Source organism: Nocardia sp. NPDC005998 (assembly GCF_040614395.1).
Lineage (GTDB): Bacteria > Actinomycetota > Actinomycetes > Mycobacteriales > Mycobacteriaceae > Nocardia.
In genome coordinates this window covers 540,296-597,966 of sequence record NZ_JBEXUI010000002.1, presented here as the reverse complement: position 1 = coordinate 597,966, position 57,671 = coordinate 540,296, and the positions used below count along the sequence as shown (strand labels likewise).

Annotated in this window: 43 protein-coding genes, 4 tRNA genes and 2 pseudogenes (2 of these 49 running past the window's edge); 24 read left to right on the top strand and 25 right to left on the bottom strand. The window is 66.3% G+C overall.

Annotation, left to right across the window (positions count from 1 at the left end; genetic code table 11):
• On the bottom strand, nucleotides 1–19 hold the 5' portion of the coding sequence (locus ABZ293_RS06320) for an enoyl-CoA hydratase/isomerase family protein (RefSeq protein ID WP_355177793.1). The gene continues 755 nt to the left of window position 1, outside the view; the window shows 19 of its 774 coding nt (coding positions 1–19); the start codon lies at nucleotides 17–19; its stop codon lies beyond the left edge, outside the window.
• A 160-nt stretch (nucleotides 20–179) separates the two neighbouring features.
• Between ABZ293_RS06320 and ABZ293_RS06315 the strand changes: the two genes are divergently transcribed.
• The gene (locus tag ABZ293_RS06315) at nucleotides 180–1,562 is read left to right on the top strand and encodes an amino acid permease (RefSeq protein WP_355177791.1); all 1,383 of its coding nucleotides are present in this window, start codon (nucleotides 180–182) and stop codon (nucleotides 1,560–1,562) included.
• Between the two features lie 11 nt (nucleotides 1,563–1,573).
• Here ABZ293_RS06315 and ABZ293_RS06310 read toward each other — a convergent pair whose 3' ends face one another.
• Together ABZ293_RS06310 and ABZ293_RS06305 are read right to left on the bottom strand one after the other, a co-directional pair.
• Complete coding sequence (locus ABZ293_RS06310; protein WP_355177789.1) at nucleotides 1,574–2,467, bottom strand: MurR/RpiR family transcriptional regulator; 894 nt, start codon at nucleotides 2,465–2,467, stop codon at nucleotides 1,574–1,576.
• A 460-nt stretch (nucleotides 2,468–2,927) separates the two neighbouring features.
• Entirely contained in the window at nucleotides 2,928–4,382 is a 1,455-nt protein-coding gene (locus ABZ293_RS06305) for an AMP-binding protein (protein WP_355177787.1), read from the bottom strand.
• A gap of 392 nt (nucleotides 4,383–4,774) precedes the next feature.
• Between ABZ293_RS06305 and ABZ293_RS06300 the strand changes: the two genes are divergently transcribed.
• Complete coding sequence (locus ABZ293_RS06300; RefSeq protein ID WP_355177785.1) at nucleotides 4,775–5,365, top strand: TetR family transcriptional regulator; 591 nt, start codon at nucleotides 4,775–4,777, stop codon at nucleotides 5,363–5,365.
• Nucleotides 5,366–5,473: 108 nt separating this feature from the next.
• Entirely contained in the window at nucleotides 5,474–6,676 is a 1,203-nt protein-coding gene (locus ABZ293_RS06295; protein ID WP_355177783.1) for a cytochrome P450, read from the top strand.
• A gap of 119 nt (nucleotides 6,677–6,795) precedes the next feature.
• Here ABZ293_RS06295 and ABZ293_RS06290 read toward each other — a convergent pair whose 3' ends face one another.
• From ABZ293_RS06290 to ABZ293_RS06270, 5 genes are all read right to left on the bottom strand, one after another.
• On the bottom strand, nucleotides 6,796–8,160 hold the full coding sequence (locus ABZ293_RS06290) for a wax ester/triacylglycerol synthase domain-containing protein (protein WP_355177781.1): 1,365 nt from the start codon (nucleotides 8,158–8,160) through the stop codon (nucleotides 6,796–6,798).
• A 119-nt stretch (nucleotides 8,161–8,279) separates the two neighbouring features.
• Complete coding sequence (locus tag ABZ293_RS06285; protein ID WP_355177779.1) at nucleotides 8,280–9,209, bottom strand: aldo/keto reductase; 930 nt, start codon at nucleotides 9,207–9,209, stop codon at nucleotides 8,280–8,282.
• Between the two features lie 47 nt (nucleotides 9,210–9,256).
• On the bottom strand, nucleotides 9,257–23,446 hold the full coding sequence (locus tag ABZ293_RS06280; RefSeq protein WP_355177777.1) for an amino acid adenylation domain-containing protein: 14,190 nt from the start codon (nucleotides 23,444–23,446) through the stop codon (nucleotides 9,257–9,259).
• A 452-nt stretch (nucleotides 23,447–23,898) separates the two neighbouring features.
• On the bottom strand, nucleotides 23,899–24,603 hold the full coding sequence (locus ABZ293_RS06275; RefSeq protein ID WP_355177775.1) for a PIG-L deacetylase family protein: 705 nt from the start codon (nucleotides 24,601–24,603) through the stop codon (nucleotides 23,899–23,901).
• Between the two features lie 156 nt (nucleotides 24,604–24,759).
• Entirely contained in the window at nucleotides 24,760–24,933 is a 174-nt protein-coding gene (locus ABZ293_RS06270) for a hypothetical protein (protein WP_169810825.1), read from the bottom strand.
• Nucleotides 24,934–25,169: 236 nt separating this feature from the next.
• On the opposite strand from ABZ293_RS06270, the gene ABZ293_RS06265 reads away from it, so the two are divergent.
• Entirely contained in the window at nucleotides 25,170–25,574 is a 405-nt protein-coding gene (locus tag ABZ293_RS06265) for a hypothetical protein (protein ID WP_355177773.1), read from the top strand.
• A gap of 15 nt (nucleotides 25,575–25,589) precedes the next feature.
• Here the strand turns inward: ABZ293_RS06265 and ABZ293_RS06260 are convergent, their stop codons facing one another.
• Together ABZ293_RS06260 and ABZ293_RS06255 are read right to left on the bottom strand one after the other, a co-directional pair.
• A complete protein-coding gene (locus ABZ293_RS06260; RefSeq protein WP_355177771.1) occupies nucleotides 25,590–26,543 on the bottom strand; it encodes a hypothetical protein in 954 nt (317 codons plus the stop codon).
• 58 nt (nucleotides 26,544–26,601) lie between these two features.
• Nucleotides 26,602–27,363: a DUF4239 domain-containing protein gene (locus tag ABZ293_RS06255; RefSeq protein ID WP_355177769.1), complete on the bottom strand. Its 762-nt coding sequence runs from the start codon at nucleotides 27,361–27,363 to the stop codon at nucleotides 26,602–26,604.
• 322 nt (nucleotides 27,364–27,685) lie between these two features.
• On the opposite strand from ABZ293_RS06255, the gene ABZ293_RS06250 reads away from it, so the two are divergent.
• The 3 genes from ABZ293_RS06250 to ABZ293_RS06240 all read left to right on the top strand — a co-directional run bounded on the left by ABZ293_RS06250 (nucleotide 27,686) and on the right by ABZ293_RS06240 (nucleotide 29,542).
• A complete protein-coding gene (locus tag ABZ293_RS06250; protein ID WP_355177767.1) occupies nucleotides 27,686–27,973 on the top strand; it encodes a hypothetical protein in 288 nt (95 codons plus the stop codon).
• A gap of 14 nt (nucleotides 27,974–27,987) precedes the next feature.
• Entirely contained in the window at nucleotides 27,988–29,127 is a 1,140-nt protein-coding gene (locus ABZ293_RS06245; RefSeq protein ID WP_355177765.1) for a mandelate racemase/muconate lactonizing enzyme family protein, read from the top strand.
• Nucleotides 29,128–29,275: 148 nt separating this feature from the next.
• Nucleotides 29,276–29,542, top strand: a complete 267-nt coding sequence (locus ABZ293_RS06240) for a metalloregulator ArsR/SmtB family transcription factor (protein ID WP_355177763.1) — start codon at nucleotides 29,276–29,278, stop codon at nucleotides 29,540–29,542.
• Between the two features lie 87 nt (nucleotides 29,543–29,629).
• Here the strand turns inward: ABZ293_RS06240 and ABZ293_RS06235 are convergent, their stop codons facing one another.
• The 5 genes from ABZ293_RS06235 to pgsA all read right to left on the bottom strand — a co-directional run bounded on the left by ABZ293_RS06235 (nucleotide 29,630) and on the right by pgsA (nucleotide 33,451).
• Nucleotides 29,630–30,526: a hypothetical protein gene (locus tag ABZ293_RS06235; RefSeq protein WP_355177761.1), complete on the bottom strand. Its 897-nt coding sequence runs from the start codon at nucleotides 30,524–30,526 to the stop codon at nucleotides 29,630–29,632.
• Between the two features lie 156 nt (nucleotides 30,527–30,682).
• On the bottom strand, nucleotides 30,683–31,519 hold the full coding sequence (locus ABZ293_RS06230; RefSeq protein ID WP_354954698.1) for a PspA/IM30 family protein: 837 nt from the start codon (nucleotides 31,517–31,519) through the stop codon (nucleotides 30,683–30,685).
• 202 nt (nucleotides 31,520–31,721) lie between these two features.
• Entirely contained in the window at nucleotides 31,722–32,162 is a 441-nt protein-coding gene (locus ABZ293_RS06225) for a helix-turn-helix transcriptional regulator (protein WP_355177759.1), read from the bottom strand.
• A gap of 141 nt (nucleotides 32,163–32,303) precedes the next feature.
• A complete protein-coding gene (locus ABZ293_RS06220) occupies nucleotides 32,304–32,798 on the bottom strand; it encodes a CinA family protein (RefSeq protein WP_354954695.1) in 495 nt (164 codons plus the stop codon).
• Nucleotides 32,795–33,451: a CDP-diacylglycerol--glycerol-3-phosphate 3-phosphatidyltransferase gene (gene pgsA / locus ABZ293_RS06215; protein WP_355177757.1), complete on the bottom strand. Its 657-nt coding sequence runs from the start codon at nucleotides 33,449–33,451 to the stop codon at nucleotides 32,795–32,797. Before pgsA ends, ABZ293_RS06220 begins: the two co-directional genes overlap by 4 nt.
• A gap of 290 nt (nucleotides 33,452–33,741) precedes the next feature.
• On the opposite strand from pgsA, the gene ABZ293_RS06210 reads away from it, so the two are divergent.
• From ABZ293_RS06210 to ABZ293_RS06200, 3 genes are all read left to right on the top strand, one after another.
• Nucleotides 33,742–34,308 carry an amino-acid N-acetyltransferase gene (locus ABZ293_RS06210; protein ID WP_355177756.1) on the top strand — a complete coding sequence of 189 codons (567 nt, stop codon included), beginning with the start codon at nucleotides 33,742–33,744 and terminating at the stop codon, nucleotides 34,306–34,308.
• A 16-nt stretch (nucleotides 34,309–34,324) separates the two neighbouring features.
• Nucleotides 34,325–34,609 (top strand): YciI family protein, encoded by a 285-nt coding sequence (locus ABZ293_RS06205; RefSeq protein ID WP_355177754.1) that lies wholly within the window; start codon nucleotides 34,325–34,327, stop codon nucleotides 34,607–34,609.
• A 116-nt stretch (nucleotides 34,610–34,725) separates the two neighbouring features.
• Nucleotides 34,726–35,280: a hypothetical protein gene (locus ABZ293_RS06200; protein WP_355177752.1), complete on the top strand. Its 555-nt coding sequence runs from the start codon at nucleotides 34,726–34,728 to the stop codon at nucleotides 35,278–35,280.
• 138 nt (nucleotides 35,281–35,418) lie between these two features.
• Here the strand turns inward: ABZ293_RS06200 and ABZ293_RS06195 are convergent, their stop codons facing one another.
• A complete protein-coding gene (locus ABZ293_RS06195) occupies nucleotides 35,419–36,423 on the bottom strand; it encodes a TerC family protein (protein ID WP_355177750.1) in 1,005 nt (334 codons plus the stop codon).
• Nucleotides 36,424–36,554: 131 nt separating this feature from the next.
• Between ABZ293_RS06195 and ABZ293_RS06190 the strand changes: the two genes are divergently transcribed.
• The 8 genes and pseudogenes from ABZ293_RS06190 to ABZ293_RS06155 all read left to right on the top strand — a co-directional run bounded on the left by ABZ293_RS06190 (nucleotide 36,555) and on the right by ABZ293_RS06155 (nucleotide 39,554).
• Entirely contained in the window at nucleotides 36,555–37,394 is an 840-nt protein-coding gene (locus tag ABZ293_RS06190) for a class I SAM-dependent methyltransferase (protein ID WP_355177748.1), read from the top strand.
• An 84-nt stretch (nucleotides 37,395–37,478) separates the two neighbouring features.
• On the top strand, nucleotides 37,479–37,625 hold the full coding sequence (locus tag ABZ293_RS06185; RefSeq protein WP_355177746.1) for a hypothetical protein: 147 nt from the start codon (nucleotides 37,479–37,481) through the stop codon (nucleotides 37,623–37,625).
• Between the two features lie 79 nt (nucleotides 37,626–37,704).
• Nucleotides 37,705–37,780, top strand: a tRNA-Trp gene (locus tag ABZ293_RS06180).
• 79 nt (nucleotides 37,781–37,859) lie between these two features.
• Nucleotides 37,860–37,971: pseudogene (locus ABZ293_RS06175) on the top strand.
• Between the two features lie 7 nt (nucleotides 37,972–37,978).
• A tRNA-Leu gene (locus ABZ293_RS06170) sits at nucleotides 37,979–38,052 on the top strand.
• A gap of 25 nt (nucleotides 38,053–38,077) precedes the next feature.
• Nucleotides 38,078–38,150: transfer RNA gene (locus ABZ293_RS06165), tRNA-Arg, on the top strand.
• Between the two features lie 4 nt (nucleotides 38,151–38,154).
• Nucleotides 38,155–38,226: transfer RNA gene (locus tag ABZ293_RS06160), tRNA-Arg, on the top strand.
• A 401-nt stretch (nucleotides 38,227–38,627) separates the two neighbouring features.
• Nucleotides 38,628–39,554 carry a LysR family transcriptional regulator gene (locus ABZ293_RS06155; RefSeq protein WP_355177744.1) on the top strand — a complete coding sequence of 309 codons (927 nt, stop codon included), beginning with the start codon at nucleotides 38,628–38,630 and terminating at the stop codon, nucleotides 39,552–39,554.
• Here the strand turns inward: ABZ293_RS06155 and ABZ293_RS06150 are convergent.
• Nucleotides 39,503–40,246 (bottom strand): SDR family oxidoreductase, encoded by a 744-nt coding sequence (locus ABZ293_RS06150; protein WP_355177742.1) that lies wholly within the window; start codon nucleotides 40,244–40,246, stop codon nucleotides 39,503–39,505. The genes ABZ293_RS06155 and ABZ293_RS06150 overlap by 52 nt on opposite strands.
• A gap of 34 nt (nucleotides 40,247–40,280) precedes the next feature.
• On the bottom strand, nucleotides 40,281–41,051 hold the full coding sequence (locus ABZ293_RS06145) for an oxidoreductase (protein ID WP_355177740.1): 771 nt from the start codon (nucleotides 41,049–41,051) through the stop codon (nucleotides 40,281–40,283).
• A 305-nt stretch (nucleotides 41,052–41,356) separates the two neighbouring features.
• On the opposite strand from ABZ293_RS06145, the gene ABZ293_RS06140 reads away from it, so the two are divergent.
• From ABZ293_RS06140 to ABZ293_RS06130, 3 genes are all read left to right on the top strand, one after another.
• Nucleotides 41,357–42,313 carry an NAD-dependent epimerase/dehydratase family protein gene (locus ABZ293_RS06140; protein WP_355177738.1) on the top strand — a complete coding sequence of 319 codons (957 nt, stop codon included), beginning with the start codon at nucleotides 41,357–41,359 and terminating at the stop codon, nucleotides 42,311–42,313.
• A gap of 9 nt (nucleotides 42,314–42,322) precedes the next feature.
• On the top strand, nucleotides 42,323–42,907 hold the full coding sequence (locus tag ABZ293_RS06135) for a hypothetical protein (protein ID WP_355177736.1): 585 nt from the start codon (nucleotides 42,323–42,325) through the stop codon (nucleotides 42,905–42,907).
• Nucleotides 42,908–43,071: 164 nt separating this feature from the next.
• Nucleotides 43,072–43,431 carry a hypothetical protein gene (locus ABZ293_RS06130; RefSeq protein WP_355177734.1) on the top strand — a complete coding sequence of 120 codons (360 nt, stop codon included), beginning with the start codon at nucleotides 43,072–43,074 and terminating at the stop codon, nucleotides 43,429–43,431.
• A gap of 292 nt (nucleotides 43,432–43,723) precedes the next feature.
• Here ABZ293_RS06130 and ABZ293_RS06125 read toward each other — a convergent pair whose 3' ends face one another.
• Both ABZ293_RS06125 and ABZ293_RS06120 read right to left on the bottom strand, forming a co-directional pair.
• The gene (locus tag ABZ293_RS06125) at nucleotides 43,724–45,418 is read right to left on the bottom strand and encodes a carbamoyltransferase N-terminal domain-containing protein (protein ID WP_355177732.1); all 1,695 of its coding nucleotides are present in this window, start codon (nucleotides 45,416–45,418) and stop codon (nucleotides 43,724–43,726) included.
• Nucleotides 45,419–45,490: 72 nt separating this feature from the next.
• On the bottom strand, nucleotides 45,491–48,067 hold the full coding sequence (locus ABZ293_RS06120) for a DNA translocase FtsK (RefSeq protein WP_355177730.1): 2,577 nt from the start codon (nucleotides 48,065–48,067) through the stop codon (nucleotides 45,491–45,493).
• 266 nt (nucleotides 48,068–48,333) lie between these two features.
• Between ABZ293_RS06120 and menD the strand changes: the two genes are divergently transcribed.
• The gene (gene menD / locus ABZ293_RS06115) at nucleotides 48,334–49,977 is read left to right on the top strand and encodes a 2-succinyl-5-enolpyruvyl-6-hydroxy-3-cyclohexene-1-carboxylic-acid synthase (protein WP_355177893.1); all 1,644 of its coding nucleotides are present in this window, start codon (nucleotides 48,334–48,336) and stop codon (nucleotides 49,975–49,977) included.
• 134 nt (nucleotides 49,978–50,111) lie between these two features.
• Here menD and ABZ293_RS06110 read toward each other — a convergent pair whose 3' ends face one another.
• Nucleotides 50,112–51,428, bottom strand: a complete 1,317-nt coding sequence (locus ABZ293_RS06110) for a hypothetical protein (RefSeq protein ID WP_355177728.1) — start codon at nucleotides 51,426–51,428, stop codon at nucleotides 50,112–50,114.
• A gap of 82 nt (nucleotides 51,429–51,510) precedes the next feature.
• Between ABZ293_RS06110 and ABZ293_RS06105 the strand changes: the two genes are divergently transcribed.
• Nucleotides 51,511–51,765 carry an acyl carrier protein gene (locus ABZ293_RS06105; protein ID WP_355177726.1) on the top strand — a complete coding sequence of 85 codons (255 nt, stop codon included), beginning with the start codon at nucleotides 51,511–51,513 and terminating at the stop codon, nucleotides 51,763–51,765.
• Here ABZ293_RS06105 and ABZ293_RS06100 read toward each other — a convergent pair.
• On the bottom strand, nucleotides 51,762–53,222 hold the full coding sequence (locus ABZ293_RS06100; protein WP_355177724.1) for a class I adenylate-forming enzyme family protein: 1,461 nt from the start codon (nucleotides 53,220–53,222) through the stop codon (nucleotides 51,762–51,764). The two genes, ABZ293_RS06105 and ABZ293_RS06100, sit on opposite strands and share 4 nt — an antisense overlap.
• 46 nt (nucleotides 53,223–53,268) lie before the next feature.
• On the opposite strand from ABZ293_RS06100, the pseudogene ABZ293_RS06095 reads away from it, so the two are divergent.
• Nucleotides 53,269–53,625 (top strand): annotated as a pseudogene (locus ABZ293_RS06095) (DDE-type integrase/transposase/recombinase); the annotation flags it as partial.
• Between the two features lie 169 nt (nucleotides 53,626–53,794).
• Here the strand turns inward: ABZ293_RS06095 and ABZ293_RS06090 are convergent.
• The 3 genes from ABZ293_RS06090 to dapA form a co-directional block, all read right to left on the bottom strand.
• Entirely contained in the window at nucleotides 53,795–54,421 is a 627-nt protein-coding gene (locus ABZ293_RS06090) for a TIGR03085 family metal-binding protein (RefSeq protein WP_355177722.1), read from the bottom strand.
• Between the two features lie 306 nt (nucleotides 54,422–54,727).
• The gene (locus ABZ293_RS06085; protein ID WP_355177720.1) at nucleotides 54,728–56,734 is read right to left on the bottom strand and encodes a ribonuclease J; all 2,007 of its coding nucleotides are present in this window, start codon (nucleotides 56,732–56,734) and stop codon (nucleotides 54,728–54,730) included.
• 67 nt (nucleotides 56,735–56,801) lie between these two features.
• Nucleotides 56,802–57,671, bottom strand: partial view of a 4-hydroxy-tetrahydrodipicolinate synthase gene (gene dapA / locus ABZ293_RS06080; protein ID WP_355177718.1) — the 3' portion only. It continues 39 nt past the right edge of the window; the window shows 870 of its 909 coding nt (coding positions 40–909); its start codon lies beyond the right edge, outside the window — the gene reads right to left on this strand; the stop codon is at nucleotides 56,802–56,804.

Below are 57,671 nucleotides of genomic sequence, written 5' to 3'. Positions count from 1 at the left end.
TCACCAGCACGGTGGACATGGGCCTCACTTCTTCTTCGGCGGGTCGACATCTGCACTATGCCATACATTTTGCAGATTCGACATATTTTGCAATCCATATTGCGCCATCGTCGGTTCGGCGTGTTTTATGTCACTACTAGCTATCGGGCGACGGCCCACGGTTCATGGAAGAAGGCATCGTGCCTACCTCGGGAAATCTGAAGCACAGCATCAACACTCGGCAGCTGACGATGATCGGCATCGGCGGAGTGATCGGCGCCGGGTTGTTCGTCGGCAGCGGCAAAGCGATCTCCGCGGCAGGCCCGGGCATTGTCATCGTCTACCTACTCACCGGCCTGGTGATCATCTTGGTAATGCGCATGCTCGCGGAGCTGGCGACAGCCAGCCCCGAAACGGGATCGTTCTCGAGCTACGCCTCCCGTGAACTCGGCACGTGGGCCGGACTGTCAGTGGGCTGGGTCTACGCCTATCACTGGTGTGTCACAGTCGCTTTCGAGGCCATTGCCGGCGCGGCGGTCGCCAATCAGCTCCTGCCGTCGGTGCCGACCTGGCTATATTCCCTGATCTTCATGAGCGCCTTGACCGGCGTAAACCTTGCGGCGGTAACTTCTTTCGCGCGTTTCGAGTTCTGGTTCGCCATGATCAAGGTCATCGCGATCGTCGCGTTCATCGGAATCGGCGTCGCGGCCATCTGCGGCCTGCTTCCACACCACCAGGCGCCGGGAACGACCAACCTCCTCGGGCACGGTGGTCTGTTCCCGAATGGCTTGACGCCTTTGCTCGTGGCGTCGTTGACGGTGTTCTTCTCCTACTTCGGCACCGAGCTGGTAACGATCGCCGCGGGTGAGGCACAGGATCCGGTCAGCGCGGTGCGCGCGAGCATGCGCAGCGTCGCCGGACGCATCCTGATCTTCTACGTCGGCTCGATATTTGTTGTCGTCACGCTATTGCCATGGAACGCAACGCAAGTCACGGAGAGCCCGTACACCGCGGTGCTGGACCTGCTCGGCGTTCCCGGCGCGCGGACCACCATGAATCTGGTCGTACTCACGGCGGTGTTGTCGTGCCTGAACTCCGGTCTCTACTCGTCATCGCGGATGCTGTTCTCGCTCTCGCGCCGCGGTGAAGGCCCTCGCGTACTGGGCAGGACCGCCCGATCCGGGGTGCCTGTCGCCGGTGTTCTCGCCGCCTCCAGCGCCGGATTCCTGGCGGTCGTGGCGAACTACTTCCTGCCCACCGGAGCGGTTTTCACCTTCCTGCTCAGTTCCTCGGGTGCGGTCGCGGTCGTTGTCTACCTGTGCATCTGCGCCACCCAGATCGCGGGGCGTCGCAGTAAGACCGCGGCGCAGATCACCGCACTGCCGGTGAAGATGTGGGGCGGCACATACCTGTCGTACGCAGTCGGCGTCGTCCTGCTGGCCATCGTCGGTGGAATGGCCCTGAACTCCGGTACCCGTACGCCGCTCGCGCTGACCCTCCTGGTCACCGCGACCGCGGTCACGGCCGGCCTGATTCATCAGCGCCGGGCCGGTGTGGCGCAGCTGGCCACGGCGGATAGCTGACCGCGCCGATGTCAATCGGTGGCATAGATGCCGAACTCATCCAGCAGCTTTTCCTCCTCGAGCAGTGTCGGGCGCACTTCATGCCCCAGGATTCGTGCGACATCACCCGTCATTGCCTGGACGAGGGAGACGAAGGCGGTCATCGATCGCAGGATGCTGGCGCTGGAGGCATCGATGTAAAACGTATCGTGCGCCGACACCGCCAGCGGCGATAGGGCGGTATCGGTCAATGCGATGACATGGGCATCGCGCTGTCGAGCCCACTGCGCCGCACGCACGGTGTCGAGGCTGTATCGATGGATCGACATCGCCACGAAACAATCGCCCGCACGCACCCGGCGCAGTTCATCGGTCAGCGTTCCCGCAGCGGCATCTATCGCCGACACATCCTCGCGCAGCATCCGCAGCAGGTAGGTCAGCAGATACGCGGGGGCATGGCACTTGCGCAGACCTATCACGTGCACTCGGGGAGCGTGGGCCAGCCGATCGACGGCCGAATCCCACATCGCCTCGTCGATGCGCGCGAACGTGCGGGCGATATTCGCTTGATCCAGCGCCACGGTCTGTTCGCGCATCCCGACACCTTCGGCCACGAGGTGCTCGAGATTGTCGAAGCGGCGCAACAGTTGCGCCTGCTCCTGCAACCGTTCGCGACACAGTCGCGTCAGCCCCGGATACCCCTTCAGACCCAGACCATTAGCAAACCGCACGACCGTCGCCTCATTGACATCGACCGCGCCCGCGAGCTCGGAGACAGTCATAAAAGCCACCGCTTCGGGATCCGACAGCACCCGCTGAGCCAGCTTCTTGTGCGCGGCGGACAGCGAATCCATCCTGCGACGTATCTCCACGGCCAGCTCGTCGAAGCTCGTTAAACCCGTCGTCATCTCCGCGTTCGTATCCACCGAACCTCCTCCGCAGCCTCGCACCGCTTGCGTGCACATGCGGTTATCTGCCAAGTTAGCCGACTCCGCTGGTCCTCGAGGCCACGCAGCTTCACCACCCAGAAAGCCATGTCTTTACCCGGGTGTCCACCGACCAATGGCCCAACTGCTCATAACCGGACTCGCGGCGCTCAACACGTTGAACGCATCACCACTGGGCTCCCGCGCCGGAATCCGACAACGAGCACAGCTGGCAAACATGCGGCGGGCAGTCGAAGCAGACTGCTGTCCGCAACTACTACCACACCCGCGAACAGACCATCGACTCCGCCAGATCCGCCGCCACAACCTGCAGCCATACGCCCATGGGCGCCGCCGTCGCCAGCGACCGATCAGTTGACCGAGGCACAAGCCTCGGCGACGCCGACGTGGCCTTGTTCAGTGCCGGATCGACCGATCCTCAGAAGATTGCAATGACCATTCAGCCGACCTCGAACAACTGTGCCGCCATGCGACGGCTCGGCTTTCCATTCGGCAATTTCGGCAACTGAGTGACCAAGCGGATCTGGCCGGGAATCTGGTGGTCGGCCAGGTGTGCGTGGCAGTGCCGGACAATGTCTCGTTTGGTGGTCTGCGCACCCTTGCGCAGGTGGACGACTGCGGCGATGTCATCGCCCAGGCGGGAATGGGGTACGCGCGTGGCGAGCGAGGAGACGACATCGGGATGTTCGTCGAGCGCGGACTCCACATCGACCGGTGCGACCGTATGGTCGCCGCGGTGCGCGATTTCGCTGAGCCGCCCCAGGATTCGCAAGCGTCCGTCGCGTTCCCGACGGGCCACATCGCGGGTGCGCAACCAGCCGTCCGCGGTGAAGGCCGCCGCGGTGGCCGCCGGATTGCCGACATATCTGCTGAACAGTGCCGTACCACGGACCTCCAGCTCGTGCCCGCCTGCCAATTCGGCACCGGCCAGGCGGAATTCGACACCGGTCGGTGTGCCGACGGTGCCGGGGACCCGCTCCCACGACGGTGGATCGGCCGCCGCCTGGTGACTGGTCTCGGCGAGGTCCAAGGCCTCGACAACCGGGCAGCCGAGCAAGCGTTCCGCGCGCTCGGCCGCAAGGCGCGAGAGCGGTGCCGAGGCGGTGCGCAGGAAACGCATACCGCGCGCCCGCTTGCGCGAGGCCACCAGCCCGGCGGTGAGACCGGCCAGCTGTGCTGGCATCACGGTGAGCCAGGTGGGCGTCGCCGAATCCAGCAACCGGTGCGACTGGCGCATCTCGCTCGCGGACGGCAGCACCACCGTGCACCGGTTGCGCAGGGTCGCCATCAGGTTCGCGAACAGACCGTGGCCTTGCGCCCACGGCAGTAGCGCGATGGTGCGGTCCTCCGGTGTGAGGGCGAAATGATCTGCGACAGCGGATATTCCGGCCGCGATATTGGCCTCGGAGAGCGCCACCGCCTTTGGTGCTCCGGTGGAGCCGGAGGTGAACAGGATCAGCCGGTCGCCTTCGTGCACCGGCGGGTCGGGCACCGTCGGCGCCCATTGATGTCTGCGCGCCACCTGCGACGGGATCCATTCGATGTGCGCCGGTGGCTCGAACGGGTTGCGCCACAATAGCGTCGGCGACTCGATCGGCCCCGGGGCCGACGCGATCACCACGCTGGGCCGGGCCAGCGCCAAGATCTGGCGCTTCTCTTGCGCACTCAGCTGCGGATCCACCGGCGCGAATACCGCACCGATATTCCAGACCGCCGACATTACCGCCGCGAAGGCCGGTGAATTCGGTAGTTCGGTGACCACCACGTCACCGGAACCGACGCCATTTCTCTTCAAACACCACGCAACGGATTCGGCCCACGCCTCGAGCTGACCGAATGACAAGATCGGATCCGCATCGGCGGAAACAAGAAACGGCCGATCGAGGGCATCCATCAATTGTCCTTCCGATGGCGCGATGGATATCCCACTCCCGTTGCGGAATTCGATAATCCACAACGGGAGTGGGGTCACGAAACGGCACCCATCGCCGATCGCAGCAGTTATCCCCGGCACCTCCCGGCAAGGGGGAACAAGAGGTGAGCAATGGAACCCGAAGTCCGCGCGACCAACGCCTTCCGCATCGTGACAGCTCCAGCACCACCGTCGAGGTCCAATTCTTAGCGGCGCCAGGTGCCCAACATTACCGCCGCACCTCGAGCATGCCCACAATCCTCGTTCCCATTTTTGGGAACGGGACGAATACCTCGACACGGTCGACCGAGCCGCACTTGGTCCCGCTCATCGCGGGACTTACGCTGCTCTGTCTGGGATCAACCGGAGGGCACATGTCTGGTGAGAACGTCGGCCGCAAAAGGGATTCGGCCACGACACGAACCGCGATTCTGACCGCGGCGCAACAGTTGTTCGCCGAACGCGGCTACGAGCGCACAACGGTGCGTGAAATCGCCACGCACGCCGGGGTGAATCAGGCGCTGCTGTTCCGATACTTCGGCAGTAAGGATGAACTGTTCCGGGCGGCGATCGCCGATCGGGGACGACGCGTACTGGAGGACGGGCCGGTCGATGGTCTGCTCGGCCGCTTGCTGTCACGTGCGCTCGAGCCGAGCGGCTCGGCGGCACAGGGACATTGGCTGCAGGCGGCGCTGCGCTCCAGCGGACACGATGAAGGAGCGGCGGCGATCCGCCGCGAGTTGGGCGACGAATACGCCCGCGCGCTCTCCGCGCTCACCGACGGCCCAGATGCCGAGTTGCGCGCCGATCTGCTGCTCGCCTGGTTGCTCGGCATCGGGCTGGTCCGCTCCGTACATCGCCGAGAACCACTGGCCAGCGCCGATCCGGCGGCGGTTGCCCAACATGTGCTGCGCGCCGCGCGGGTGCTACTGGAGCGTGTAGATGTGAATTTCCCACCGCTGTAACGAGATTCAACCGTTGACGGGCCGATGCCGCCTTCCTAACATCGATTGTAAGCACTTGCTTACATGACTCGGGCGCCCACCGTCTGCGTCGCGGAAGGGAGATCGCACATGCCAGTCGACAACGAGGTACGCCGCTTCCCCTTCGGCACCCCGGTCCGCCTCGAAATGGATCCGCTCTTCGCTCGGCTGCGCCGAGAGGAGCCGATCAGCCGCATCCGGCTGCCCTACGGCGGCGATGGCTGGTTGGTGACCCGCTACGAGGACGTGAAACTGGTACTCGCCGACCCGAGGTTCAGCCGCGCCGCGGCGGTCGACCGCGAGGACATTCCGCGCGCAACGCCCGAGCCCGCGCGCCGCAACTCACTACTCAGCATGGATCCGCCGGAGCACACCCGGCTGCGCAGACTCGTGGTCAAGGCCTTCACCGGCCGCCGGGTCCAGGCATTGCGTCCGCGCGCCCAGCAGATCGTCGACCAGCGGCTCGACGAAATCGAGCGCTCCGGCCCACCCGCCGATCTGGTGCAAATGCTCGCATTGCCGCTGCCGGTCACCGTGATCTGCGAAATGCTCGGTGTCCCAGCGCAAGACCAGCACCGCTTCCGTGACTTCTCCGATACGGTGATGTCCACCACGGCGCACACCCGTGAGCAGATCGGCACCGCACGGGCGGGCCTGGAGGCATACCTGGCCGAATTGGTGACACAGCGCCGGGAGCAGCCCACCGACGATCTGCTCGGCGCATTGGTCGCCGCGCGCGATGATGAGGACCGGCTGAACGAGGCGGAGCTGGTCAACCTGGGTATCAGCCTGCTCATCGCGGGCCACGAGACCACGGCCAACCAGATCGCCAACTTCACCTATGTGCTGCTCACCGAGCCCGGGCACTGGGAATTGCTGTGCGGCAGACCGGAACTCGTCCCGAGCGCGGTGGAGGAACTGCTGCGCCACGTCCCATTGGGTTCGGGCGGTTCATTTCCCAGAATCGCCACCCAGGACCTCGAACTGGGCGGCGTCACTATCCGGGCCGGGGAGTCGGTATTCGTCAATACCCAGGCCGCCAACCGGGATGCGGCCGTCTTCGACGATCCCGAGCAATTGGACCTCACCCGAGAACGCAACCCGCACATGGCCTTCGGGCACGGCGCGCACCACTGTCTCGGTGCCCAACTGGCCAGGGTCGAGCTGCAAGTTGCGCTCGACTCGCTGCTGCGGCGGTTCCCGACCCTGCGCCTGGCGGTACCGATCGAAGAGGTGCCATGGAAGTCCGGTCTACTGGTTCGCGGCCCGAAAGCCCTACCGGTGAGCTGGTAGGGGCCTCGGCGTCGAACTCGGCCCCGCTACTGGCAGTTCGGTTCGTCGAGCCGAGTCATTGATCAAAACCGCATCCGCAACCACCAATTGACTCGCTTCGAAGAACTGAACTGCCTCGGTTACTCCGACTCGCCGAGAGCAGCGGCGACGTCGCGGAGCGATTCCAAAAGGATGTCGCGGTAGGCGTCGAGGTCGGGGACTATCCCCGGATCGCAGGCCACGGATACGGTGAAGCTATCGCCAACGCCGACGAACGAATGCGCCAGACCGATGTCCGGGTACACCGGCGGCAGCATGCCCGCGAAGCGAAACGGCTTGCCCAGCAATGACCATTCGGCGGTCGGCTCGCACCTGATGCTGGTCAGGATCGTATGTGCGAGCGCGGGCGCGTTCGGATCCGCGGGCGGCAGCGTACCGAACCTGGCCCGGTAGACACGGCTCGGCAGCCGGTCGACCAGTGCGAGTCGGCCCAGTTCCCGGCGGCTCGATGGCGAGCGGCGGCGCTCGCGCAAGGTGGCCTCGACGGCTCGCGCGCGATCGGCGAGGTCGGGCTCACCCGCGGCCAGGGCGACCGCGTCGGCACCCACGCGATTGACACCCATGACCTCGGCGTCGGGCACCGCGATGGTCACCAATGCGGCGAGATCGTCGGGGCATGTGCCATCGCGCTTTTCGAGATAGCGCTGCACGGCACGCGAGATCGCGGTCAACCCCATGGCCGTCACGGTAATCCCCGGAACCCGCACGTCCTGCAGGTCCAAGGGGATGGTGCGCATGGCGCGTCCCGCACCGATTCGCCGGTTGAGCACGGTCGGGCTGACCGGTGGTGTACTCGGCCCGCCGTCATCGCCCTCGCGGGCGATCCGGCGCATTTCGCCCCGGAGGCGGAGGTTGAAACCCAGCACCTGCAGCGGCCAGCGCAGCGCCCCACCAACGGCGGTGAGCGCCAGGTGTGGACGCGTCGTAGCAGGACCGAGCCCATCGATCCGCAACGGTGCCGAGGCGAACAAGGCCTCCGACAACGAGGTCATGGCCGGACCCGCCATCAGGGCATGACTGATATGCATCAGCACCACGGTGCCCGCGCCGCTCAGCGCGGCGATACCGACCACATTCGGAAATACGTGCAGCTGCCAGGCGCTGACCCGTGCGTCCAGCGGTTGCGCCAGAACGCGTCCCATCTCGTCCAGGCACTGAGCCCAATCCAGTTGTGCCGCATCATGAGTGACGATGTGCGCAGCGATCGGACTGTCGTCTGCCACCCAGTACGGATGCCCGAGCCCGCCCGGCACCTCGCGGATGCTGCGGCGCAACGGTGCGAGCAATTCGGCCCGCTCGTCGAAGTGGGCGACGATTTCCGCGGCGGTCGGCGGCGCGCCGGTCTCGTTATCGAACGCCCACCACATCGGCCAGTCGGTGACCCGCCCCGAGCGGGCCAGATAGTAGTAGGCGGCGTCATTGGCCACCAGCTGTGATTCATGCATGAATGTTGCTCTCGTCGATCCGATTTGCTGCACTCTGCCACCACGTTGAGCGGAACTGAAATCGGCTGTCGGCGTTGGTGGTCCCCAGCCGTGTTCGACTGGGGACCGGCGTTCGTTCCTCAGCCGCGGGACATTTTCGGCAGCAGGGAACGCCAACCACCGCTGCCTCCCGGTGCGGGAGTGCTCACCGCGGACAGTGCGGCGTATTCGTCATCGGTGAGCGTGATGGTGGCGGCGGCGGTGTTCTCCTCCAGATGCGCCACACTCGAGGTGCCCGGAATGGGCAGGATGACCGGCGAGCGCCGCAACAGCCAGGCCAGCGCGAGCTGGGACGGGCTGGCGTCGGGGCGCGCGAGAGTGTCCAGTGGACCGCCGGGGCGCGCGAGATCGCCGGTGGCCATGGGGAACCACGGGATGAAGGCGATGTTGTTGGCCTCGGCGTATTCGAGTACGTCTTCCGCGCTCCGGTTGACGAGGTTGTACTGATTCTGTACCGAGACGATCTCGGCGATCTTGCGGGCCTGCTTCAGCCCTGCGACGGATACCTCGGAGACGCCGATATGCCGGATCTTGCCCTCTTGCTGCAGCAATGCCAGCTCGCCGATTTGGTCGGCGAGGGGCACCTTCGGGTCGATCCGGTGCAGCTGAAACAGATCGATGTGGTCGACGCCGAGATGGCGCAGGCTCAGTTCGAGCTGTTGGCGTAGATATTCGGGCCGTCCAACCGAACGCCAGTCGCCGGGACCTGGCCGGGTCAGCCCGGCTTTGGTGGCGATCACCAGATCGTCGGGATACGGATGCAGCGCCTGGCGGATGAGGGTTTCGCTGACGAACGGACCATAGGAATCAGCGGTGTCGATGAAGGTAATGCCGAGTTCGACGGCGCGGCGCAGCACGCGTACGGCCTCATCCGGATCCTTCGGCTCGCCCCAGACGCCTGGGCCGGTGATCTGCATGGCGCCGTAGCCCAGGCGCTGGACCGGTAGGTCACCGCCGAGGGCGAAGGTGCCCGAGGCGGCGGCGGGACGGGACTGTGCTTCGGCGGTCATGCTTTTCCTTTCGGACTGAGATGAATGATGCTGCGTCACACACTGCCTCATCGGGATTCGACGAGGTCCTCCGGTAGGCCGTCATCGCTCGGAACCGGGAAGAAGCCCGAGTCGATGAAGGATCTGACGTAGGCGTCGAGCGCGGCAGCATCGATGGTCGGGCAGTGGATGTGCTGTTTGGCGAGTTCGGTACGGGTATGGGTGTCGTCGATCGGGGCCGAAACCCCACCGTAGTTACCGCTGACCAATGCGGCGCGCACCAGGGAGTCATCGCCCGCCGCATCACGCGCCGCGGCTTGTTCGGCCAGCTTCGTCGCGATCTCCTCGATCGAGGCGATCGCGATCGGAATCCCATGTCTGCGAATGGCTTCGAAGATGTCGCGAACTACCACCGGCCGCGTGTTCACCAGGTGGTACGCCGTGCCGATCGCGGGTCGGTCGGCCAGCGTCACAATGGCCGACACCACGTAGTTCACCGGTACCAGCGACATCGCGGCGTCGCCGGTGTCGGGGGCGAGCCCGAGGATCGCGGCCGCCCGGATCATATTCCAGAACGAGTCGTCGACGCTGTTCACACCCAGCCGCGGATCGCCGGACACGATGCCGGGACGGTAGATGCTCACCGGCACACCGCGTGTGCCCGCCTGCCGAACCAATTGCTCGGCAACCCATTTGCTGGCCACATATCCGTTCTCGGACACCTCGCCGAGGCTCAGCTCCGCATTCTCCCGGCCGATGAAATCCGGTGCGGTGGCGGCCGGAATCACGGTATTGACGGTAGAGACGAAATGCACGGGCTTGATCCGGCCGGTGGTCGCCAGGCCGAGCACCTCGCGGGTACCCGAGACGTTCGCCGCGCGCAGTCGCGCATAGGGCTCGATATGGTTGACGCGAGCTCCGTTGTGGTAGATCGCATCGATCCGTTCGGCCAGCCGCGCGTAACCGGCCTGGTCGAGCCCGAGGCGGGGCGCGGCCAGATCGCCTGCGACAGCGACAATTCGGGACTGATAGGAGTCATCCCAGATCCGGTACTTCTGCAAGGCGTCGCGGATCCGCTTGTATGCCCGCTCGTCATCGTCGCCGCGCACCAGGCACCAGACGCGTACCGGCGTGCTGGCCAGCAACTCCCGCAACAGATGTGCGCCGACGAATCCGGTCGCACCGGTGAGCAGCACGTCCCGAGGGGCCGCCGTGAGCATGGGTGCGACACCCTCGGCACTGATCTCCGGTCCGAGCACGATATCGGTGTCGATCGTCGCGCCGTCATCGGGTGTGAGCACCGCCGGGGGTTCGTCCGGATTGTCGATGCGGGCGGCCAGGCCGCGCACCGTCGGCGTGGTGAACAGCGCCGCCATGGGCACATCGATGCCGAGCCGGGCGGCCAGCGCGCGCTGCAGTGTGAAGGCCAGCAGCGAGGTGCCGCCGAGTTCGAAGAAATCGTCCTCGGCACCGATCCGGGCCACACCGAGCACCTCGGCGTATGCCGCGGCGACGGCCCGCTCGGTGCTGGTCTCCGGTGCGAGGTACTCGCGGGCTCGGAAGACCGGCCGCGGCAGCGCGGCACGATCGAGCTTCCCGCTGGCGTTCATCGGGAAGGATTCCAGGCCCATGATCACCGAGGGCACCATATAGGACGGCAGCACCTGTGCCAGCGCCTCGCGCAGGGCATCGGCCGCGAGTTCGGTCGCCGGTACCACGTAGGCGACCAGCTGATCCCCGATATCCGATGCCGCGACCACGACCACGGCCTGGGCGACGGACGGCTCGGCCAGCAACGCGGCCTCGATCTCCCCCAGCTCGATCCGGTGTCCGCGAATCTTCGCCTGGAAGTCGGTGCGGCCCAGGTACTCCAGTACGCCGTCGGCGCGGCGGCGCACCAGATCACCGGTCCGGTACATCCGGGCACCCGGCGGCCCGTACGGATCGGCGACGAACCGGTCCGCGGTCAAATCCGCGCGCCGCAGGTAGCCGCGCGCCAATTGGGTTCCCGCCAAATACAATTCGCCGACCACACCGGCTGGCGTCAGATGCAACCGGGAATCCAGGACGTAGGTGCGGGTATTCCACAGCGCCACGCCGATCGGCACCGTCGTCCGGTCGCTGGTGGACGCGGGCCGATATGTCACCGAGACCGCCGCCTCGGTGGGGCCGTACAGGTTGTGCAGCCCGGCATCCGACAGCGCGGCGAAATCGGCGACGGTGCCCGGTGGCAGTGCCTCACCGATGACGAATACCTCGCGCAGCGACGCCAACTGCTCGGTCCGGGCCGCGGCCAGAAATACCTGCAGCACGGACGGAACGAAATCGGTGACCGTCACCCGATGGGTGCTGATCAGGTCGGCGATATACCCCGGATCGCGCTGGCCGTCCGGCGCGGCGAGCACCAGCCGCGCGCCCACCCACAGCGGTACGAAGAAACCCCACAGCGATACATCGAACGTGGTCGCGGTCTTCTGCAGGTAGACGTCGTCGGGCCGGAACGCGTACTCCGCCACCATCCATTCGATCTGGTTGGTGATCGCGCGGTGGGACACCAGCACGCCCTTGGGTCTACCGGTCGACCCCGAGGTGAACAGCACATACGCCGGGTGGTCCGGGTGCAGCGGCGCGCGCAGTTCACCGGCGGTGACCGGATCGGCCGAATATGCCGACAGCTCGAGGGCATCGATATCGATGACCGGCGGCCCGGAAACCGGCACCGGATGGTCGGTCATCGTCAGCACGCACACGGGCTCGGCCGTGCGCAGCACATATGCGATCCGGTCGGCCGGATGGTCACGGTCCAGCGGCAGATACGCGCCGCCCGCGCTCAGCACCGCGTACATCGCGACCACCAATTCCGGCGAACGCGGCATCGCAAGCGCCACTACGGATTCGGGACCGATGCCCTGCCCGATCAGATACCGGGCCAGGCGGTTGACGCGCTCATCGAATTCCCGATAGGTCCACTCCGTCGCGTCGTGCACGATGGCAACGGCCTCCGGCGCCGCGGTGACGGCGTGGCGGTAGCCGCTCAGCAGGACATCGCCCGATACCGGATGCTTGGTCTCGACCGCATCCGACAGCAACTGTGCGCGTTCGGCCGTATCGATCACTTCGATATCACCGAGGACGGCACGCCGATCACGCGCGATCACCGACAGCAGACGGGTGAACCGGTCCACGAAACCCTGCACGGTGGGCTGGTCGAACATATCGGTGGCGTAGGTGACCACGCCGCCGATCCCGGTCGGTGTGCCCGCGGCGTCGTAGGTGTCGCCGATCATCCAGTGCAGATCGAACTGCGATACCTCGCTGCCGATATCCAAGGTCGTGATCGCGAGTCCCGGCAACTCCAGTGCCACCAATTCCATATTCTGGAACGACAGCGCCACCTGATACAGCGGGTGCCTGGTGCTCGACCGCACCGGATTCAGCACATTGACCAGCCGTTCGAACGGCACATCCGCGTTCGAGAAGGCCTGCAGATCGGTTTCGCGCTGACGCGCGAGCAGTTCGGTGAAGGTCGCGCCCGCGTCGTATCGGGTGCGGAACACCACGGTGTTGATGAACATGCCGATCAGGTCGTCGAGCACCGCATCGCCACGCCCGGCGATCGGCGAGCCGATGGCGATATCGTCGGTCGCCGACAATCGCGCCAGCAGCACCGCGAGTGCCGTGTGCACGACCATGAACAATGTCGCACCCTCGGCCCGTGCCAATTCGGCCAGCGCACTATGAGTTTCGGCGTCGATGCGGACCGACACCTGGCCACCGGCGACGGACCGGATCAGCGGACGCGGCCGATCCGATGGCAGGTCGAGCTGATCGGGCAGACCAGCCAACTCCTGTCGCCAGTGGGCGATCTGCTGGGCCGCCACCGAATCCGGATCATCCTCGGTGCCGAGCACCTCGCGCTGCCAGATGCTGAAGTCGGCGTACTGCACCGCCAGCGGCGCCCACGCCGGTGCCACCGCGGCGGAACGTGCCACATACGCGGTCATCAGATCCCGGACCAGCGGGCCGAGTGACGAGCCGTCGGCGGCGATGTGATGCACCACCATCGCCAGCACGTACTCGCGCCCCGGCAAGGAATCCGGCGCGTCGGAGGAATCCGGGTGCGCCGTGTCGCCGAGATCGAACAGGGCGAGCCGGATGGGTACCTCGGTGGTGAGGTCGAAGACCGTCCTCGCCAGATCCGCAACCGCGTCCGCCACCTCGGCGGGGTCGACGGCGTCGATCCGCACCCGCGGTATCGCCTGCGTTGCGGGCAGGATCACCTGCACCGGAACCGGGTTGGCGTCCTCCGGGCCCGCCTCGGTGTACGGGTACACCGTGCGCAGGATCTCGTGGCGGGTGACCAGATCCCCGACCGCCTCCTGCAGTGCCGCGATATCGAGGGCGCCGGTCAAACGCACCGCCATCGGCACGTTGTAGGCCACCGAGGCGGTATCGAGGCGGTTGAGGAACCACATGCCCTGCTGGGCCAGCGACAACGGGATCCGCTCCGGCCGTGGACCGGCGGTCGGCGCGGGACGGCCGCCCCCGGCCGAATTCTCGTGCAGTCGGGCCGCGAGGGCGGCCACTGTCGATGCCTCGAACAGCAGCCGCACCGGGACTCGGGTATCGATCGCGGCGCCCAACCGCGCCACCAGCCGGGTGGCGGTCAGCGAGCTGCCGCCCAGTTCGAAGAAGTCGTCATCGGCGCCGACCGGTGTTGCGGGACGGAGCAATTCGGTGAAGATGCCCGCGACCAATTCCTCCAGCGGTCCGGATGGCGCGCGATATTCCCGCGCCCGCAGCACCGGCGCGGGCAAGGCGGCGCGGTCGAGTTTGCCGACCGGGGTCAGCGGGATCTCTTCGAGCACCATGACGGTGGTGGGCACCATATGTGCGGGCAGACTTGTCGCGGCGAACGCGGTGAGTTCGTCGGCATCGGCCACCGCACCGCTGGCGGCGTGCACGTAGGAGACGAGAATGGTTGCACCGCTGGCGATCTCGTGACCGATGGTGACCGCGAAATCGACGGTGTCGTGAGCCGCCAGCACGGCATCGATCTCGCCGAGTTCGATCCGGAAACCGCGGACCTTGACCTGGAAATCATTGCGGCCCAGATACTCCAGCGCACCGTCGACCGTCCGCCGAACCAGATCGCCGGTCCGGTACAGCCTGGCTCCGCCGAGATCGAACGGATTCGCCACGAACCGGGCCGCGGTCAGCGCGGGACGCTCGTGATATCCGCGGGCCAGCTGCGCCCCGGTGATGTAGAGCTCGCCGACGGCGCGGTCCGGCACCGGAGACAAACGCTCATCCAGCACGTACTCGGTAATCGCGCGGATCGGCCCGCCGATGGTGACGGTCTGCCCCGGTACCAGCGGCGCGCTGATATTGGTCATGATCGTGGTCTCGGTCGGCCCGTACCCGTTGTAGAACTCGCGAGTGCGCCGCCCGGCGATCGGAATGGTCCAGCGCCGCACCAACTCCGGCGGACACGCCTCGCCACCGGCGATCACCACGCGAAGTTTGTCCAGGCCGGTCGGGTCGACCGACGCCAGCGCCGCGGGGGTGATGAACGCGTGCGTCACCCGCTCCCGGCGCAGCAGCGCGGCCAATTCCGCACCGCCGTAGACGCTCGGCGATACCACCACCATGGTTGCGGCCCCGCCGATCGCCAGCAGCAGCTCCAACACCGAGGCGTCGAACGATGGCGAGGCGAAATGCAGTGTGCGCGAACTGGGCGTCACCCGGTAGCGCTCGCGCTGTTCGTCGCAGAAGCTCGACAGCCCGGCCTGTGTGACGACCACGCCCTTGGGCTTGCCGGTCGATCCGGAGGTGTAGATGACATAGGCCGGATGTTCGGCGCGCAACGGGCGCGCTCGATCCGCATCGGTGATCGGTTCGGCGCCGTAGTCGTCGAGGCGCGCATCGATATCGTCGGCATCGATGGCGAGCCAGGCCACCTCGTCGGGCAGCTCGGCGCCGACCGCCGCGACCGTAAGTCCGAGCACCGCACGCGAATCCGTGACCATATGCCGGACCCGCTCGGCGGGATAGTTGGGGTCGACCGGCACGAATCCGGCTCCGGTCTTGGCGACCGCCCAGACCGCGAGCACCGACTCCGGTGACCGCGGAATACCGACCGCGACCAGATCCTCCGGGCCGATACCGCGCGCGATCAGCAGCCGGGCCAGCCGGGTCGAGCGCTCGTCGAGGTCGACATAGTCCACTTCGGCCAGCCGCTCGACGGCATCGGCGAAGACGACCGCGACACCGTCCGGATTGCGCTCCACGGCCTCGGTCAACAGCTGCGGCAGCAATGTGACAGGTGCCTGCTCGGCCGTGTCCGTCCCGACGGATCGGACCGGCGCGGTCAATGCCCGTTCGCGTTCGCCGTCGTCGAGGAGGTCGATATCACCGATGATCGCGCGCGGATCGGCGGCGACCGCGGCGAGCATCCGCTCGAACCGCCGAACCAGCCCCTGAATCGTCGCCTCATCGAAAAGGTCTGTCGCATAGGTGAATACGACAGCCAGCTCGTCCGGCGCCCCATCGGCGCGGCGGCGCGGCTCGACGATCACCTGCAGGTCGAATTTCGCGACGACCTCGCCGATCTCCAGTGCGGAGACCGTCAGTCCGGCCAGTTCGAGCGCTGGCTGCTCGGTGTTCTGGAACGACAGCATCACCTGGAACGGCGGATTGTGCGCGCCGCCGCGCGCGGGTGCCACCACCTCGACCACCCGCTCGAAGGGGATATCGGCGTTGGCGAAGGCGGACAGATCGGTCTCGCGGACCTGTTCGACCAGGGACGCGAAGGTGGCGGCACGGTCGATATCGGTGCGCAGCGTCAGGGTATTGACGAACATGCCGACCAGATCGTCCAGGGCGGCCGCACCACGACCGGCGATCGGCGTGCCGATCGCGATATCGGCGCCGCCGGAGAGCCGGGCCAGCAGCGTGGCCAATGCGGCGTGGACGACCATGAACAGTGATGAATTGCGCTCGCGCGCAATGCGATCCAGCCCCGCGTGAATGTCTGCGGACACGACCGTACTGCTCGACGCGCCGCGCATCGACGGCCGCGCCGGACGCGGGTGATCCGGCGGCAGCTGCGCCGCCTCCGAGACACCGGCCAGCTGCCCGCGCCAGTACGCCAATTGCTGTGCGGCGATGGAGTTCTCATCGTCGTCGGTGCCGACAACCGTGCGCTGCCAGAGCGCGAAGTCGGCGTACTGCACCGCCAGCGGCGCCCAGCCGGGCGCGATGCCCGCGGCGCGCGCCAGATAGGCGGTCGTCAGATCCCGCGCCAGCGGCGCCAGCGATACGCCATCCGCCGAAATGTGGTGCACGACCAAGACCAGCAGATGTTCGTCTGCGCTCGGGTCGGAGAACAGCCGGATCCGCACGGGCGGATGTTCGGTGACGTCGAATCCCGCGCACAACAGCTCGGCTACCCGCTGGTGATCGTCGGCGGTGGCCGCCTCGACCGGCAGCCCATCGGGCAGCGTTTCGGTCACCGACAGGATCTCCTGGCGCGGCAGCCCGTCCGGAGCGTGTACGGGGAACCTCGTACGCAGCGCTTCGTGGCGCTCCAGCACATCCGCGACGGCCTGCCCGAGTGCGGGCACGTCGAGGTCACCGGTCAGCCGGATCGCGAATGGCAGGTTGTAGGAAGGGGATTCGGTGTCGACCTGGTTGAGCACCCACATGCGGTACTGCGCCAGCGACAGCGGCAGCACCTCCGGTCGGGTGGTCCGAGTCAGCGGCGGACGATCCGCACCGGCACCGGAGCCCGGCGCGATGACCGCGGCCAGTGCGGCGACCACCGGTGCGTCGAACAGCACCCGCACCGGCACCCGCGCATCCAGCGCCGCACTCAGCCGGGCCACCACCTGGGTGGCGATCAGTGAGTTGCCGCCGAGGGCGAAGAAGTCGTCATCGGCACCCACCCGCTCCAAGTCGAGTACCTCGGCGAACACCCCGGCCACGACCTCCTCGATCGGGGTGGACGGGGCGCGGAAGTCCCGGCTGGCAAAGCTCGGCCGCGGCAATGCCTTGCGGTCCAGCTTGCCGCTGGTATTGAGCGGGAACTCGGCCAACTCCACGACCGTGGCCGGAACCATATACGCGGGCAGCGTTTCCGCCAGCGCCGAGCGCAACCGCGCGGCATCGATCGAGGCGCCGGGCGCAGGCACCGCATAGGCCACCAGCTGATCACCGGGCTCCGACGGCAGCACCAGCACCGCGGACTGACTAACCGAAGGCTGGGCGAGCAACGCCGATTCGATATCGCCGAGTTCGATGCGCAGGCCCCGGAATTTGACCTGGAAGTCGCTGCGGCCCCGGTACTCGAGCACACCGCCATGCTGACCGTCGAGCGCACGCCACACCACCAGGTCACCGGTCCGGTACATCCGCTCGCCGGAACCGAACGGGTTGGCCACGAACCGCTCCGCGGTCAGGTCGGGACGCGCGACGTAGCCGCGGGCCAGCTGGTCACCGGCCAGATAGAGTTCGCCGGTGACACCGGCTGGCACCGGCCGCAATCGCGAATCCAGCACGTAGACACGGGTGTTCCACGCCGGTGCGCCGATCGGCACACCCGTGCGCTCGGTACCAGTGGCAGGCCAGCTGGTAACCGAGACAGCGGCCTCGGTCGGTCCGTATAGATTGTGCACCGCGGCATCGGAGACCGCCCGCAGCGCGAGCACGGTCTCCGGCGGCAGCGCTTCACCGGCGACGAACAGCGTCCGCAGCGTTGGGATGGCGCCCGCACGCGTGTGCGCCGCGAACACCGAAAGCATCGATGGGACGAAGTCGGTGACGGTAACTCGCTGTGCCGCAATGGTTTCCGCGAGGTAGACCGGGTCCCGGTGGCCGTCGTGGGTGGCTATCACGAGTTTGGCACCCACCCGCAGCGGGAGGTAATAGCCCCACAGCGAGACATCGAAGGTGGCGGCGGTCTTCTGGAAGTAGACGTCGTCGCTGCCCAATCGGTACTCACTGCGCATCCAGGTGATCTGGTTGTGGATCGCGCCGTGCGATACCGCGACCCCCTTCGGGCGCCCGGTGGAGCCCGAGGTGAAGATCACGTACGCCGCGTTGTCCGGATGGACCGGCCGCAGCAGTTCCTCGGCACGCACAGGGGCACCGTCGAATCCGTCCAGCTCCTCGGTGTCGAGGTTCAGCACCGCGAGCCCGTCCGGCACCGGAACGGCATCCGCGGTCGTGGTGACCACGCACGCCAGCTCGGCGCTGCTCAGGATGTGCCCGATGCGCTCGGCCGGATGATCCGGATCCAGCGGTACGTACGCGGCACCGACAGTGCCGATCGCATAGATGCCGATAACCGATTCCAGCGAACGCCGGACCGCGAGGCCGACCAGCGACTCGGCACCGACACCGCGCGAAATCAGCAGGCGCGCAAGTCTATTGACGCGCTCATCGAGGTCCCGGTACGTCAGCTCGCGGCCTTCGTAGACCACGGCGACCCGATCCGGATGCGCCCGCACCGCACGGCGGTAGCCGTCCAGGAGCGGCTCCGGTTCGACCGGATGCCGGGTATCGTTCCAGTCCAGCAGGATTCGATCCCGTTCGGCGCCGGTCAGCATGATGTCGATATCGCCGATCCGAGCAGCGGAATCGCCCAGCAGCGCCTCGAGCACCCGGATCAGTCGTGCGGCAAGGGATTCCACCTCATCAGCGGTGAACCGATCGCCCAAATACTTCCACGTCAATTCGAGCGTCGAGGCCGCGGTCACCAGCAGTGTCAACGGGTAATGCGTATCGTCCTGCAAACCGACACCGGTCACCGACACACCGTCGACGGAATCGGCGGCGGCGATCGCGTCCCGGTCGATCGGGTACGACTCGAATACCAAGAGGGTGTCGAATTGCGCTCCGGCCCCGGCGATCCGCTGGATGTCGGTGAGACCCACATGGTGGTGATCGAGCAGACCGGCCTGCTCGCGCTGCACGGACCGCAGGAACTCGCCGACCGCCAGCCCGCCATCGACCCGTACGCGCACCGGCAGCGTGTTGATGAACAAGCCGACCATCGACTCCACGCCGGACAGTTCGGCCGGACGGCCGGAGACCGTGGTGCCGAACACCACATCGTCGCGGCCGGTGAGCCGCCCGAGCAGAATGCCCAACGCCGCCTGCATCAGGGTGTTCACGGTGACGCCGAGTTCGGCGGCCTGCTCGGTGATCCAGCGGGTGCGCTCGGCGTCGATCTCGGTGATCACCTTGCCGATCTCGTGGCATTCGGCCGCGCGTGGGGGTGGCGCCAGCCGAGTCGGCTCGTCCACGCCGGACAGCGCCTGCGCCCACGCCTGCAGCGACGCCTCCCGATCCCGACCGGCCAGCCAGCTCAGGAAGGTGCGGTAGGAGGGCACCCGCGGCAGCGCGGACTGGTCCCCCCGAGTCGCATAGAGCACCAGCACATCTCGCATCAGCAGCGGCATCGACCAGCCGTCGAGCAGGATGTGGTGGGTGGTGATCACCAGATGCCACTGATCGGTGCGGTACAGGGTGAACCGCAGCAGTGGTGCCACCGACATGTCGAAGCGGGTTTCACGCTCCTGCACGACCAGCCGCCGCAGCTCCGGCAGCCGCTCGGACTCGGGCAGGTGCGTCAGATCCACCGCACGCCATGGCACCTCGACCCGGTCCAGCACCACCTGCACGGGGTGACCGTCGGCGCCGGCGACGAATGCGGTCCGCAGGTTCGGATAGCGGTCCAAGATGCCCTGCGCCGCGGCCCGCAGCCGCTCGACGTCCACGGTGCCGCCCAGGTCCACGGTCGCCTGAGTGGTGTAGACATCGACAGTCGACTCGGCCAGTAGCGCGTGGAAGAGCAGGCCCGACTGCAGCGGCGACAGCGGCCACACATCCGTCAGTGCCGGATAATCTCGTTCCCACCCTTCGATATCCGACTGGCCGACGCTCACCAGCGCCAGATCCGACGGTGTCAGGCCACCGGCCTCCGGGCGCCGCACATGCTCGGCCAGTGCGTGCAGCGCGGCGACCCACAAATCGGCGAGTTCCTGTGTCCGCTCCCGCGACAACAGCCCGCTCGGGAAGGCGAACGACGCACTGAGCTGCGGACCGTCCGGCCCGTCGGTGACGATCGCATTGATATCGATCACACCGTTCGCTGGCATGTCCGGATCCATCTCGGCATCCAGCTGCCCCAGATCTGCGACCGGCACCCAGCCCAGATCACTGAGCTGGGCCGGGATCTCCCCCGTCGACATCCGACCCAAATAGTTGAAGCTGATCTGACCGGCGTCGCCCAACTCCGCCGTGGTCTGTGGGTTCAGGTAGCGCAGCAGACCGTAGCCGATTCCCTTGTCGGGGATCGCCAGCAGCTGCTCCTTCACCGATTTCACGATGTCGCCCATGGCTTTTCCGCCCGTGAACGCCGCCGCGACATCCGCGCCCGCGAGATCCAGCCGCACCGGATAGGCGCTGGTGAACCAGCCGAGCGTGCGGGACAGATCCGCGCCCGCGACGACACCCTCTTCGCGACCGTGGCCTTCCAACTTGACCAGTACGGCGCCACTGGAGGTTTCGCCACGCCATTTGCGCACTGCCAGCGCCAGCGCGGACAGCAGGCCGTCGTTGACACCACCGCGATACCGGCTCGGAATCGCGGTCAGCACCGCATCGGTCACCCCTGCGGGCAAGGTCACCTGGACGCGGTCGACAGTGGCGAAGGTGTCCACCGCCGGATCGAAGGCGCGCGCACCGAGCAGCGGCTCCGCGGTAGCCGAAACCTGTTGCCAGAATGGCAGTTCCGCGACGCGCGTCGGATCCTGCGCCGCGTCGAGCAGGGCGTGCGCCCACCGCCGCATCGAGGTTCCGTTGGCGGGCAACGCCACCGGCTGCCCGGCCGCCAGCTGCGACCACGCCACTGCCAGATCCGGAATCAGAATCCGCCAGGACACACCGTCGACCACGAAATGGTGCGCGATGACCAGCAATACATCCCGACGGCCCCCGGACTCCGGGAAGGCGAACCAGACGAACCGCACCATCACCGCATTAGCGGGATCGAGCCGACCCAGCGCCGCGTCGTATTCGATATTCGCCCGCCGCGACAGCTCCGCATCGGAGATATCGGCGGGCATCTCGATCCGGTCCACCAGCGCATCGACGTCCAGGGCGCCACGCTCGAGCGCCTCGAAGACCCATGAGGCGCCGGCCGCAGCCGAGGCGTTACCGCGCAACCGTGCGCGCAGCACGTCATGGTGATCGAACACCGCCCCGATGGTCGCGACCAAGGTTTCGCGATCGATGCCGTCGGGCAGCGCGAGCGCCATCGACTGCGAGAACCGTTGGTGCGATGCGCCATTCGACAGCGTCGCCGCCAGCAACGGGGTCAACGGGATCTCGCCGACCCCGCCGCCCGGCAGTTCGGCCAACCGCTGCTGCTGCGAATCACCCTCGAACGTGGCGATCTCGGCCAATGCCTCGACGGTGCGATGATCGAAGACATCCCGTGCGGTGAATACGACACCGCGCGCTTTGGCCCGCGACACCAGTTGAATCGACAGGATCGAATCGCCGCCCAGGGCGAAGAACGAGTCGTCCAGACCGACCCGCTCGACACCGAGCACCGCCGCGAATATCTCGGCGATGATCGTTTCGATTTCGCGCACGGGAGCACGGAATTCGCTCGCGGCGAAGACGGGCTCCGGCAGCGCCTTTCGGTCCAGCTTGCCGATCGGGGTGAGTGGCAGGTGGTCGAGCACCACGATCGCCGCCGGAACCATGTACTCCGGCAACCGCTCCCCGACGAAGGTCGCGAGTTCGCCGGTGTCCACACTGCTCCCAGCGTGCGGCAGCACGTACGCCACCAGGACCTTCGCACCGGAGGGCAGCGTCTTGCCGAGGGTCACGGCATAGTCGATATCGGGATGGGCGCTCAGCGCATTGTCGATCTCACCCAGCTCGATACGGAAACCACGGATCTTGACCTGGAAGTCCGTCCGGCCCAAGTACTCGAGGGTGCCGTCGGTTCCGTTGCGTCGCACCAGGTCGCCGGTGCGATACAAACGTCCCCCGGGATTGCCGGTGTCCAATTCGAGCGGGCTGGCCACGAACCGTTCCGCGGTCAGTCCCGGCCGCCCGAGATATCCCTGGGCCAGCGCCGCTCCCGACAGGTACAACTCGCCGGTTACGCCCGCGGGCACCGGCCGCAACCGGGCGTCCAGCACGAATGCACCCACTCCTGCGAGCGCGGTACCGATCGTGATCGGCTCGTCCGGCAGCAGCTCCCCCAGGGTCGCCCATACCGTCACTTCCGTCGGGCCGTATACGTTGACGAACCGCCGCCCGTCGCGCGCCCAACGGCCCACCAGTTCCGGGCCGCACGCCTCGCCGCCGACCGCCACCATCTCGAGATGGTCGAGCCCGGCCGGATCCACCGACTCCAGCGCACCCGGCGTGATGATCACGTGGGTGACCCGCTCACGCCGCAGCAGCTCCGTCAGCTCGGGGCCACCCGATGCGTGCGGCGGCGCCACCACCAGCGTCGCTCCCGACGAGAAGGCCAGCAGCAGTTCGAGCACCGATGGGTCGAAATTCGGCGAGCACACGTGCAGGAGCCGCGAACCCTCGCACACCCCGGAGACTTCCCGCGCCGCGGCCAACAGCCCACCGAGACCGGCATGGGTGACCATCACGCCCTTCGGCTTTCCGGTCGATCCCGAGGTGTAGATGACATATGCGGGGTGCCGGTGATCGACCGGACGCACCCGGTCGGCATAGGAGATCGGGTGGCCCGGCCGCTCACCAATTCGCCCGGCCAGCATCGGATCGTCGAGTTCGAGCCAGTCCACACTCGCGCCGAGTACCGGCCGGTGTGCCGTCGTGGTCAACCCGAGCACCGCACCCGAATCCGCGAGGATGTGCGCGATCCGCTCGGACGGATATCCGGGATCCACCGGCACATACGCCGCGCCGGTCTTCGCGATCGCCCATACGGCCAGCACCGATTCGACGCTGCGGGTGATCCCGATCGCCACCACGTCGCCCGCACCGACCCCGCGTGCGATCAGCTCGCGCGCCAACCGCGAGGACAGTTCGTCGAGTTCCCGGTACGTCAGCTGCCGATGATCGGCTGGATCGCCCGACGGATCGAACCGGATGGCGACGGCATCGGCCGCGGATTCCACAGCGGCTGCGAGTAGGTTCCCGAAGAGCAGACCTACCCGGCGACGACTACCACGTGCGGAACGACGATCCCTAGCCACTCGGTACTACACCTTTCAACTATGCCGAAACCTGCCCACGGTGATACAACACCGGATAAGTGGAAACGCGATTCACGAACCGACGATTGATCGCGACGGGCCGAGCCCGTCATCATACGATCGAATATCTCCAACGAGGGGAGCGCACCCGAACGAATCGCGATTGCCGTCCCGTTGCGGGACGACACCACCCATAAGTCATGCAATCTAGCTATCGTGACACTGGGGCGCAAACCCTCTGTCGCACTCCAGTTTCAACGCGATCTCCGCTGACCGATCGGTACGCCCACATATCGGTATTCTCACCACCACGGCAGACAACCAGCTGACACCCAGCAACGCAATTCATCGGGCTGCCCACCCAGCGACCGGGCTGGTCGCCGCCGGGAAACGTGATAACCGCCACATATTCGTGCAGCGGGTCCGACATTGACTTCGGTCACTGAAGCTGATCAGCCGAAGTAGTAGAGCTCGAAGCAGACGGCACGGGTGGCAGGGAAGCCCGGCTTCGGCGCGGTTGCCATATCGATCACCGCACGGACCTGGTCGGCGACCGGCTCGGGGCTGAGCACCTCGAGGTAGCGGCGGTGTTCGGCCAGTGAGGCGGCGGCCTGTTCGATGGTGCCGGTGACATCGACGGCATGAGTGCCATTGGCGCCGACCACGGCGGCCAAGCGGGCCGACCACGGGGTTTCGGTGAGTTCGGGGAAGATCCACTCGTTGCCCGCATCGGAGATCGCGTCGAGTGCGGCGCGGCCGACGGCGCGATGGTCGGCACTATTGGCGTAGCCGGGCGCCCAGGTGTCACCAAAGTTGAACAGCACCACCAACTCCGGTTGATGGCGCCGGATCGCGGCGGCCAGATCGCGACGCAGGGCCAGGGATTCCTCGACACGACCGTCCGGATAGCCGAGGAATTCCACCTCGCGTACGCCGACCACCTTGGCGGCGGCGATCTCCTCGGCCTCGCGCAGGGGTCCGGCCTCGGCGGGGGGCACACCCGCGATCCCGGCCTCACCGGAGGTGACCAGAACGTAGCGAATGTCCTTGCCCTGCCCCGTCCAACGCGCGACGGCGGCCGCCGCGCCGTATTCGATATCGTCGGGGTGGGCCACGATCACGAGGCCACGCTGCCAGTCTTCGGGAAGCTGCTCCACGCGAATCATTCAAGCAGACGCCCCAACTCATACCGCGCCACCACCCGAAACGCGGATAGGCCGGGCGCCGCCCGCATCGGACGGCCGCCCGGCCTATCTCTCGACACCGCACCACCCGTAAGTCCCGGCGGGCGTGCGGCTTTGCTCCGGCGGACGCTACAGCTTGCTCACGGTGGAGTTGTCCGAGCCCGAAACCGCCTTGTACAGCAGGTAAAGCCCGAAGACGACCGCGCTGATCACCAGGATCGGAAACAGCCCCTTGATCAACGCACCGATGATGGCGAGCGCGATCCAGACGACCGCTACGACACCGATGATTTTCCACAACATGCCAGCCTCCAGAAGGTCTCGGGCGAACCGCCATCCGACGATCCGACCTCTCCATGCTGACAGCCCGAAAGCGATAAATCACCAGCTCAGCAGCGATATCCGGGTGAAGATCAGGGTTAACCCTGAGGGCAGTTCAATAATCTTGTCATTGACAAGATGCGGCAGGATGTGGAACCTTTGAGCGCAGTCGCCGCCCAGGCGCGACCAGCCCGTCGCATCAGTCGAAAGAGCAGCCCATGCCCACCCTTCCGTGGATGACCGTCAATGCCCCCACCGCACCCGAGGCGCAGTGCATGGCCTCCCGCCTCGAGGTCAAGTCCGTTTGGCACGCACCGGCATTCCTGCTGGCTTCACTGACACTGTGGCGTCAGGCCCGTCGCTCCCCCGGCGCGCTCGGTGTCGCTTTGCAGGCGGAAATGTGGAAGGGCACCTTCTGGACCTACTCCGCCTGGACCGATAAAGCGGCGATCTATGCCTACGCGGGCACCGAACCGCATAAGTCGACCGTGCAGCGCAAGCGAAAGGTCATGCGCGAGGCCACCTTCGTCTTCTTCACCGCGCCCGTCGACGAATTGCCGATGTCGTGGGATGAGATCCGGCGCCGCATCGCCGAGCAGCGCGATTCGTCGAAGTCCGAATAGCACTGCCGCCGCTGGTCACTCGGCCCGCTTGGCATGGCGGCCGACCGAGATCCGACGCACGACGGTCAGCACCGTGACCACCATGACCGTCACCAGCTCCAGCAGGTTCCAGGCAATCGGATCCGGGGTGGATTCGACCACCGTGTCCGGTGGCCGGTGTGGCGCGGCGAGGATCGGCACTTCAGGCACGATCGCGGGCGCCGGTGCGGCGGCGGTGAATTCCGACGGGACGACCGGCACCGCGGGTATCGATGGTGGCTGTGGGCCGGGTACCGGCGGGCCGAGTTGGAGGGGGAGGCCGGGCTCCGGCGGTTCCGGGGCCGGAAGTAGGAGCAGGCAGCTCAGCAGTGCGCTGCCGGTGGCCGCGCTGCCGACGACGACACTGCCGAGCGCGGATCCACTCGATCCGACCGAGCCGGTGCCCACCACACCGGGGCCCACCAATCCGCTACCGCTCGACCCCCCGCTACCGGTAGCCAATCCGAGCAGGATCATGGCGCTACCGATTACGGCGCTGCCGGTGCAGGCCGACTGGACACTGCCCGGGCCGAGCCCCAGCGCCTCGCCCGCAGTGGCCGCCGAATCGGCTCGCGGTACGTGTCCAGTAGCGAATGTGTCATCGACACCATCGTCTCGACCATCGCTGTTGGTCGCACCGAAACCGGCCGCACCGTTGGGGATCGCACCACCCGGAATCGCACTGCCGGTGACGAGGGGCGCGCCATCCCCTGGCTCGAGACCCAGAACCCCTCCGGTGGAACTGCTACCCGTCGCGCTGTCCGGGAAACCCGCTGCCGCGCTTCCTGTTCCGCCCGCGTCATAAGACGCACTGCCGGTGCCGATAGCACCGATGACCGGCCACTCGGGCGGCATCGAATCGGCACGAGCGAGCTGCCCCGCGAACAGCCCCACCGTCAGCGGAACCGCTGTTACCGCGGTAAATCCCCGTGCGGCCCCTCGTCTTCGCATCACGAACACCATCTGCCGATACCCCATCCGTCGCAGCCAGCCGGTCCGAAATGACTCGTCAGGTGATGTTCTGGTAGCGGGATATTGCGTATTCGAAGGCGTCCCGCGGGACGCTATATCCACCCGAGAACGGCCGATCGAGGTTGTAGATCGCCAGCACCGCCGAGCCGACGACGACACCGAGCAGCGCGGTCATCAGCAGACTGCGTTCGGTGACCTCGACACCGTTCAGCACCGCGGTGCACAGCAGCAGGATCGTGCCGAACCACAAAGCCGCATAAAGGAATCCGGGCAGGTGATAGCTCGCATCCATGGCTCGGTCCTGGCGCGCCTCGGCGACCGCGTCGAGACTGTCCATCGCCTTCGTGCGCAGTTCGGCGACGTCCGGATCCGTCGAGTTCACCGATGCGACAGCATCGCGCAAGCTGTCGAGCGTCTCCTGCGTCGGCTGACTCAGCCGCCGGTCCGCCTGCATGATCGGCCACTCCTGGCTGAGCACCTGATCGGTGTAGTCCCGCACCAGCCCCTGGATCCGACGGTGTTCCGGATCGGGCAGCGCATGCGCGGTCCAATAGGTGTCCACCAATGCCTTCGCCTCGGCAACGGTGTGATTGTGCGCATTGTCGTACTCCTGCCAGAGGATCACCACCACGAGGGCGACCACCGCCAGAAACAAAGTATTGATCAGTTCGAGCACCAGGGATCCCGCCGATTCATCATCGGTCTCCACCCACGACTGCGGCCGCAGTCGATCCCCGATGACGAAGATGGCCACTGCAATAACCGCGGCTACCGCGGGAACGAGGAATATCAGAACCATGTAGGGCCGCCACCTCCCAAGACGCACCGGCACACCGGATCTCGCCGCATGACCGGATCGCCGAGGTCGCCCACGGCCATCGCCAACAGCGTCGATCATCAGTTATTCGGGGCCGCCGCCCGGATGGATGACCGCCCAGCACAATTCGTGCCGAGCTGTTCGAAGACGTCCTGGAAGGTGGTGGCACTCAAGGCATATCGAAGCAGTCGCAGTCCGATGCCTTTGGAGTATCAGTCGATTTCCAAACGGTGTTGGACCGGCATCGGGACCGCGACCTAATCTCCGGATCAGGTCGCAAATATCCATTGTCAGGAGGACATTCGTGGCACAGCTATCCGCCGAGGAATTGGGACCCGCGCTCGGCCGCGGGCCGCTCTCCTTCCCGGTCACCCATTTCGACAACGAGCTCGAGTTCGACGAGCGGGCCTACCGGGATCATGTCGGATGGCTGTCGGAGATCCGCAATTGCCGCCCCGGCTACGCGGTACCGATCATCAAGGCCGGTCTCACCGCGGTCGGCAGACCATCCAGCCGGGTGCGCCCACCGCTCACCGATCTCACCGAGGCCGAACTCGCCGAGCTGACCACGCTCGTGCGGACGATCGCCTGACTGAAGGAGGCACCATGGCCGCAACTGATTCACCCGTTCTCGACCGGATCGACAGCGTCAGGATTTCCTCGGTCACGTTGCCATTGCCCACCGGGATCAGCGATGCCAAGGTCCTGACCGGCAGGCAGAAACCGATGACCGAAGTCGCGGTGCTGTTCGCGGAGATCACCACCGAGGCAGGCCTGGAAGGCATCGGCATCAGCTACTCCAAACGCGCGGGCGGACCGGGTCAATTCGCCCACGCCCGCGAGGTGGCCCCGGCGCTACTCGGCGAGGACCCCAGCGACATCGCCAAGATCTGGGACAAACTCACGTGGGCCGGAGCCTCGGTCGGCCGCAGCGGACTATCCGTGCAGGCGATCGCCGCCTTCGACATCGCGCTGTGGGATCTGAAGGCAAAGCGCGCCGGACTGCCACTGGCGAAACTGCTCGGCGCACATCGCGATTCGGTGCGTTGCTACAACACCTCCGGCGGCTTCCTGCACGCACCGATCGAAGACGTCCTCGACCGCGCGACCGAATCGCTCGACCGCGGCATCGCCGGTATCAAAATCAAGGTCGGACACCCCGACAATGCGGTCGACCTGGCCCGGGTCACGGCGGTGCGGAAGAAGATCGGCGATCGGGTGCCGCTAATGGTCGATGTCAATCAGCAGTGGGATCGCAGCACCGCACGCCGCATGTGCCGCGCCTTCGATCCGCTGCGTCTGGTATGGATCGAAGAACCGCTGGACGCCTACGATTTCGACGGCCACGCCCAACTCGCGACCACCTTCGACACCTCGATCGCCACCGGCGAAATGCTCACCAGCGTCGCCGAGCATGCCCAACTGATCCGCGCCGGAATCGATATCGTGCAGCCGGACGCGCCCCGCGTCGGCGGCATCACCCGATTCCTCGAGATCATGGCAATGGCCGACCGCGAACATCTGCAACTCGCACCACATTTCGTCATGGAGGTGCACGTCCACCTCGCCGCCGCCTACCCGCGCGAACCCTGGGTGGAGCATTTCGAATGGTTCGATCCACTGTTCAATGAACGCCTCGAGATCGCCGATGGCCGCATGCACCTGTCATCCCGCCCCGGCCTCGGTGTAACCATCAGCGACCAAGCCCGCGCCTGGACAGTCGCGGAACACACCATCCGATCCTGAAAAGGCCAGTGCCACAACAGTTCAGCAGCGAGCAGGTAAACGTCGAGAGCGCAGCGGGCCGCTGGCGTTCACCACAGGCAACGCGAGCGGTGGCTCAGACTTTGCCCGCCGCATGTGACATCGACGGAGGCGACGGGCGCGCCGCTCGATGCTGCACACCCTGGCGCGCCGCCAATGCAGCGTCGGCGAGTTGGCGGCGCCGTTCGACATCTCGCTCGCGGCCGCGTCCAAGCACATCAAGGTGCTCGAGCGGGCCGGGCTGGTGCGGCGCACCGTGCACGGGCGCACGCACCTGTGCCGACTCGATCCGCGCCCGCTCCGAGATTGCACCGAATGGATGGACTTCTACGAACGCTTCTGGCACCAGAGCCTCCGACGCCCTGGAAACCGCACTGCTGCAGGAGGATCGAGATGAGTGAATACGGCGAGGTCGTCGAACCGGGCACAGTCCGCATCGAACGGCTGCTGCCCGGACCAATCGAACCGGCAACGAAATAGCCGACTAACTCCCCTGCTGCGGAAGAGTTGGCGCGTGCTGATCGGCCACCTCGGTGAGCGCCTGCGCCCAGCCGTCCAACCGGTCGGCGGCATCCCGCAGATCCGCCACGATGGCATCGAAATTATGTCGCAGGACAGCGCTTTCGGGGACCGCAAGAATGCGTCCGGCGGCCGCGACAACCTGTTCGTATTCGGCGGCACCGCTGTCGAGGCGACCGAGCGCGAATTGAATGTTCTCGGTAAGACCAACGGCCGCAACGGATTTGGTGCGCCCCATGGCGCCGAGTGCCTGCTCCATCGCGGTGATGTCGGCGGCCAGCGCGTGCAGCGCCGCCGCACCCGATGCCGCGGTTTCGAGCATGTCGGCGAGTTCGTCCTCGGGCAGCCGGTTCGAGCGGGCGATCTGGGTGCCGAGGCCGTGCAGCGCCTTCTCCGCGCGAACCAGGCGAGCAACCGGCCCGCGTGCCGATGACCAGGGCGGCGGCTGCCTGCGCGGTACGAAGGTCGCCTGCGGCAGTGGGGCGCTGCGCAACTGAAGATAGCGGCGAGCGCTCAGTGCGGTGCCGGTGACCAATGCCACTGCTCCCCCGCCGACCACCACCACTGCCCACACCGGAGCCGAAATCACCATGAGCCCAACGGTTCCCGCCGTCGTGAGACCGCCAACGGTGCCGAGTTGGAAACTGCGTCGACGGGCCCGGCGGCGCTTGCGCAACTCCCGCTCCCGCGGGTCCGCCCAGCGCCGCACCGCGACCAGCGCGTGCTCACCCACCTCACGCAGACTGTCGGGCAGGCTCCCGGGCTGCGGGGCCAGCGCCGACTGCGCGCGCACGATGGCCGCACTACGGCGGCGGCCGGTACGACCGCGGTTGAGCTTTTCGCTATGCCCCTGCGAGTTCATCGGTTCCTCCCAGGAGCGCGAACCCGCTCAGCGCGACCGGCGGTGTCCGGACAGGGCAGGGCCCGAGCAAAACCGACGGCCGACCCGCCAGGTACCCGTGCCATGTCCTTCACCGAACCAGTCCTCGCCGAGCTGTATCTCTGTGGAAATTACCCGCTACTGCTGCGCGGTCTGGCCCTTGTTCATCTGCGGCTGTGGCTGCGCCGGATTCACCTGCGCGGCACCCGGATTGATCGCGGGCGCGGGCGCACCACCGGCGGGCAGCGCATCGCCGCGCATCGAGGCGCGGATCTGCTCCAGCTTGCTGTGTCCGGCCATCTGGATGCTGGCCTGCTGCACCTCGAGCATGCGGCCCTGCACCGAATTGCCCGCGAGTTCGGCGGCACCCAGCGCATTCGCGTAGCGGCGCTCGATCTTCTCGCGCACCGCATCCAGGCTCGGCGTGGTGCCGGGCGCGGACAGCGTCGAATCCATCCGCTGCAGCGATGCCGAGACCTGCTCCTGCATCTTGGCCTGCTCCAGCTGGCTGAGCAGTTTGGTGCGCTCGGCGACCTTCTGCTGCAGCAGCATCGCGTTCTGCTCGACCGCCTTCTTGGCCTGCGCGGCCGCCTGCAGCGACTGGTCGTGCAGCACCTTGAGGTCCTCGACGGACTGCTCGGCGGTGACCAGCTGTGCGGCGAACGCCTCGGCGGCGTTGGTGTACTGGATCGCCTTTTCGGTATCGCCCGCCGCAGCGGCCTGATCGGCCAGCAGAACGGCTTGGCGCGCATTGGCATTGAGCTTTTCGACATCGTCGAGCTGACGGTTGAGCTTCATCTCCAGCTGACGCTGGTTGCCGATGACCGATGCGGCCTGCTGCGAGAGGGCCTGATGCTGACGCTGAGCTTCCTCGATAGCCTGCTGAATCTGGACCTTCGGATCCGCATGCTCTTCGATCTTCGAATCGAAGAGGGCCATCATGTACTTCCAGGCCTTGACGAACGGATTAGCCATCGATTGATCCCGCCTCCATAAGATGCGCCGCGCTTTACCGCGACTGTAGTGCGCGACCGTCACGCACCCGATATGTGCCTATCCTCCACCATCTGGCACCCGGGCCGGGCGAACCCGGCCCAACCGACGCCTATTACAGAATCTATCCGCTTTCGGCGCCGGTCCGCAGCGCCGGTCACGGACGTCACCTCTTGTCGTCTGATCAGTTGCTCTTCACCAGAACCAGCATGTCCGCCTTGGGGGCCGGAATGACGATCCGGGTGTCCTCGGCGATCTTGGTACGGGCACCGGCCGCCGACATGCTGGCGGTCGCAGGTTCCGGCGCGGCCTCGGCGGCGGGCTCGGCCGCGGCGGTCCGATCCGACTCGGGTGCGTCGGCGGTCTGCGCGGGCGCCTCGACGGGCAGCCCGTCGGCACCGGCCATGATCGTGCTCACATCCCAGAGCACCCGCGACAGCGGCACATCAAGGGCCGCGCAGATGGCGGCGAGCAGTTCACTGGAGGCCTCTTTGCGGCCCCGCTCGACCTCCGACAGATACCCCAGGCTCACGCGCGCCGAGGTGGAGACCTCACGCAGGGTCCGGCTCTGGGCGAGACGAGCACGCCGCAGACTGTCCCCGATTGCCTCTCGCAGCAGCGTCATGTCGTTCTCCTTCAGCTCCCAGTAACCGGGTCCGCGGGCGCCTGCCAGCGCTGCGCACGCCGTCCTTTCTGGCACAACGTCGAACGCGGGTCGGTTGGTTCCCACGGGGGCAAACTCGATGCCGCCAGCATGTCGCCAGCGTCAGCGGTCGTCTCCCACGATACGACGCAACTCCCGAACCGCGCTGTGCGTAGCGCCGATTCTGATCGCCCATCGGTCACCGCGCAGTTTCCACCGCATGACCTCGGTATGCCCCGGACCCGCCAGACCGAGGAAGACTGTGCCGACGGCATGCCCGTCCTGGGAATCGGGTCCGGCGACACCGGTCAGCCCGATCCCCCAGTCCGCGCCGCAGCGCAGACGCGCCCCGACCGCCAACTGTTCGGCGGTACTCGCGGCCACCGGGCCCTCCGTCGCCAGCACTTCGTCGTCGACACCGGCCAGGCTGTGTTTGAGGTCGGTCGCGTAGACGACCAGTCCGCCGCGCAGCACCGCACTGGCCCCCGGCACCCCGGCAATGGTCGCCGCGAGCAGGCCAGCGGTCAGTGATTCCGCGGTCGCCACGGTCTGTCCGGCCGCGCTCAGCGCATGCACCAACTCGACGACCGGAGCTCCAGTTGTCAGCGGATCGGTCATGCGCCGCGGGCCCGGCCCGGACCTCCCGCGAGCCATACCCGCACCGCCTGCCCCAGATAGTCGAGCCCGGTGCCGACCGTCAGCGCGACGGCCACATACATCAAAGTCATTCCCGCGGTGGCCAGTCCCCCGTGCAGCGGCAACAGCAGCACGGCGATCGCGACCGACTGCACCAGCGTCTTCAATTTGCCGCCGCGACCGGCCGGAATCACCCCGCGCCGCACCACCGCCAAGCGCAAGAGCGTGATCCCGATCTCACGACCACAGATGACCAGAGTGATCCACCACGCCAGATCGCCGAGCATGGACAGTCCGATCACCGCCGAACCGATCAGCGCCTTATCCGCGATCGGATCGGCGAGTTTGCCGAAATCGGTGACGAGTCCGTATTTCCGCGCCAGTTGGCCGTCGAAGCGATCGGTGATCGCGGCGATGCCGAACAGCGCGGCGGCCGCGATCCGCCAGCCGCTCTGATGTCCGCCGCCCGCGAACAACGCGAGCACGAACAGCGGGACCAGCGCGATCCGCAGCATGGTGAGCACGTTCGCGATATTCATCAGCGGAACGACGGGTTCGGCCGGCGTCGGCACGAATCCGGTGCGCACCGCCGGCTCACTCCAGCGTCGATCGATCTCTTCTGGCTGCACGCTCATGCCTCCGCCTCGCTGGCGCTCGGCTGCGCCATGCGCGTGAACGGCTGTGACATGATTCGCTCGCTACGCTCCCGAATGGCCTCCGCCTCGCTGGCGCTCGGCTGCGCCATGCGCGTGAACGGCTGTGACACGATTCGCTCGCTACGCTCCCGAATGGCCCCCGCCTGGACCAGGGCAATACCCCCCGTGACGCCGCTGCAACGCATGCCGACGCGATGCGGTGAGCGGAGCGGGTGGATGTGCGGCACACGTTCAGAGTATCGGTAACCGGGCGGACTACTGTGCACCCCATGACCTCTCGGGGACCACTAGGTGGTTCGACTAGCGACGCGTATCCGGGCGCGGCACCTGCCGCGAACAAATCTGCCCCCATCGTGCGCCGCGCCCGAACCTCCGATGTGCCCCAGATCAAGAGCCTGGTCGATGCCTACGCCGGTCGGATCCTGCTGGAAAAGAACCTGGTCACACTGTATGAAGCGGTGCAGGAATTCTGGGTGGCCGAACTCGACGGTCGGGTGGTCGGCTGCGGTGCGCTGCATGTGCTCTGGGCCGATCTCGGCGAGGTCCGCACCGTCGCGGTGCATCCCAACGTCAAGGGACACGGGGTCGGACGGCTGATCGTGGAACGGCTGGTCGCGGTGGCCAGGGAACTCGAGTTGGGGCGGCTGTTCGTGTTGACCTTCGAGGTGGAGTTCTTCGGCAGGCACGGATTCGTCGAGATCGACGGCACGCCGGTGACCGCCGAGGTGTACGCGGAGATGTGCCGGACCTTCGATCCCGGTGTCGCGGAATTCCTCGACCTCAGCTATGTGAAACCGAACACCCTCGGCAATACTCGAATGCTGCTCAACCTCTGATCAGAACGGATCGATCGTGCCCATTTTCGCCGTGCACTACACCTACTCCGATGTCACCATCGAGGCTCGCGACACCTTCCGGCCCGAACACCGGGCCTGGCTGAACGGCCTGGTCGAGGCGGGTTCGCTACTCACAAGTGGCCCCTACGCGGACGGATCCGGCGCGCTGTTGCTGTTCCAGGTCGTGGACGAGGCGGCGCTCGAGGAACTGCTGCCGCAGGATCCGTTCGCTCGCGAGAACCTGATCGATGCGGTTCGCGCGGTGCAGTGGCTGCCGGTGATGGGCACTTTCGCTTCCTGACGAAACCGCCTGACCGCCGCGTGTCACGGTTCGACACCCGGCGGTCAGCAAACTTTTAGCGACACACCGATGCGGGTTGTCGGCGAACCCACCTCCGGGGCCGCAGACTCCCCAATATGCGCATATCCGCCGCGATTTTCGCGTCGATGTCGGCTGCGGCCCTTTCGCTGACCGCATGCTCATGGCCCGAGCTGGGTACCGATTCCAGCGAACCGGTAAAACCCGTCGTCGCGGGTCACCCCGTGCCGCACCCCGGCATTGCCGAGGAGCGGGAGTACCGCGCCGATGACGGCTACTACTTCCGAACCGCCGATCGCACCATCGCCTGCGGCTTACTCGATGCGCCGTTCGGGCAGCCGAGACGATCGGTCGGCTGTCAGGGTGTGACGGGCCCAGCACCGCGGGAGATGCAGGCGTGTTGGAGTAGCGACCCGAGCGCGGCAGTCGTCGCAGTCGGCGATAGCGCCGGCTATCTCTGCGTGAACCGGGGCTTCTTCGACGGACCGCCGATGGCTGGCGGACAAGCCAGCGGCGGACCGGTGCTGCCGGCCGGCTCGAGCCTGAGCGTGTACGGCTTCACCTGCCTGGCCCAGCCCGCCGGGGTCACCTGCCGCAACGAGGCAAACGGACACGGTTTCGAGATCGCGCCCGACCACCACCGCGTGTTCTAGCACCCCACCACCCACTCCGGCCGCCCGCCGAGCGTAGTCATCTGGCGGTCGATATGGCCCGGGCGACCACCGTTCGACTACATTCGACCGCCCCCTGGACATAGGGGGCGATTGGGCGGGAGCCGTCTGGAAGCGGTACTAGTCGCCGATCCGACCCGTGGCCGATCGGGCACCCGCATCACGGGTTTTGAGCAGGCTCGCCACCGTCGCAATGACCAGAATGCCGAGAATGACACCCAGCGAGACCGGTGTCGAAATCTCCGGTACCTTGATGTGCTCACCACCGTTGATGAAAGGCAAGGTGTTCTCGTGCAATGCGTGCAGCACCAGTTTGACGCCGATGAACGCCAGGATCGCCGACAGTCCGTAGGACAGGTAGACCAGCCGATCCAGCAGGCCGCCGATCAGGAAGAACAGCTGTCGTAAGCCCATGAGCGCGAAGGCGTTCGCGGTGAAAACGATATAGGGCTGCTCGGTGAGACCATAGATCGCGGGGATGGAGTCCAGCGCGAACAGCAGATCGGCGAAGCCGATCGCCAATAGCGCCAACAGCAATGGGGTCACCGCTCGTCGCCCGTCGACCCGGGCGACGAGCTTGTCGCCGTCGTATTCGTCGGTGGTCGGGAGCACCCTTTTGGCCAGCGTCACGATCCGGCTGTCGCGCTTCTCCTCCTGCTCGACCTCGTGTCCGCTCTCCCGCAGCAGCTTGACGGCCGTGTAGACCAGGAACAGTCCGAACAGATAGAACACCCAGCTGAACGCACTGATCGCGGCCGCGCCGACGGCGATGAACACACCGCGCATGACCAGCGCCAGCACGATGCCGATGAGCAGCACCTTCTGCTGGTAGATCCGCGGCACCGCGAATGTCGACATGATGATGAGGAAGATGAACAGGTTGTCGACCGAGAGCGCCTTCTCGGTGACGAAGCCCGCGTAGTACTCCCCTGCGAAGGTCGAGTCCCAGCGCCAGGCGACGAATCCGCCGAATGCCAGGGCGATGCCGATGTAGATCGCCGACCAGGTGCCGGATTCTTTGAAGGTCGGATCGTGTGGTGTTCGAACGTGAGCGAAGAAGTCGAAGACGAACAGGCCGAGGATCACCGCGATCGTCAGCGTCCACTCGAGTGCGGTTACGTGCATGCGGGCTCCGGGGCGGCAAGGTGTGTCATGACAGCAATCATGCCCGATTTGTCCGTTCTGGGCTGTAGCGGGATAGTTGCTGACCATAATTTCACATGCGGTCAGGCGGCCGCCGTGCCACAGTCGCGGGCATGACCGACGACTACCGCATTCTGAACAAGGCGAAGTGGGACGAGCGCGCCCCCGCGCATGCCGCATCGCCGGACTACGCCGTGGCCAGGTTCCTCGCGGATCCGGAGTACCTCAGCGAGGTGGTCCGGTTCGATCTGCCGCTACTCGGCGATATCCGCGGGCTGCGCGGCGTCCACCTGCAATGCCACATCGGCACCGACACCATCTCCCTCGCGCGACTCGGGGCGCGGATGACCGGACTGGACTTCTCCTCCGCATCGCTCGCCCAGGCGCGACTGCTGGCCGAAAAGACCGGCACACCCGTTGAATTCGTCGAGTCGGATGTGTACGACGCGGTATCCGCGCTCGGCACAGCACAATTCGATCTGGTATTCACCGGAATCGGCGCGCTGTGCTGGATTCCGAGTATCGATCGCTGGGCGCGAACCGTCGCGAACCTGCTGCGACCCGGCGGACAGCTGTTTCTACGCGAGGGCCATCCAATGCTGTGGGCGATGGATGAAACCCATACCGACCGACCGACCATCGGGTATCCCTACTTCGAAATGCCTGAGCCCTTGGTGTTTTCGTCTGGAACAACCTATGTCGAGACCGAGACCGAATTCACGCAGATCATGACCCACGAATGGAATCACGGACTCGGCGATGTGGTGACCGCACTGCTCGACCACGGCCTTACCATCACCGGACTGGTGGAGCACCGCAGCGTTCCCTGGGAGGCATTGCCCGGACAGATGACACGGGATGCGAATGGTGAGTGGCGGCTGACCGAGCATCCGGAGCGGCTGCCACTGACCTACACCGTCCAAGCACGCCGAGAACTCGCCGGTGGGGAATAAATGGGTTCCTCATCGCGTCTTTCGGTGTTAGCGTTATCCGGAACGTTATCGCACCCCGTAATCGGACCACGAAAGGCAAACGCAATGACCAGCACTCAGGACCAGGGACTACGCTCCCTCGCCGGTGCCTGGCAACTGCGTGCGGGCGCCTGGCTGTCGACGTTGCAGCTGCGCCTGACCTGGCCGCCGATGTCGCAGCCGCGACGGGCGAACACCCGGAGCCGCCCCTGAGGTCTCGATTCGAGAAGGCCTGAGCAGGGGCCGCTCCCGGCGAAATGATCGCCACGGAGCGGCCCCTTTTTCTTGTCCCGCGGATGTAGCTCAACTGGAAGAGCAACGAGCTCCAAATTCGTCGGCTGGGGGTTCGAGTCCCTCCATCCGCGCCAGATAACTTCACAGTGAATATACGGCAGTAGGGTTTTCGCAATACGGGATATGAATAACCCTGCTGCAGACCGGTTTCGAGCCCGTGTAGCTCAGTGGATCAGAGCTGACCCTTTCGAGCGACCTGCAAGCAGTTGCTACGGACACCTTCCGACGGCGCAGGTCGGTGGTTCGATTCCACCCACGGACACCAAAACCATTCCCTCGTAGCCCAATTGGCAGAGGCACCGGACTTAGGATTCGGTTGATGCGAGTTCGAATCTCGCCGAGGGAACGATCCGGGTCCCTTACCCGGACCAGCGCTCGTAGCTCAACGGATGGAGCACCTGTTTACGGAGCAGGCGGATGAAGGTTCGAATCCTTCCGAGCGCGCTGCTGGAGTGTGGTGTAACGGCAGCATGGCGGAGTTCGACTCGGTGGGTTCAGGTTCGAATCCTGGGCACTCCAACTGATTTCTCGGCGCTCGCCAGAATCGGGGCCGACAATCTGCACTGCACAACAACAGATCCCATCTGTATCCGATCGCGAACGGACCCCGGCCAGCGGCTGGACGCCCTCAGCGAGTCGATCTCGCACGGGCATACGCTGGCCAGTTCAGTTCGCGCGGCAAGCAGCCTTCTGCGACTGCAGACAACCCAGCGTCCACCCGAATCGACCCGAGCGTTTGATCTTCCGTCCGGGTCGCATGGCCGATTCGAACCGCACCGGTCGCGGTATGTGCGGATGCTCGTTCAGCTGGACCGTCGTAGCGAGGTGCGGAGTAAACGCGCCGCCTCCGGCGTTGTGGCACTTGTTACAGCGATCACAACGGGCTGGGCGGTGGTCCGCCCGGGAAGGGAACGGGAGCCGATGAGCCTTCGTCAGTTCGAGTACGCCCTGGCCGTTGCCGAGGCGGGCTCGGTGACGGCGGCGGCGGAGCTGATGCACGTCGCTCAACCATCGATGTCCCAGCAGATCCGCAACCTGGAGCGGGAACTCGGCGTGACACTGTTCGCCCGCACACCGACCGGACTGGTGCCCACCGTGGTGGGCCGCGCGTTCCTGCGGGAGGCGGAGGTCGCGGTGAGCGCGTCGCGGCGGGCGCGGGCAACGGCGCGCGCCGGTGCCGATGAGCTGGTGGGCGAGTTGGTGGTCGCGGCGCAGATGGGCTTCGGCACGCGGCAGCTGCCCGGCGTGCTGAGCATGCTGCGCCGCCGCTTCCCGCGGCTGGAGGTCACCGTCTTCGAGGAGCCGAGTTCCGCCGAGCTGGAGCGGCTGTGTCGCCAAGGCGTGCTGGACCTCGCCCTGATGGCGGCCTGCGAGCGTGGCCCCGCCGACGCCCACCATCTCGGCTACGAAGAGTTCGTCGTGGTGCTGGGCGCCGGGCACCGGCTCCGCACTGTGGACCGGGTCGAGCTGCGCGAGTTGGCGGGGGAATCGTGGGTGCGGTTCGACCGCGACAGCGCGCTCGACGGTGTGCTGACGGGTGTGCTCCGCGACAACGAGCTGACCTCGACCACGGCCGCCCGCGTGTCCCAGACGGCGACGGCCGTGCGCTGGGCTGCCCACGGGCTGGGAGTGACGCTCGTTCCTGCCTCCGCGGTGCCCCACGGTGCGGAGCACCTCGCACGCCCGGTGGTCCCAGTCGTGTCCCAGCCCGTCGTCGCCGTGGTCCGGCAGGACGCGGGTCCGGCGGAGACGGCCCTGCTCGAACTCCTACGTGAGCAGAGCTGGCACACGCCCGCTCAGAGCTGGGTGACACCTCCGTCCACGACGAACTCGGTGCCCGCCGCGTAAGTGGCATCGAAAGCGAGAAATGCTGCCGCCCTGGCAATTTCGCCGGGGGTGCCGAAACGCCGCATGGGATTGTCCGCGACCCGTTCCGCTTTGAACTGTTCGGCGGCCGCTGCGGTCATCGTGTTTTCCAGAATTCCCGTGTCGATCGGACCGGGGCTGATCGCGTTGACACGAATTCCGCGCGGAAGCAGCTCGCGAGAGAGGCTGCGGGCCATCGAGCGCAGCGCCGCCTTGCCCGCCGCATAGACACTGGTTTCCGGCAAGCCCATGACGTTCGCGTTCGAGGTGGTGAGGACGACGCCCGCGCACGTGCTGAGCAGCGGGGCGAGCTTCTGCACCGTGAAGAAGGCGCCCTTGACGTTGATCGCGAACAGCTCGTCGAACATCTGCTCGGTCGTCGACTCGAAGGGCGTGAGGGTTGCAATGCCGGCGTTCACGAAAAGGGCCTCGATCGTGCCGAGTTCGGCCTGCACCCGGTCTGCCAGAGCATCCAGATCGGACAGCGCGGCCACATCGCCTCGGACGGCAATCGCGTTCTCGCCCAGCCGCTCCCGCGCGGTGTCGAGTGTGGCCTGCGAACGACCAGTGATCACCACCCGGGCTCCACCTTCCACCAGCAGCTTCGCCAGCGCGAACCCCACGCCGCTGCCGCCACCGGTGATCACCACCTTCTTGTCGCTGTATTCACCCATGCCGGGATTCCTCCGCTCTTGTCTCGAAACTCGTTCAGCCCCTGGGGAATTCGCCACCGTCGACGACGAGACTGCTTCCGGTCAGCCAGCTTGCCCGCTGGGACACGAGGAACAGCACCGCGTGGGCGATGTCATTGGGCTGACCATCGCGCCCCAGCGGTGGGGTGGTGTTGTCCTGGCCCGGCCCCGCGTCGAGGCGCGCCCACTGCTCCCGCGTTGCTTCGCCGCCGGGGGTGGCGGTTCTGCCGGGAGACACGGTGTTGACCCGGATTCCGAACGGGGCCAACTCCGCCGCCAATCCCCGGCTGTAGTTCTCCAGCGCCGCCTTCGCTGTGGTGTAGTGCAGGAACGGCGGTGCCACAGTGGGGACCGCGGCCGAGGAGATGTGCACGATCATCCCCGAACGCCGTTCCCTCATCCCCGGTGCCAGCAACGAGTCCAGCCGCACCGAAGCCAGAAAGTTCAGGTCCAGTGCGTCCTGCCACGCCTGGTCCGGGATCGCCAGAGCGCCTTGGTACGGTCCCGCCCCGCCCGCGTTGTGGACCAGGATGTCCACCCCACCGAGCACCTCCTGCGCAGCCGCGGCGAGCGCTTCCGCGCCCGCCCGCGTCCGCACGTCGGCCGCCACGAAGATGGCCCCCTCCGGCACCGCACCAGACGCCGACCGGGCGGTCGTAAGTACCTCGGCACCGGCGTCCAGGAGTTGGCGCACAACGGCCGCGCCGATTCCGCGAGTACCACCCGTCACCAGAGCCCGCTTACCCGCGAGTTCTCGCGTTTCCGAACCGTTCTCAATCGTGCTCATGCCGGCGTCCTTTCGATTGCGTGTTTGTCGGCTCGACGGAAAAAGAGATCGATATGCCCCAGAGCGCGAATCTTCGGAGAACCGCTATGAGCACCTCGTCGAACTGTTTCACGGTATGTCCGCAGAAGAACGAGAGGCAAAGACGAAAATTCAGCAGGCGCCATAGGCAATTCCTATGCCGTCCCGGTCCTTTCGCTCATGGTCGACGCAGGCTGATGACGCCGAAGTTCTGAACCGACCATTTGGGCAATCCACGATGAGCTACCACCGCACCGGCGCTTCCGCGGGCCTGGTTCGATGGTCCCGTGCGGATACTCGTCACCGGAGCCAATGGCTATCTCGGCAGCGCGGTCGCGGCGACCCTGTGCGCCGCCGGACACGATGTCGTCGGGCTGGTGCATCGCGAACGCTCCCGTGTCCCGGAGGGGATTCCGATACACAGCGCCGACCTGCGCGACCACGATGCCCTCGGCGCGGCACTGCGCGAGGTCGATCTGATCTGCCATCTCGCCGGGCTGACGCGCGTTCGCGAATCATTTGCCGAGCCGCTCGACTACTTCGCAGTAAACATGGCGGGGACCGTGACACTGCTGCGGGCCATGGCGGCAGCCGGGGTGCAACGACTCGTATTCGCGTCCACCGCGTCGATCTACGGGACGCCGGAGCGGCAGCCCATGTCGGAGGATCTGATGGACGATCCGCCGCACCCGTACGCGGCCAGTAAGCAGGCCGCCGAATCGGTGATCGCCGCACAGGCCGCGACCGGTCGGCTCGACGCAACGGTATTGCGGCTGTTCAACATTGCCGGTGGCCCGGATCCGGATGACACGCGCATCGTCTCGCGGATCCTCGCCGTGGCCGCTGGTGCGGATGCGACGCTGAACGTCAATGGCGATGGCACGGCGGTCCGCGACTACCTGCATCGCGACGACGCCGCACGCGCCTTCGCCGCCGCCGTGACCGGACTCCCCCGGCCGGGCCGGAACCGTCGCTACAACATCGGCACCGGTGTCGGCACCAGCGTCAACGACCTCGTCACCGCGGCCGCGCGGGTGACCGGACGCCACATCCCGGTCGAATACCGTGCCGCGGCACCGGAACCGCAGCGCCTCATCAGCGATAGCCGCCGGGCGCGTGCCGAACTGGACTGGTCGCCGATGTCGTCCGATATCGACACCATCATCAAGGACGCCTGGGCAGTTCGGATCGGCGCCGCCACCGATGGGAAGGACCTGCTCCGGCGCTCGCCCGGTTGTGCATAGTTTCGTGAAATGCGAATTGCCTCTTCACTTCTCACCGCAACGCTGGGTGCCATGGTGAGTGCCTTCGGCGCTACCGCGGTGGCCGCACCGCCCTCGGGTTCGGCATTACTGCAACCGACATGGGACCTGCCGACCGACACCGCTGCCGCCGTACACGCCGCCGGTCTGCCGCTGCTGGACAAGATGTCGACGACCTACCACTACCATGCCCATCTCGATGTCATCGTTTACGCACAGCCGGTCGTCGTCCCGGCCCTGATCGGCATCGATGACGCCCGCAGGCTGGGCGCCCCGATGCATACGCACGATGCGACCGGGATCGTGCACCTCGAGTCGGACGAGGATATCCCGTTCACGCTCGGGCAGTTCTGCACCGAATGGGGCCAACCGCTGACCGCCGAGCAGGTCGGCCCGATCCACTTGACCCCCTTCGAGACGGTGCACCTCTACGTCAACGGGGTCCGCTTTCCCGGCGATCCGGCCTCGTATCGTTTTGCCCCGTACGACGAAGTGGCGCTGGTCGTCGGCACTCGATCGATGACTCCGGTCGTGCCAACGCATTACGACTTCCCACCTGACCTCTCGCAACACTAGGCAAAGATCTTGCGGCGCAACTAGTTTCATTGGCGAAACTCCCAATCATGGGAGCTGTGATCGTTGACACTACTCGGGTTGATCTCGAAACTCGAAGGCCTCCAGCACTTCTGGAGCCTTGTTGGCCGACATGGTGAGTTCTCAATGAATCGAGGAACCAGGCTATGACGACTACCACCGCGTCGGTGTCGACCGAAACCAAAGTCCCCCCTGCGGAATTCGATACGACTCACCTGAAGGAGAATCTGCGCTGGGGCCATCTGTTCTGGCCCGGTTCCACCGCGTTGACCGAAGAGCAGATCGATGACCGGGTCACCCGCTACCAGCGGTCGCTGGAGCGCTTCCGCGCCAGCGGTATGCAGGGCAACTACCTGCCCGATGACCTCGAGGTCGATTCGGCCTGGCATGCGCACCAGTGCGACCCCATCGGCTACGCGGAGTTCTGCAAGAGCTACTTCGGCGGCATCCTCGCGCACACCGTGACGCTGTGCGTCTGCAAATTGGTCGATCTCGACAAGAAGTAGGCATCGGACCGGGAGAAGGTAGCCCATGGACGCACTGCTGAACATGATCGCCGCGCTCTTCGCGACGCAGGGACATCTGGATATTCCAGTCCCTTCGAGGAACTGCTGACCCACGCGAGGCGCGGCCCGTCGACGATGACGGAAAGGAGGTAGCTCGTGGACGCACTGCTGAATATGATCTCCGCGATGTTCGCATCGCAAGCACATGTCGACATCCCGCAGATCCCTTCGAACCATTGCTGACCCAGGCAACAACGCGGCCCGGCCGGATACCCCGGCCGGGCCGTGCCGGTCAGGCAGTGACGGACTGATCGGTGAAGAGATACCCCTCGGACCAGATGTAGCGGGTACCACCCCACCGTGCCGCGGAGGCCACGTCCGGAAAGAACCCTCGGCCTTCGAAATTCGCGCTGGTATTGCACAACACCGGCACGCCACTGATGGCCGCGTACCCGGTCAGGATCCGGGCAGTGGCGCGGTTGGCCGATTCATCTATGGTCTGCAGCCGCGCCGTACCGTCGACATGCAGCACCGCCGGAATGCGGTCGGTCCACTCGGGGCGGGTGCGGTGTTCGAAGAGCATGTACGGATCGCTGCCGCCGGGCTGGAAGACCTCCGCTGCACGGGCGGTCAGGCAGACCGGTGCCACCGGCCGGTAGTGCGCACGGTTCTTGATGTCGTTGAGCCGGTCTTTCATCGCCGCATCCGTCGCGGGAGCCAGAATGCTGCGGTTGCCCAGCGCCCGCGGTCCCAGCTCCGCCCGACCCGACAGCACAACCACCGGCTCGCCCACCCGGTGCAGCAAACGCGCGACTCCCAACTCGTCGCAAGGCTGTCTGCGCCAGTTCTCCGGCACCCCACTGACACCGACCCGCGGACCGGAGTACACATCCCACCGCAATGCCGAACTCCGCCCGTACCGGAATATTTCACAGCATGCGGCGCCGATCGCGGCACCGGAGTCATTGGGAAAGGGTGGAATCCAGATCTCCTCGACAATGCCCTGCGTGCGCAGCAATGAGTTCCATTTGATGTTCAAGGCGCAGCCGCCGGTCACCACCAGCTTCGATGGCAACGAAGAGTCCTGACGCAGCAGCGAACTCAGCGCCCGCGCCAACCGATCCCCCAGATATGCCTGGAAGGTGGCGATGAGGTCGGCATCGGACAATCCCGGAAAGAGCTCGTCCCTATTCGCCGATGTCTTCGCACCGACCAAACGGGCCGCATCCTGCGACGGATTCGGTTGCGCCGCAATGATTTCATCGAACACCGGGTACGCCGACTCGGCCACGGTGCCCAGCCCGGCGTAGGCCATGGCCTTCCCCGGAATAGCCAGGTGCTGCCGCAGGATCTGATCCCGGGACAGACCTTCGGTTTTCGGGATGAACGGCTCGAAGTGCGAACTGAAGTAGGTGAAGATATTGCCGACGATCGGCAGCACGGTGGCCACCGCCCGGACGGTTCGGGCCGCCGCCGCGACACGGTAGACCCGCGCTGCCGTGCCGCCATCCCAGACCAGTACGAGCGCATCCTCCCCGCGCGCCGCGAACGGACTGGTGCAGTAGCCACCCAAGATGTGCTGATCGATATGGTGATAGCTGACGTATTCCTCCGCGGCGGAACCGAATCCGTGACCGCGAAAGCGATGGCGCGCGATCGGCAGCGTGCGCCCGGGGCGATCCTGGTACGGCGCGACCGCGAGTTCGATCGGCCGGCCACCGGCCAGCGTCGAGATACTCGACGGCTCCGTCGAATCAGTATCCGGCACCGCACCGTTCGCGAACCAGCCGTCGACCACGAACCGGTCGATGTCGGTGGGCGTCAGCCCCTCAGAACGTAGAATCTCGGCGACCCGGTCGAGATCACCTAGCGCGCTGTACCGGAGTCCGTTGCCGAGCTTTTCCATCTCGATGCTGAACACCAACCGGTCGTCCTCGACAACCGCGACACCGCCATCGTGCGACACCTTGATTCCGCAGATCACCATGTCGGGCCACTGTACCCACGCCGCAGTGGCCTACCGACGGTGAGAATAGTTGTCGCCGAAGCATTTTCGGCGCTATGCCTCCGGACTCTCCGGCTCCTCGGCACCGCCGCCGCGGATCGTCCACAGCAGACCCGCCAGCTCGTCGGGCTTGATGAGCACATCGCGTGCCTTGGAACCCTCACTCGGGCCGACGACGCCCCGGGTTTCCATCAGGTCCATCAGGCGGCCCGCCTTGGCGAAGCCGACACGCAGCTTGCGCTGCAGCATCGAGGTCGAGCCGAATTGTGAAGTCACGACCAACTCCACGGCCTGAACGAAGACCTCGAGGTCATCGCCGATATCGGGATCGACGTCCTTCTTCTCGCCCGCCTTAGCGGCGGTGACGCCTTCCTGGTACTCGGGTTCGGCCTGGTTCTTGGCGAAGTCGACGATCGCGTGGATCTCCTCATCGGAGATGAACGCGCCCTGCAGGCGGGTGGGCTTATTCGCGCCCATCGGCAGGAACAGACCGTCGCCCATACCGATCAGCTTCTCGGCGCCCGGCTGGTCCAGGATGACGCGCGAATCCGTCAATGACGAAGTGGCGAAGGCCAATCGGGACGGCACATTGGTCTTGATCAGACCGGTGACCACGTCCACCGAAGGCCGCTGTGTCGCGAGCACCAGGTGAATGCCCGCGGCGCGCGCCTTCTGGGTAATGCGCACGATCGCGTCCTCGACATCGCGCGGCGCGGTCATCATCAGGTCGGCGAGTTCATCGACGATGGCCAGGATGTACGGGTATGGCCGGTACACGCGCTCGCTGCCCAGCGGCGCGGTGATCGCACCCGACTTGACCTTCTTGTTGAAGTCGTCGATGTGGCGCACCTTATTGGCCTGCATATCCTGGTAGCGCTGCTCCATCTCCTCGACCAGCCAGGCCAGCGCGGCGGCGGCCTTCTTGGGCTGGGTGATGATGGGCGTGATGAGGTGCGGAATGCCCTCGTAAGGGGTGAGTTCCACCATTTTCGGGTCGATGAGGATCATCCGGACCTCGTCCGGGGTCGACCGCGCGAGCAGCGATACCAGCATCGAGTTCACAAAACTCGACTTACCGGAACCGGTAGAGCCGGCGACCAGCAGATGCGGCATTTTGGCCAGATTCGCCGAGACGAAATCGCCCTCGATATTCTTGCCGAGTCCGATCACCAAGGGGTGGTGGTCATTTCGAGTCGCGGGCGCCTTCAGCACATCGGCCAGGCGCACCAGCTCCCGATCGGAATTGGGCACCTCGATGCCGACCGCGGATTTACCCGGAATCGGGGCGAGCAGCCGAACATTCTCGGTGGCAACGGCATAGGCGATATTGCGGGCCAGCGCGGTGATCTTCTCGACCTTCACACCCGGGCCGAGCTCCACCTCGTAGCGGGTCACCGTCGGGCCGCGCACGAAGCCGGTGACCGCCGCATCGATCTTGAACTGCACCAGCACCTCGGTGATCGCCTCGATCATCGATTCATTGGCGGCACTGCGCTTCTTTGGTGGCTCACCATCGGTCAGCAGCGTCAGCGGCGGCAGCGTGTAATCGCCCTCGACCTCGCGGTCGGTGACGAACTCCAATTGCTTCGATGGTGGCGGCGTCTGGTCCTCGACCTTGGCCGGGGCACGCTTCTTCGGCTTGGGCTTCTCATCGGGGACCTCCGCCACCGCAATCGGTTTCGCATCGCGCAGCGGCGGCTCACCGATGACCTCGGTGACCGCGTCCGAGCCGCCGAATTCATCGGGCGGGTAGTTCTCCTGCGGTGTGCGACCGCGTCGCTTGGACTTCGTATTTCGATGCAGCGGAAATCCGTCGGCGTCGTAATTGGCCGGATCGAACTCGGATTCGCCGTCGAAGTCACCGTATTCGTCGCCGCCGCTGCCGGTGCCGAAATACTCGCGCAGCCGTTGCGGCACCTCGCGCACGGTGGTTCCGGTCACCAACAGCAACCCGAAGACGATGGCCAGCAATAGAATCGGTACCGACAGCCAAGCGGTGAGTCCATTGGTGAGCGGTCCGCCCACCACGAAACCGACGAAACCCGCTGCGCGGGAACGTCCGTGCGCATCGGTTGGCGCCCCGGCCGCGATATGCCACAGTCCCAGGATCGGCAACCCGGTCAGCAATCCGCCGAGTACGAGCCGCGGCCGGATCTCCGGATGCGCCTCGGTCCGCATCAGGATGATGGCGATGCCCGTGGCCACGAAGGGCAGTCCGGCCGACGCCGATCCCGCGACGGCGCGAATCGCCGCTTCGACCCAATGCCCGATCGGCCCGCCCGCGGACAGCCACACCGCGGCCGCGATCACCGCGCTGAGCGCGATGAGGGCCAATGCGGTGCCGTCGCGACGATGGCCGTGTTCGATTTCGCCCGCCCGGCTCACCGCCCGGGTGGTGGCGCCGAGTCCGCGCGCGAGCATATTCCAGCCACGGCCGAACACCGCGAGCGGTGCAGTATCGGACTTGCGGCGGACCGGGCGGCGCGCCGGGGCGGTGCGGGCGCGCGGCGCGGGCGACCGGCGTTGACCGACGGAGCGAGCCTGACCCGAACGAGATGCCGCGGTGGTCCTCCCCCGGGCCGATCCCGCCCGCGCACGAGTGTTCGTGGAGCTGCGGGACTTACCTGCCATAGCCTCAGGCTAGCCGCAAACGCCCCATCCAGACCATCAACCACACACGTATCGCAGGTCACTGATCCGCCTCGCCGAGTATTTTGCCGGCCGGAAGAGCGCGCTCAGCGCAATTGGAGAGTCGGATAAGACCGCGGCGGTCCAGTGCGCGCAAGTTTCGCGCATTCGTCGGTGCCCAACCGCGCGCTGCGGCCGCGAGGCCTCCAGGGTGACCACGACGGAGGGATGGCGTGGACGCCGAGATGACCGTCTGCGAGGCTGGAGTCGTGGATCCGTCCACAGCGCAGGCCTACGTGGTCGTCGACGAACTCGCGCGCGGGGGTGTCCGGGACGTTGTTCTGTGTCCCGGCGCACGGAACGCGGCGCTGGCCTTCGCTGTGCAGGCGGCCGATGCTGCGGGCCGACTGCGGCTGCACATGCGCATCGACGAACGGACCGCGGGCTTCCTTGCGGTTGGACTGGCGGTAGCCAGTCGGCTACCGGTGCCGGTCGTGATGACCTCGGGGACCGCAGTGGCGAACCTCGGTCCTGCGGTGCTGGAGGCCAGCTACGCGCGGGTGCCGCTGGTGGTGCTCAGCGCCGATCGGCCCTACGAAATGCTCGGCTCCGGTGCCAACCAGACCGTGGAGCAGCTCGGTCTGTTCGGCACTCAGGTCCGCACCACCATCAGCCTCGGCCTCGCCGATGAAGAGTCCGCGTCCGCCGACTGTGCGTCGTATGGGCACCAGAACGACGTGTGGCGCTCGGCGGTCTGCCGGGTGCTCGCCGCGGCCTGCGGCGCCCGCTCCGGCAACGCGGGCCCGGTGCAGTTCGATATCCCGCTGCGCGAGCCGCTGGTGCCCGACCTCACCCCCGGCGAGTGCGCGCCCGAGGGACGCGAGGGCGGACGGGCCTGGACGCTCACCCAGCGCGCAATGCTCGATGTGCCGCTCAACGTCGACCTGACCCCCGACACGGTCGTTATTTCCGGCCACGGTGCCGGGCTCCGGCCGGAACTGTCCGAGCTGCCAACCGTCGCCGAACCCACGGCCCCCATGCACGGCCCCGCGCTGCACCCATTGGCGCTGCCGCTGCTGAAGCCGCGCCAGGCCATCGTCACCGGCCGTCCGACCCTGCACCGTCCGGTAGCCAAGGTGCTGGCCGATCCGAATGTCACCGTGTACGCGGTCACCACCGGGCCGCGCTGGCCCGATGTCTCCGGCAATGTGGTCGGCACCGGCACTCGGGCGATTGTCACCGGCGCATCGCGCCCGGAGTGGCTGGCACATTGCCGTGAGCTCAGCGCGCGGGCGACCGAGCTGGTCCGGGCCGAACTCGCCGTGCACCCGAAGCCGACCGGCCTGCACGTGGCGGCGGTGGTGATGGACTCGCTGCGCGAGGGCGACCAGCTGCTGCTCGGCGCGTCCAATCCGGTGCGCGACGCGGCCCTGGTGTCGTACCCACGGCCGGGTATCACGGTGCTGTCCAACCGCGGTGTCGCGGGCATCGACGGCACCGTGTCCACGGCCGTCGGCGCTGCGCTGCACCACGACGGCCGCACCGTCGCGCTGCTGGGTGATCTGACCTTCCTTCACGACGTGTCCGGCCTGCTGATCGGGTCCGACGAACCCCACCCGGCCGATCTGACCATCGTGGTCGCCAATGACGACGGCGGCGGCATCTTCGAGCTGCTGGAACAGGGTGAGCCGCGGTATGCCGGAGTATTCGAGCGGGTGTTCGGCACCCCGCACGGCATGGATCTGGCGGCGCTGTGCGCCGCCTACCGCATTCCGCACCGCCAGGTCGATCTGGAGCAGTTGGCCGTCGAGTTGGCCGGGCACGCACACGGCATACGGGTGCTCGAGGTGGTCACCGAGCGGTCGCACCTGCGCGAGCTACACGCGACGGTGCGCGCCAAGATCGCGTCCTGATTCGAGCTACTTCGCCCGTGGCCGGACAGGCGCGGTCACGCGTCGAAGTCGTCGTCCAGTGGCAACGGGATGGATTGTTCGGCGAGGTCGGCCGCCGGAACCTTGTCCACGACGCTGCGATCGGCCCGGCGTTCTTATCCAGCACTTTCGAGCCGGGCCACCGCGTGGTCGGTGAGCCACCGTATCTCCTCCTCGCTCATCGCAATTGCCGCGTACGCGACGTTGAGGTCGAGGCCACCGAGCCGCTCGTTGGCGATTACAAACAATGAGGGGCCGAATATGTCGACCGAAACGGCCCTGGTGACGTCCTCGAGCGTGTAGGCGCCGTAGCTGGTCTGAAGGCCGGACTCGTCTGCCGTGGTAACAGCAAGTCCGTCGATGCGCCGGTTGTTCCGGAGCGTTGGGCCGACTTCGCGCCGATACACTTCCCATTCGGGAAACTGCATAATCGAGGCGGACTCCTGGTCCTTTGCCAGCGCAGCGATCAGCTTGAACGAGGCATCGCGGGCGGTTGCCCAGAAGTCGTCGGTTATCAGGTGCTTGGTACGCAGGATGTCGACGTAGCAACCGCAGGTCTCGCGCGGCAGCGCGAGTTTACTGAGGCGACGGAGGTCGACCGTGGCCAACACGGTCATGGCGTCGAGCCTGTACCGCTCGCGCATGGCAAGCAGGAAGGCCGCCGTTAGCGCACCGTGCAGCGTCGTCCTGTTGGCTTTGATGGCATCCCTGAGCGTTGCCGTTATGGTGGGCCCGAGGTGACGCGCAAGTACTCGCGTTTCTTTCTTCGGATCGCGTACCTTCTGCTTGGGTAGCCGAATGGCTGGCGTGTAGGTGGCCTTCTTGCCACCGCCAGACTTGTTGCCACTGCCAGACTGGTTGCCACTGCCAGACTTGTTGGGCAGGCCGGCCTCGATCGGCGGGGGCAGGGCGGTGTGAAGCGGCGGTTTCAGTTCCGCCCTGGCTGGATCGGCCAGGAATTCGAGAAGCTGGCGAGCGAGCATGTTGGCGGATAGGGCGTCGAGCGTCGCGTGATCGGCGCACATGACGATGTGGTTGAGGTCGGCGTCGGACGACTGCCGCACTAGCGTTATCCGCAGGCGCGGATGGTCGCCCTTCGGGATCGGCGTGCGGAGGTCAGCGGCAAAAACCTTGCGCCAAGCGTCTGGATCGGTGTCGTCGAACACCTTCAACGGGATCTCCGTTGTGCCCTCGGTGTCGAACCAGCGCTGGCGATAGGCGAAGGGCGGCACGGGTCGCCAAATAATCTTGCCGTAGCGGATATGAGCGCGAAGGATGGGGTGCTGGGTCTGTAGCCAGGCGAGCGCGCGCTTCACCAGCGCCGGATCGAGGCGGCCGCGCACGTGCAGCACCTGCATGGCGATCAGCCCGCCACTGGCATGTAAATGGTTGAGCAGTTGTTCCCGTCCGCCCAGCGGGCGCGTTTCGCCCAAAGCCGTCCTCCCATGTTTTCGAACACCATTTCAGGTCGCGATGAAATTGGCTATTATGCCGACTACATAAGGGATTCGAGTCATGAACGATATCGAGCAACCGATAATTGAGTATATCTCCGCCATGGTGGCCGAAACCGGCGGAGCGTCGGTCGATCGCGAGACGCTTTTGCTCGAGGCCGGCCTGCTGGACTCGATCAGTCTGGTGAAGCTGGTTCATTTCCTCGAGGAGCGATTCGAGATCAGCATCCCTGACTCGGAGATACGGGCGGACCTGTTCGAATCGCCTGCGGACCTAGCGGCCTATGTTTCGCAGCGAGCGGCTCAGCCTGCCTAAAGCTCGCGCAGCCGCGCGCGGAGCACCTTGCCGGTCGGGCTCCGCGGCAGTGCGTCGATGAACGCTATCTCGGCCGGGACCTTCTGAACTGACAGCCTTTCGTGGGCATAGCGAATCAACTCGTCGGCCGACACATCCGCCCCTTTCACGACAAACGCGATCAGCCGATTGCCGGCGCGCGAGTCTGGGAGACCCGTTACTGCGGCTTCGGCGACGGCGGGCAAGGTCATGAGCGTCTCCTCCACCTCGATGGGGTCGATCTTGTAGCCGGATACCTCGATCAACAGCTTGCTGCGGCCACGGATAAAGATGCGACCTTCTTCATCGAGCGAGGCAAGATCGCCGGTCCTGAACCAGCCCTCATCGAACGCCTGAGCATTGGCCACGGCATCGTCTAGATAGCCCCGCATGAGCGAGGATGATCTCAGTTCCATTTCGCCGACGGATGGGCCGAATTCGGTGTCGAACGGAACGATGCGGACCCTGGCGTCGCCCGCCGGCTTGCCCACCGAGGCCCAGCTTGCGTCGGGATCGGCGGAGTCATTGTGCGAGACCATGCTGGCCTCGGTCGAGCCGTAATCCTGACGAAGTGTGACACCAAGGCGCTCACGCACCGCTTCGAAGACCGGCCGCTTCAGTGTGACACCGCCCGAGAAGGCCATGCGCAGCCTGAGATCGAAACTGCCGGGCTGACCGGCGACGATTTCGTACATTGCCGGAACGGCACCCATGACGGTGGCGCGCTCGCGGACCATGGTGTCGAGCAGCTTCTTACGTGAAAGCGCCAGCGGCAGGGGATCGCTCCAGTAGAGCGTCGTTGCACCGCCGGCAACGGCTTGCGTAGCGGCCATTAGGAAGCCCAACGAGAAGTTGCCCGGCAGAATGTCGAGGACGATATCGTCGGGTTGAATATCCCAGGCGGTGCTCGCTCGTTCACCATCAGCGACGAGCTCGGCATAGGTGTGCGGCACCACCTTGGGCAACCCGGTCGAGCCGGACGAGAAGAGGTAGAGCGCCGTTGTGTCGCCTGGCAGTTTCGGCAGCTGGGTGGTTGCGCTTCCTTCGGGCAGGGTGCCCGTCAGGAACAAGGGAATGCCGGGGGCCGCATCTGCGATCAGCGTCTCGGCAGCAGCGGCAAGGCCGGGAGTTGCGATGACGGCGTTGGGTCCGGTCTTTTGCGCGAGCGTGGCAAGTTCGGATCGCGTGGCCGTCTCGCCCAACGGCATCGCGATGGCGCCGATGGCGAAGAGCGCGTGGGCAGTTACGAAAAGATCGGGTGAGTTCGGAATCAGTAGGGCAACGGGATCGCCGCTCTCGATGCCACGTTCGATCAAGCCGGCGGCGAGTCGGCCGATCCGCTCGACCAAAGCGGCGTAGGGCGTAAATACCTCCCCCTGCCGCAATCCGCTGGTGGTCGGTGCCCGCGCTGTCAGTGCGAGCAGATTGTCGTAGATCATCTCTACTCCGCGGGGTCCGCCCCCTCGCCGTAAGGATAGGAGTGGGATGCGGCATCTACAAGGCGTCAGCGATCCCCAGATCCTGATCGTGTTCGACACCGGCACCCGATCTGGTCACCGTGACTTCACCGCGCGGGCCCCGAAGCGGCCGTGGGTGGCCGACGCGACCCGGATCCCGACCGGTGAAGGCGTGTCCTGGACGGCCGCGGTCAGGGATGCGTTGTCCAACCGGATCGTGGGCTGGAAGCGCTCGGACCGCTGCGATACCGAGCCGATGCTCGGGGCGCTCGAGTATGCGGTGTGGGCGCGGGATATGCGTGATGGACAGCTGGCCCATCGTTTCGACCGCGGCTCGACCTGGACTGCAATACGATTCGCAAATCGGCTGGCCGACAACGGGATTGCCCAGCACATCCAGAAGAAGCCGGATCGGCGATCACCGGACGACTTCGAAGCCAGCTGTCACGGATTTCGGCCGGAACCAGATAGTCCGCTGAGTTACCCATGTACGGACGAAATCGGTCGTCGCGAAATTGTCATCGCAGTGGGCATGTCGCCCGGCAGGGCACCGGCTACACCGAGCGATCGAGGCTCAGCACACTCCGGACGGCATCGGGATCACCCGCGGTTTCGATCCGGACCTCATCGCGGCCGAAGGCGTGCAGCAGCAGTTCGGAGGGCTTGCCGGTCAGCGTCACCTTCGCGGTTCCGGATTTCGTATGTACGACGGCGTTCTTTCCATCCGGTGTGGCCAGCTCGACGGTGACCGGCGATTTCCGGTAGGCCATCTTGCCCATGCGACGCAGCGCCGCCCACAGGCTGGCCTCATCGGCTGCGGGCAGCGCACGCGGCTCCCAACCGGGCACGGCGCGGCGCACATCCTCGTGATGGACGAACATCTCGGTCAGGTTGGCGAGCGCATCGACCGGCTTGAGCGGCGACCACCACGGCGGACCGGTCCGCACGTCTTCCAGCAGGTCGGGGAAGGGCCGCCGTGCCGCCTTGGTCTGTACCGACTCCAGGTATCCGGCGAGCGGCTTCAGCATGATTCCCGGGGACGCGTCCGGGCGGCGTTCACGAACGACCAAGTGCGCGGCCAGATCTCGCACGGTCCACGCGCCGCAGAGGGTCGGCGCATCCGGTCCGACGGCGGACATCGTGTCGACCAGCGCCCGGCGTTCCCGCTGTGCCATGTTCACACTGCCGAACATAGCCGACCAGCTCCGGCAATTCGACGCCTGTTAGCTCCGGTTCTGCGGCCATAGCCCCCAATCCGGCGGGCGCACTACCTATCCCCGCCCAAGAAAGTCATGGTGTGCAGCTCCGACAACAGCCCGTCGAGCTCGGGTTCATGCGTGACGAGCGCGCCATCGAGTGACGGCTTCGAAAGCAGCACCAGTCATGACAGGGCCCGGCGCCGACCGCGACCACGCGACTCGATCTGTCCGAGCCAGAACGTGAAAACCGCCGGGTGACAATGCCATCCGGCGGTTTCACAGCAGTTGTCAGACCCCGATAACCGTCGGAACGATCATCGGGCGGCGGCGGTAGGTCTCGGCCACCCACCGGCCGACCACGCGCCGCACGCTCTGCGCGATCCGATGGGTATCGGTGACACCCTCACCGGCCAGTCGCAGCAGTTCGGCCTCGACCAACTCCGCGGCGTCCAGCAGTGCGGTCGGATCATCGGAGAATCCGCGCCCACTGATCTCGGGGGTGCTGACCGCCTTGCCCGTGGTCGAGTCGACCGCGAGGGTGATCGAGATGAACCCGCCCTCGCCCAGGACCAGACGATCCGACAGCGTCGACTCGCCGACATCGCCGACGGACAGACCGTCGACATACACATGCCCGACCGGAACCCGGCCCACGATCGAGGCAATCCCGTCGACCAGGTCGACCACCACGCCGTCCTCGGCGAGCACTACCCGATCCTCCGGCACACCGGTCGCCACGGCCAGCGCGGCATTGGCGCGCAGATGCCGCCATTCGCCGTGCACCGGCATGGCATTGGTTGGCCGCACCGCGTTGTACAGATACAGCAGCTCACCCGCCGACGCGTGCCCGGAGACGTGCACCTTCGCGTTTTGCTGGGTGATCACCGTGGCGCCGAGCCGGGCCAGACCGTTGACCACCGCGAACACCGAATTCTCATTGCCGGGGATCAGCGACGAGGCCAGCACCACGAGATCGTCGGCGCGGATATTGATCTGGCGGTGTTCACCGCGCGCCATCCGCGACAAGGCCGAAAGCGGTTCGCCCTGTGATCCGGTGGAGATCAGCACCAGCCGATCGCCCGGCAGGGTGGCGGCGACATCGAGATCGACGACCACACCGTCGGGCACCGTCAGATAGCCCAGTTCCTGTGCGATCTCCATATTGCGCGTCATCGACCGGCCGACGAAGCACACACGGCGCCCGTACTTTTGGGCCACATCGACCACCTGCTGAATGCGGTGCACGTGGCTGGCGAATGATGCGACGATCACCCGGTTGCGGGCCTTGCCGATCACCGTGTCCAGTACGCCGCCGATCTCGCGTTCGGGCGTGACGAAGCCGGGCACCTCGGCATTGGTGGAGTCCACCAGGAACAGGTCGACGCCCTCGTCACCGAGGCGGGAGAATCCGGCCAGGTCGGTGAGGCGACCGTCCAGGGGCAGCTGATCTAGTTTGATATCGCCGGTGTGCAGCGCGACGCCCGCCGGGGTGCGAATGGCGACGGCGATGGCGTCCGGAATCGAGTGGTTGACAGCGAAGTATTCGCAGCCGAACGGGCCGTGCGTGGTGTGCTGGCCCTCGATCACCTCGACGAGTTTCGGGCGCTGCCGGTGTTCGCGACATTTCGCGGCCACCAGCGCGAGGGTGAATTTCGATCCGACAACCGGAATATCGCCGCGCAGCCGCAGCAGGAACGGCACTGCGCCGATGTGATCCTCGTGGCCGTGGGTGAGCACGATGGCTTCGACATCGTCCATCCGGTCCTCGATGGGCCGGAAGTCGGGCAGGATCAGGTCGACGCCGGGCTGCTGATCCTCCGGGAACAGCACACCGCAGTCGACGATGAGTAGTTTGCCGCCGTATTCGAAAACGGTCATATTGCGGCCGATTTCGCCGATGCCGCCCAGGGCGAAGACACGCAGACCGTGCTTGGGGAGCTTCGGCGGTGTGCCGAGCCGGTCGGTGGCGGCGCGTTCGGCGGGGGCCGGAGGCTGCTCACCGCGTCCGCGGCCACCCTGCTGACGGCCGCGGCCCTGTCTGCGGGGCTGCTCGGCCCTGGCGGCCGGAGCCTTCGCGGCCGGAGCCTTCGCGGCCGGAGCCTTCGCGGCCGGAGCCTTCGCGGCGGGAGCCTGCTGGGCAGGCGCCGATTCGGGGGATCGCGATAGCTCGCCAGCTTCGGATTGCGCTGCCCGATCGGACTTTTCCGAGGCGGCCGGACGCTTCGCCGCGGGTTCGGGCGCGCCCGCGGCTCGGGTCGCGCTCCGCCGGGGTCTGCGGCCTACTGATTCAGTCATGACTGCACCTCACCTCTGGTTGGTTCGATCATGTCTGACAGTGCGGTGTCGTTGATTCGCTTACTCCTCATGAAAGCACCCCTGCCAGCCGAAGGTCGGCGGCCAGGGCGTCGAGTTGTTCGGTGGTCGGCATCAGTTGCGGCAGACGAGGTTCGCCGACCTCGATGCCGAGCAGGCGCAGACCGCCCTTGCTCATGGCGACGCCGCCCAGCCGCGACATCGCGGCGTTCAATGGCAGCAGAGTCGCATTGATCTCACGGGCGCGCACGACGTCACCGGCGGTGTATGCGTCGAGCAGGGCGCGCAGCCGCTCGGGCACGAGATGTCCGATGACGCTGATGAATCCGGTCGCGCCGACCGAGAGCCAGGGCAGATTCAGCGCGTCGTCGCCGGAGTAGAAGGCCAGATCGGTATTCGCGATGAGGTCGGCACCGGCGTTCAGATCGCCCTTGGCGTCCTTGACCGCCACGATGCGCGGATGTTCGGCGAGCTTGCGAATGGTGTCGCTGGCGATGGGAACCACTGAGCGCGGCGGAATGTCGTACAGGGTGACCGGCAGGTCGGTGGCGTCGGCAATGGCGGTGAAGTGCGCGAGCAGGCCGTCCTGGGACGGGCGGGAGTAATACGGAGTCACCACGAGCAGGCCGTGCGCGCCCGCGCGCTGGGCATTGCGGGCGAGTTCGATGGAGTGCGCGGTGTCGTAGGTGCCCGCACCGGCGATCACGGTGGCACGGTCGCCGACGGCGTCGACGACGGCGCGCAGCAGGTCCGCCTTCTCCGATTCGGTGGTGGTCGGCGATTCCCCGGTGGTCCCGGAAATCGCCAGCAAATCGACGCCGCGGTCGACCAAGCGTGCCGCGAGCGCGACCCCGGCATCGACATTGAGCTTGCCGTCGGCACCGAAGGGGGTCACCATCGCGACACCTACTGTGCCGGA

Excerpts from the sequence above, each read along its gene's own strand:
- ABZ293_RS06195 (WP_355177750.1), bottom strand. The coding sequence starts at position 36,423 with ATGCACGTAACCGCACTCGAGTGGACGCTGACGATCGCGGTGATCCTC.
- ABZ293_RS06285 (WP_355177779.1), bottom strand. The coding sequence starts at position 9,209 with ATGACCGCCGAAGCACAGTCCCGTCCCGCCGCCGCCTCGGGCACCTTC.
- ABZ293_RS06305 (WP_355177787.1), bottom strand. The coding sequence starts at position 4,382 with ATGGATGCCCTCGATCGGCCGTTTCTTGTTTCCGCCGATGCGGATCCG.
- ABZ293_RS06105 (WP_355177726.1), top strand. The coding sequence starts at position 51,511 with ATGAACGATATCGAGCAACCGATAATTGAGTATATCTCCGCCATGGTG.
- ABZ293_RS06225 (WP_355177759.1), bottom strand. The coding sequence starts at position 32,162 with ATGACGCTGCTGCGAGAGGCAATCGGGGACAGTCTGCGGCGTGCTCGT.
- ABZ293_RS06135 (WP_355177736.1), top strand. The coding sequence starts at position 42,323 with ATGCGAATTGCCTCTTCACTTCTCACCGCAACGCTGGGTGCCATGGTG.
- ABZ293_RS06255 (WP_355177769.1), bottom strand. The coding sequence starts at position 27,363 with ATGGTTCTGATATTCCTCGTTCCCGCGGTAGCCGCGGTTATTGCAGTG.
- ABZ293_RS06085 (WP_355177720.1), bottom strand. The coding sequence starts at position 56,734 with ATGACTGAATCAGTAGGCCGCAGACCCCGGCGGAGCGCGACCCGAGCC.
- ABZ293_RS06190 (WP_355177748.1), top strand. The coding sequence starts at position 36,555 with ATGACCGACGACTACCGCATTCTGAACAAGGCGAAGTGGGACGAGCGC.
- ABZ293_RS06270 (WP_169810825.1), bottom strand. The coding sequence starts at position 24,933 with ATGTTGTGGAAAATCATCGGTGTCGTAGCGGTCGTCTGGATCGCGCTC.
- ABZ293_RS06200 (WP_355177752.1), top strand. The coding sequence starts at position 34,726 with ATGCGCATATCCGCCGCGATTTTCGCGTCGATGTCGGCTGCGGCCCTT.
- ABZ293_RS06290 (WP_355177781.1), bottom strand. The coding sequence starts at position 8,160 with ATGCATGAATCACAGCTGGTGGCCAATGACGCCGCCTACTACTATCTG.
- ABZ293_RS06155 (WP_355177744.1), top strand. The coding sequence starts at position 38,628 with ATGAGCCTTCGTCAGTTCGAGTACGCCCTGGCCGTTGCCGAGGCGGGC.
- ABZ293_RS06265 (WP_355177773.1), top strand. The coding sequence starts at position 25,170 with ATGCCCACCCTTCCGTGGATGACCGTCAATGCCCCCACCGCACCCGAG.
- ABZ293_RS06100 (WP_355177724.1), bottom strand. The coding sequence starts at position 53,222 with ATGATCTACGACAATCTGCTCGCACTGACAGCGCGGGCACCGACCACC.
- ABZ293_RS06295 (WP_355177783.1), top strand. The coding sequence starts at position 5,474 with ATGCCAGTCGACAACGAGGTACGCCGCTTCCCCTTCGGCACCCCGGTC.
- ABZ293_RS06145 (WP_355177740.1), bottom strand. The coding sequence starts at position 41,051 with ATGAGCACGATTGAGAACGGTTCGGAAACGCGAGAACTCGCGGGTAAG.
- ABZ293_RS06210 (WP_355177756.1), top strand. The coding sequence starts at position 33,742 with ATGACCTCTCGGGGACCACTAGGTGGTTCGACTAGCGACGCGTATCCG.
- ABZ293_RS06125 (WP_355177732.1), bottom strand. The coding sequence starts at position 45,418 with ATGGTGATCTGCGGAATCAAGGTGTCGCACGATGGCGGTGTCGCGGTT.
- ABZ293_RS06300 (WP_355177785.1), top strand. The coding sequence starts at position 4,775 with ATGTCTGGTGAGAACGTCGGCCGCAAAAGGGATTCGGCCACGACACGA.
- ABZ293_RS06120 (WP_355177730.1), bottom strand. The coding sequence starts at position 48,067 with ATGGCAGGTAAGTCCCGCAGCTCCACGAACACTCGTGCGCGGGCGGGA.
- ABZ293_RS06185 (WP_355177746.1), top strand. The coding sequence starts at position 37,479 with ATGACCAGCACTCAGGACCAGGGACTACGCTCCCTCGCCGGTGCCTGG.
- ABZ293_RS06240 (WP_355177763.1), top strand. The coding sequence starts at position 29,276 with ATGCTGCACACCCTGGCGCGCCGCCAATGCAGCGTCGGCGAGTTGGCG.
- ABZ293_RS06230 (WP_354954698.1), bottom strand. The coding sequence starts at position 31,519 with ATGGCTAATCCGTTCGTCAAGGCCTGGAAGTACATGATGGCCCTCTTC.
- ABZ293_RS06220 (WP_354954695.1), bottom strand. The coding sequence starts at position 32,798 with ATGACCGATCCGCTGACAACTGGAGCTCCGGTCGTCGAGTTGGTGCAT.
- ABZ293_RS06130 (WP_355177734.1), top strand. The coding sequence starts at position 43,072 with ATGACGACTACCACCGCGTCGGTGTCGACCGAAACCAAAGTCCCCCCT.
- ABZ293_RS06245 (WP_355177765.1), top strand. The coding sequence starts at position 27,988 with ATGGCCGCAACTGATTCACCCGTTCTCGACCGGATCGACAGCGTCAGG.
- pgsA (WP_355177757.1), bottom strand. The coding sequence starts at position 33,451 with ATGAGCGTGCAGCCAGAAGAGATCGATCGACGCTGGAGTGAGCCGGCG.
- ABZ293_RS06150 (WP_355177742.1), bottom strand. The coding sequence starts at position 40,246 with ATGGGTGAATACAGCGACAAGAAGGTGGTGATCACCGGTGGCGGCAGC.
- ABZ293_RS06235 (WP_355177761.1), bottom strand. The coding sequence starts at position 30,526 with ATGAACTCGCAGGGGCATAGCGAAAAGCTCAACCGCGGTCGTACCGGC.
- ABZ293_RS06260 (WP_355177771.1), bottom strand. The coding sequence starts at position 26,543 with ATGCGAAGACGAGGGGCCGCACGGGGATTTACCGCGGTAACAGCGGTT.